This is a genomic window from Curtobacterium sp. C2H10 (assembly GCF_025407985.1).
In the GTDB taxonomy this organism is placed as follows: Bacteria; Actinomycetota; Actinomycetes; order Actinomycetales; family Microbacteriaceae; genus Curtobacterium.
Genome location: NZ_JABXGF010000019.1, coordinates 1 through 56,581 on the forward strand (window position 1 = coordinate 1; position 56,581 = coordinate 56,581).

At 71.5% G+C, this 56,581-nt stretch carries 50 protein-coding genes; 31 read left to right on the forward strand and 19 right to left on the reverse strand.

The features are described 5' to 3' along the window. The first annotated feature begins 235 nt into the window (after nt 1-235). From HWD93_RS09050 to HWD93_RS09085, 8 genes are all read left to right on the forward strand, one after another. A complete protein-coding gene (locus HWD93_RS09050; RefSeq protein ID WP_071295611.1) occupies nt 236-1,558 on the forward strand; it encodes an ABC transporter substrate-binding protein in 1,323 nt (440 codons plus the stop codon). A gap of 79 nt (nt 1,559-1,637) precedes the next feature. Beyond that, on the forward strand, nt 1,638-2,492 hold the full coding sequence (locus tag HWD93_RS09055; protein WP_083295454.1) for a carbohydrate ABC transporter permease: 855 nt from the start codon (nt 1,638-1,640) through the stop codon (nt 2,490-2,492). An 86-nt stretch (nt 2,493-2,578) separates the two neighbouring features. Continuing rightward, nucleotides 2,579-3,382, forward strand: a complete 804-nt coding sequence (locus HWD93_RS09060; RefSeq protein ID WP_229087541.1) for a carbohydrate ABC transporter permease — start codon at nt 2,579-2,581, stop codon at nt 3,380-3,382. Between the two features lie 121 nt (nt 3,383-3,503). Beyond that, nucleotides 3,504-5,819, forward strand: coding sequence for a glycoside hydrolase family 78 protein (locus HWD93_RS09065; RefSeq protein ID WP_261646627.1), 2,316 nt, complete (start codon nt 3,504-3,506; stop codon nt 5,817-5,819). 206 nt (nt 5,820-6,025) lie between these two features. Further along, nucleotides 6,026-7,195, forward strand: a complete 1,170-nt coding sequence (rhaI, locus tag HWD93_RS09070; protein WP_071295609.1) for an L-rhamnose isomerase — start codon at nt 6,026-6,028, stop codon at nt 7,193-7,195. Between the two features lie 5 nt (nt 7,196-7,200). Next, nucleotides 7,201-9,288, forward strand: a complete 2,088-nt coding sequence (locus HWD93_RS09075; RefSeq protein ID WP_261646628.1) for a bifunctional aldolase/short-chain dehydrogenase — start codon at nt 7,201-7,203, stop codon at nt 9,286-9,288. Between the two features lie 22 nt (nt 9,289-9,310). Continuing rightward, nucleotides 9,311-10,786, forward strand: coding sequence for a rhamnulokinase family protein (locus HWD93_RS09080; protein ID WP_261646629.1), 1,476 nt, complete (start codon nt 9,311-9,313; stop codon nt 10,784-10,786). A gap of 128 nt (nt 10,787-10,914) precedes the next feature. Further along, complete coding sequence (locus tag HWD93_RS09085) at nt 10,915-12,108, forward strand: alpha-hydroxy acid oxidase (RefSeq protein WP_261646650.1); 1,194 nt, start codon at nt 10,915-10,917, stop codon at nt 12,106-12,108. Nucleotides 12,109-12,259: 151 nt separating this feature from the next. Here the strand turns inward: HWD93_RS09085 and HWD93_RS09090 are convergent, their stop codons facing one another. Further along, entirely contained in the window at nt 12,260-12,793 is a 534-nt protein-coding gene (locus HWD93_RS09090; protein ID WP_261646630.1) for a hypothetical protein, read from the reverse strand. Between the two features lie 51 nt (nt 12,794-12,844). On the opposite strand from HWD93_RS09090, the gene HWD93_RS09095 reads away from it, so the two are divergent. Further along, the gene (locus HWD93_RS09095) at nt 12,845-13,048 is read left to right on the forward strand and encodes a hypothetical protein (RefSeq protein ID WP_092386159.1); all 204 of its coding nucleotides are present in this window, start codon (nt 12,845-12,847) and stop codon (nt 13,046-13,048) included. Between the two features lie 56 nt (nt 13,049-13,104). Here the strand turns inward: HWD93_RS09095 and HWD93_RS09100 are convergent, their stop codons facing one another. From HWD93_RS09100 to HWD93_RS09110, 3 genes are read right to left on the reverse strand one after another with little or no spacing between them, the layout of a single operon-like run. After that, nucleotides 13,105-13,893: a hypothetical protein gene (locus tag HWD93_RS09100; protein ID WP_261646631.1), complete on the reverse strand. Its 789-nt coding sequence runs from the start codon at nt 13,891-13,893 to the stop codon at nt 13,105-13,107. Beyond that, nucleotides 13,883-14,422 (reverse strand): RNA polymerase sigma factor, encoded by a 540-nt coding sequence (locus HWD93_RS09105; RefSeq protein ID WP_083295452.1) that lies wholly within the window; start codon nt 14,420-14,422, stop codon nt 13,883-13,885. Before HWD93_RS09105 ends, HWD93_RS09100 begins: the two co-directional genes overlap by 11 nt. 43 nt (nt 14,423-14,465) lie before the next feature. Then, nucleotides 14,466-15,641, reverse strand: a complete 1,176-nt coding sequence (locus HWD93_RS09110) for an ROK family protein (RefSeq protein ID WP_071302727.1) — start codon at nt 15,639-15,641, stop codon at nt 14,466-14,468. A gap of 133 nt (nt 15,642-15,774) precedes the next feature. On the opposite strand from HWD93_RS09110, the gene HWD93_RS09115 reads away from it, so the two are divergent. The 6 genes from HWD93_RS09115 (at nt 15,775) to HWD93_RS09140 (ending at nt 22,935) form a co-directional block, all read left to right on the forward strand. Beyond that, nucleotides 15,775-17,073 (forward strand): ABC transporter substrate-binding protein, encoded by a 1,299-nt coding sequence (locus tag HWD93_RS09115; RefSeq protein WP_071302888.1) that lies wholly within the window; start codon nt 15,775-15,777, stop codon nt 17,071-17,073. 10 nt (nt 17,074-17,083) lie between these two features. Further along, nucleotides 17,084-18,052: a carbohydrate ABC transporter permease gene (locus HWD93_RS09120; protein WP_071295602.1), complete on the forward strand. Its 969-nt coding sequence runs from the start codon at nt 17,084-17,086 to the stop codon at nt 18,050-18,052. Then, nucleotides 18,052-18,957, forward strand: a complete 906-nt coding sequence (locus tag HWD93_RS09125) for a carbohydrate ABC transporter permease (protein WP_070418228.1) — start codon at nt 18,052-18,054, stop codon at nt 18,955-18,957. The genes HWD93_RS09120 and HWD93_RS09125 overlap by 1 nt, the downstream gene beginning before the upstream one ends. Nucleotides 18,958-18,992: 35 nt before the next feature. Then, nucleotides 18,993-20,663, forward strand: a complete 1,671-nt coding sequence (locus HWD93_RS09130) for a glycoside hydrolase family 13 protein (protein WP_261646632.1) — start codon at nt 18,993-18,995, stop codon at nt 20,661-20,663. Nucleotides 20,664-20,770: 107 nt separating this feature from the next. Further along, entirely contained in the window at nt 20,771-21,718 is a 948-nt protein-coding gene (locus HWD93_RS09135; protein WP_071302729.1) for an ABC transporter ATP-binding protein, read from the forward strand. Beyond that, a complete protein-coding gene (locus tag HWD93_RS09140) occupies nt 21,715-22,935 on the forward strand; it encodes an ABC transporter permease (RefSeq protein ID WP_261646633.1) in 1,221 nt (406 codons plus the stop codon). The genes HWD93_RS09135 and HWD93_RS09140 overlap by 4 nt, the downstream gene beginning before the upstream one ends. A 13-nt stretch (nt 22,936-22,948) precedes the next feature. On the opposite strand, the gene HWD93_RS09145 is transcribed toward HWD93_RS09140, so the two are convergent. Together HWD93_RS09145 and pnuC are read right to left on the reverse strand one after the other, a co-directional pair. Beyond that, nucleotides 22,949-23,581 carry a TetR/AcrR family transcriptional regulator gene (locus tag HWD93_RS09145; RefSeq protein WP_070418224.1) on the reverse strand — a complete coding sequence of 211 codons (633 nt, stop codon included), beginning with the start codon at nt 23,579-23,581 and terminating at the stop codon, nt 22,949-22,951. 56 nt (nt 23,582-23,637) lie between these two features. Further along, nucleotides 23,638-24,303 carry a nicotinamide riboside transporter PnuC gene (gene pnuC / locus HWD93_RS09150; protein ID WP_070418223.1) on the reverse strand — a complete coding sequence of 222 codons (666 nt, stop codon included), beginning with the start codon at nt 24,301-24,303 and terminating at the stop codon, nt 23,638-23,640. Nucleotides 24,304-24,648: 345 nt separating this feature from the next. Here pnuC and HWD93_RS09155 point away from each other — a divergent pair, with 345 nt between their 5' ends. The 5 genes from HWD93_RS09155 (at nt 24,649) to HWD93_RS09175 (ending at nt 27,992) form a co-directional block, all read left to right on the forward strand. Then, nucleotides 24,649-25,203 carry an alternate-type signal peptide domain-containing protein gene (locus HWD93_RS09155; protein ID WP_070419449.1) on the forward strand — a complete coding sequence of 185 codons (555 nt, stop codon included), beginning with the start codon at nt 24,649-24,651 and terminating at the stop codon, nt 25,201-25,203. Between the two features lie 132 nt (nt 25,204-25,335). Beyond that, nucleotides 25,336-25,932, forward strand: coding sequence for a TasA family protein (locus HWD93_RS09160; RefSeq protein ID WP_071295598.1), 597 nt, complete (start codon nt 25,336-25,338; stop codon nt 25,930-25,932). Next, nucleotides 25,929-26,822: a hypothetical protein gene (locus HWD93_RS09165; RefSeq protein WP_071295597.1), complete on the forward strand. Its 894-nt coding sequence runs from the start codon at nt 25,929-25,931 to the stop codon at nt 26,820-26,822. Before HWD93_RS09160 ends, HWD93_RS09165 begins: the two co-directional genes overlap by 4 nt. Continuing rightward, complete coding sequence (locus HWD93_RS09170) at nt 26,819-27,463, forward strand: signal peptidase I (protein ID WP_139201929.1); 645 nt, start codon at nt 26,819-26,821, stop codon at nt 27,461-27,463. Before HWD93_RS09165 ends, HWD93_RS09170 begins: the two co-directional genes overlap by 4 nt. 1 nt (nt 27,464) lies before the next feature. Then, entirely contained in the window at nt 27,465-27,992 is a 528-nt protein-coding gene (locus HWD93_RS09175) for a hypothetical protein (protein WP_071295595.1), read from the forward strand. 178 nt (nt 27,993-28,170) lie between these two features. Here the strand turns inward: HWD93_RS09175 and HWD93_RS09180 are convergent, their stop codons facing one another. Further along, nucleotides 28,171-29,040, reverse strand: coding sequence for an SDR family oxidoreductase (locus tag HWD93_RS09180; RefSeq protein WP_261646634.1), 870 nt, complete (start codon nt 29,038-29,040; stop codon nt 28,171-28,173). A gap of 164 nt (nt 29,041-29,204) precedes the next feature. On the opposite strand from HWD93_RS09180, the gene HWD93_RS09185 reads away from it, so the two are divergent. Beyond that, the gene (locus HWD93_RS09185; RefSeq protein WP_261646635.1) at nt 29,205-30,728 is read left to right on the forward strand and encodes a cryptochrome/photolyase family protein; all 1,524 of its coding nucleotides are present in this window, start codon (nt 29,205-29,207) and stop codon (nt 30,726-30,728) included. 51 nt (nt 30,729-30,779) lie between these two features. Here HWD93_RS09185 and HWD93_RS09190 read toward each other — a convergent pair whose 3' ends face one another. Next, entirely contained in the window at nt 30,780-31,709 is a 930-nt protein-coding gene (locus HWD93_RS09190) for an NADP-dependent oxidoreductase (RefSeq protein WP_261646636.1), read from the reverse strand. Nucleotides 31,710-31,799: 90 nt separating this feature from the next. On the opposite strand from HWD93_RS09190, the gene HWD93_RS09195 reads away from it, so the two are divergent. From HWD93_RS09195 to HWD93_RS09215, 5 genes are all read left to right on the forward strand, one after another. Further along, entirely contained in the window at nt 31,800-32,294 is a 495-nt protein-coding gene (locus tag HWD93_RS09195; RefSeq protein WP_071302739.1) for a MarR family winged helix-turn-helix transcriptional regulator, read from the forward strand. A gap of 119 nt (nt 32,295-32,413) precedes the next feature. Next, on the forward strand, nt 32,414-33,733 hold the full coding sequence (locus HWD93_RS09200; RefSeq protein ID WP_261646637.1) for a GNAT family N-acetyltransferase: 1,320 nt from the start codon (nt 32,414-32,416) through the stop codon (nt 33,731-33,733). Then, on the forward strand, nt 33,733-34,188 hold the full coding sequence (locus HWD93_RS09205) for a DUF2087 domain-containing protein (RefSeq protein ID WP_261646638.1): 456 nt from the start codon (nt 33,733-33,735) through the stop codon (nt 34,186-34,188). Before HWD93_RS09200 ends, HWD93_RS09205 begins: the two co-directional genes overlap by 1 nt. 199 nt (nt 34,189-34,387) lie before the next feature. Further along, entirely contained in the window at nt 34,388-35,347 is a 960-nt protein-coding gene (locus HWD93_RS09210; RefSeq protein ID WP_261646639.1) for a squalene cyclase, read from the forward strand. Nucleotides 35,348-35,422: 75 nt separating this feature from the next. Further along, nucleotides 35,423-35,695 (forward strand): hypothetical protein, encoded by a 273-nt coding sequence (locus tag HWD93_RS09215; protein WP_071295587.1) that lies wholly within the window; start codon nt 35,423-35,425, stop codon nt 35,693-35,695. A gap of 72 nt (nt 35,696-35,767) precedes the next feature. On the opposite strand, the gene HWD93_RS09220 is transcribed toward HWD93_RS09215, so the two are convergent. The 5 genes from HWD93_RS09220 to HWD93_RS09240 all read right to left on the reverse strand — a co-directional run bounded on the left by HWD93_RS09220 (nt 35,768) and on the right by HWD93_RS09240 (nt 42,555). Then, a complete protein-coding gene (locus HWD93_RS09220; RefSeq protein ID WP_071295586.1) occupies nt 35,768-36,766 on the reverse strand; it encodes an ABC transporter permease in 999 nt (332 codons plus the stop codon). Beyond that, the gene (locus tag HWD93_RS09225; RefSeq protein WP_229086871.1) at nt 36,763-37,701 is read right to left on the reverse strand and encodes an ABC transporter permease; all 939 of its coding nucleotides are present in this window, start codon (nt 37,699-37,701) and stop codon (nt 36,763-36,765) included. Before HWD93_RS09225 ends, HWD93_RS09220 begins: the two co-directional genes overlap by 4 nt. Then, the gene (locus HWD93_RS09230; protein WP_261646640.1) at nt 37,698-39,386 is read right to left on the reverse strand and encodes an ABC transporter ATP-binding protein; all 1,689 of its coding nucleotides are present in this window, start codon (nt 39,384-39,386) and stop codon (nt 37,698-37,700) included. Before HWD93_RS09230 ends, HWD93_RS09225 begins: the two co-directional genes overlap by 4 nt. Then, a complete protein-coding gene (locus HWD93_RS09235) occupies nt 39,383-41,050 on the reverse strand; it encodes an ABC transporter substrate-binding protein (protein ID WP_070418206.1) in 1,668 nt (555 codons plus the stop codon). The genes HWD93_RS09230 and HWD93_RS09235 overlap by 4 nt, the downstream gene beginning before the upstream one ends. Before the next feature lie 212 nt (nt 41,051-41,262). After that, the gene (locus HWD93_RS09240) at nt 41,263-42,555 is read right to left on the reverse strand and encodes an MFS transporter (RefSeq protein ID WP_261646641.1); all 1,293 of its coding nucleotides are present in this window, start codon (nt 42,553-42,555) and stop codon (nt 41,263-41,265) included. Nucleotides 42,556-42,611: 56 nt separating this feature from the next. Here HWD93_RS09240 and HWD93_RS09245 point away from each other — a divergent pair, with 56 nt between their 5' ends. Continuing rightward, the gene (locus tag HWD93_RS09245) at nt 42,612-43,565 is read left to right on the forward strand and encodes a winged helix-turn-helix domain-containing protein (RefSeq protein WP_261646642.1); all 954 of its coding nucleotides are present in this window, start codon (nt 42,612-42,614) and stop codon (nt 43,563-43,565) included. A gap of 14 nt (nt 43,566-43,579) precedes the next feature. Here the strand turns inward: HWD93_RS09245 and HWD93_RS09250 are convergent, their stop codons facing one another. The 6 genes from HWD93_RS09250 to HWD93_RS09275 all read right to left on the reverse strand — a co-directional run bounded on the left by HWD93_RS09250 (nt 43,580) and on the right by HWD93_RS09275 (nt 51,090). Next, nucleotides 43,580-44,428 (reverse strand): cation-transporting ATPase, encoded by an 849-nt coding sequence (locus HWD93_RS09250; protein ID WP_261646643.1) that lies wholly within the window; start codon nt 44,426-44,428, stop codon nt 43,580-43,582. Nucleotides 44,429-44,524: 96 nt separating this feature from the next. Continuing rightward, the gene (locus HWD93_RS09255; RefSeq protein ID WP_261646644.1) at nt 44,525-45,784 is read right to left on the reverse strand and encodes a D-arabinono-1,4-lactone oxidase; all 1,260 of its coding nucleotides are present in this window, start codon (nt 45,782-45,784) and stop codon (nt 44,525-44,527) included. A gap of 10 nt (nt 45,785-45,794) precedes the next feature. Beyond that, entirely contained in the window at nt 45,795-47,336 is a 1,542-nt protein-coding gene (gene araA, locus HWD93_RS09260) for an L-arabinose isomerase (protein ID WP_261646645.1), read from the reverse strand. After that, the gene (locus HWD93_RS09265) at nt 47,333-48,031 is read right to left on the reverse strand and encodes an L-ribulose-5-phosphate 4-epimerase (RefSeq protein ID WP_070418203.1); all 699 of its coding nucleotides are present in this window, start codon (nt 48,029-48,031) and stop codon (nt 47,333-47,335) included. The genes araA and HWD93_RS09265 overlap by 4 nt, the downstream gene beginning before the upstream one ends. After that, nucleotides 48,028-49,773 carry a xylulokinase gene (locus HWD93_RS09270; RefSeq protein WP_261646646.1) on the reverse strand — a complete coding sequence of 582 codons (1,746 nt, stop codon included), beginning with the start codon at nt 49,771-49,773 and terminating at the stop codon, nt 48,028-48,030. The genes HWD93_RS09265 and HWD93_RS09270 overlap by 4 nt, the downstream gene beginning before the upstream one ends. A 267-nt stretch (nt 49,774-50,040) precedes the next feature. Continuing rightward, nucleotides 50,041-51,090: a LacI family DNA-binding transcriptional regulator gene (locus HWD93_RS09275; protein WP_261646647.1), complete on the reverse strand. Its 1,050-nt coding sequence runs from the start codon at nt 51,088-51,090 to the stop codon at nt 50,041-50,043. 165 nt (nt 51,091-51,255) lie between these two features. On the opposite strand from HWD93_RS09275, the gene HWD93_RS09280 reads away from it, so the two are divergent. The 4 genes from HWD93_RS09280 to HWD93_RS09295 are packed head-to-tail and all read left to right on the forward strand — an operon-like array spanning nt 51,256 to nt 56,503. Next, nucleotides 51,256-53,232: a glycoside hydrolase family 127 protein gene (locus HWD93_RS09280; protein ID WP_261646648.1), complete on the forward strand. Its 1,977-nt coding sequence runs from the start codon at nt 51,256-51,258 to the stop codon at nt 53,230-53,232. 4 nt (nt 53,233-53,236) lie between these two features. Further along, nucleotides 53,237-54,544, forward strand: a complete 1,308-nt coding sequence (locus HWD93_RS09285; protein ID WP_261646649.1) for a sugar ABC transporter substrate-binding protein — start codon at nt 53,237-53,239, stop codon at nt 54,542-54,544. 51 nt (nt 54,545-54,595) lie between these two features. Continuing rightward, entirely contained in the window at nt 54,596-55,546 is a 951-nt protein-coding gene (locus HWD93_RS09290; RefSeq protein ID WP_070418198.1) for a carbohydrate ABC transporter permease, read from the forward strand. A 3-nt stretch (nt 55,547-55,549) separates the two neighbouring features. Continuing rightward, nucleotides 55,550-56,503, forward strand: coding sequence for a carbohydrate ABC transporter permease (locus tag HWD93_RS09295; protein ID WP_071295577.1), 954 nt, complete (start codon nt 55,550-55,552; stop codon nt 56,501-56,503). The last annotated feature ends 78 nt before the right edge of the window (nt 56,504-56,581 follow it).

Genomic DNA, 56,581 nt, shown 5'->3' on the forward strand with positions numbered 1-56,581 from the left:
GCCCCGCCCAGCGCACCCCGCCCGCCGGGGCCGACCCGCGCCTCCCGGCCCCCGCGGGCGGCGGGACCGCGCACTTGCGTAACGAATCAGGATCGGTGATTGACACGCTTCAATCCGCATGGTTCCATTCCGATTGAAACGTTCTAAACAGCACCACCGGGAACCGCATCGGCGCGGTGACCGGGTCCGTTTCACCCGGGTTCCCCCAGTCCCGGGCCTTACGAGGAGGTAAGGAATGTCAGCTCGTCCCCTGACCACCAGGTTGCTCGCCATCGGCGGCGCCGCGGTCCTCATCGGCAGCCTGGCCGCGTGCTCGTCGGGCGGCTCCGCCGACACCGGCAGCGGCGGCGGCAAGGTCACGATCACGTACCTCGCCGACAACGCCGAGGCCACCGCCGCCACCGCGAAGCCGCTCATCGCCGCGTTCGAGAAGGCGAACCCCGACATCACCGTCAAGTTCGACACGAAGCCGCAGGGCACCGACGGCGACAACCTGGTGAAGACCCGGCTGTCGACCGGCGAGATGGCCGACGTCTTCAACTACAACTCCGGCTCGCTCATGCAGGCGCTCAACCCGGACAACACGCTCGTCGACCTCTCGAAGGAGAGCTGGGCGAAGGACGTCGACCCGCAGTTCACGAAGGTCGTCAGCACCGACAAGGGCATGTACGGCGCACCGTTCGGCACCAGCTTCGGCGGCGCCGTCCTCTACAACAAGAAGGTCTACGCGGACCTCGGCCTGAGCGTCCCGACCACCTGGTCGGACTTCATCAGCAACAGCGAGAAGATCAAGGACGCCGGCATCGCGCCGATCATCCAGACCTACGGCGACACCTGGACCAGCCAGCTGTTCGTCCTCGGCGACTTCGCGAACATCACCGCGCAGCAGAAGAACTGGGCGACGCAGTACACGAAGCACAAGGAGTCCTACGCGGAGCAGCCGGCACTGGCCGGGTTCCAGCACCTCCAGGAGGGCAAGGACAAGGACCTCTACAACGAGGACTACGCGTCCGCCACGCAGGCGAACGGCCTGAAGATGCTCGCCGAGGGCAAGGGTGCCCAGTACCCGATGCTGACCAACGCGATCTCGGCGATCCAGCAGGACTCGCCCGACGCGGTGAACGACATCGGCGCCTTCGCCCTCCCGGCGGAGAACGCGGACGACACGAACCTCACCATCTGGGAGCCGAACGGCCTCTACATCCCGAAGACGACCACGGGTGACAAGCTCGCGGCCGCCAAGAAGTTCGTCGCCTTCGCGAACTCGTCCGAGGGCTGCAAGGTGCAGAACGACACCGGCACCCCCGGTGGCCCGTACGTCATCTCGACCTGCACCCTGCCCGACTCCGTCCCGCCGATGATCGGCGACCTGCAGAAGTACCTCGACGACGGCAAGGCGAGCCCGGCACTCGAGTTCCTGTCCCCGATCAAGGGCCCGAACCTCGAGAAGATCTGCGTGCAGGTCGGCTCGGGCATCACGAACGCGGCGAAGGGCGCTGACCAGTACGACGACGACGTCGTCCAGCAGGCCCAGCAGCTCGGCATCAAGGGCTGGTGATCCGGTGACCGCGACCCTCACGACGGCGGTGGCCCCGCCGCAGACCACGAAGGCAGGCCCCGGGCCGGCACGGCGCCGCATGCGCTCGTTCTACCCGGCCTGGTTCTTCATCCCGGCGATCGCGCTCTACGTCGTGTTCTTCGCGGTCCCGACCTTCGCGGGGTTCTACTTCTCGCTCACCCGCTGGACGCTGTTCGACCAGACCTTCATCGGCTTCGACAACTTCGTCCGGTTCTTCCAGGACCCGCAGCTCGTCTCCGGGTTCGTGCACACGTTCGAGTACGGGTTCGTGACGAGCGCGGCGAAGGTGGTCCTCGGACTCGCCCTCGCCCTGCTCCTCACGAGCCCCGTGCTCGGGCGCGGGTACCTCCGAGCGGTGGTGTTCTTCCCCGTGCTGGTGTCGACCATCGGCATCGGCATCACGTTCAAGGCGCTGATGGACCCCTTCCACGGGATCATCAACGGCGCCCTCGGGGCGGTCGGCCTCCCCACACCGGGGTGGCTGACCGACCCGGCCCTCGCCCTCTGGAGCGTCGCCGCGGTGGACGTCTGGAAGGGCGTCGGCATCGCGACGCTCATCTTCATCGCCGGCATCGTGGCGATCCCCCAGGAGTACTTCGAGGCCGCCCGGGTCGACGGCGCCAGCGCGTGGACGATCTTCAAGAACATCACGCTGCCGCTGTCCCGCCCGGCGATGGGGACGGTCATCATCCTGTCGCTCATCGGCGGCCTGCGGTCGTTCGACCTCATCTGGGCGATGACCGGCGGCGGACCCGGCTTCACGAGCGACGTCATCGCGAGCGTGATCTACAAGCAGTACCAGGCCGGGTTCTACGGGCTGTCGACCGCCGGCAACGTCGTGTTGTTCATCGTGGTCACGGCGATCATGGTCCCGATCTCCTGGCTCATCAACCGCAAGGAGGCGGACCTGTGACCGCGATCACCACCGGCCGACGCGCCGGCGCCGCGAAGACGCCCACCCCGCGCCGACGGAGCCCGCACACCGCACGCAAGTGGGTCATCGGCATCGTCGCGATCGTCGTCAGCTTCGTGGTCTTCCTCGTGCCGTTCGTCTTCGTCCTGCTGCAGGCCGCGAAGAGCCCGGCCGAGGCCAACCAGCTCGGCTTCAGCCTGCCGAGCCAGTGGCAGCTGTGGCAGAACCTCGTGGCGGTCATGCAGACCGGCGACGGCGGGATCCTGCGCTCGTTCCTGAACAGCGCCGTGCTCACCGTGGGGAGCGTCATCATCATGGTGGTGTTCTCCGCGATGGTCGGCTACGTCCTGCAACGGCGACCGAGCAAGTGGAACGGCCTGATCAACTTCTTCGTCCTGGCCGGCCTCATCGTCCCGCCCGCGATCGTCCCGACGATCTGGGTGCTGCAGGGGCTCAACCTGTTCAAGACCATGGGCGGGATGATCCTCATCGAGGCGACCTTCGGCCTCTCGTTCTGCATCCTGCTCTTCCGGGCGTTCGTCGCGACGATCCCCAAGGAGCTCGACGAGGCAGCCGTGCTCGACGGCGCCGGTCCGATCCGTCTGTTCTTCGGGGTCGTCCTGCCGCTGCTCAAGCCGGTCATCATCACGGTCGTGCTCGTGCAGTCGGTGACGGTGTTCAACGACTTCACGAACCCGCTGTACTTCCTGCCGGGTTCCGAGAACGCGACGGTGCAGCAGACGCTGTACACGTTCCAGAGCCAGTCGGTCAGCCAGCTGAACCTGCTGTTCACGGACGTGCTGCTCATCACGATCCCGCCGCTGATCCTCTACATCTTCTTCAACCGTCAGATCGTCGCCGGCATGACGAGCGGCGCCGTCAAGGGCTGACGCCTGATCCACGGCCTGGAGGCGCGACCCGCCTCCACCACCCCGCCCCCGCGGGCGGGTGGCCGGGCCCACGACCCCCGCACCGGTCGACGACGACCGGTCGCGTGAAAGGACACACCACATGACCGCCTGGACAGCACCGTTCATCGCCAGCGACGCCGACCTCGGGAGCGCACCGATCCTGCGCCGGGAGTTCACCCTCGACGACGGCCACGGCGCCGTGACGAGCGCGACCCTCGACGTCAGCGCCCTCGGCGTCGTCGAGGCCTGGCTCGGCGGGCAGCGCGTCTCCGACCACCTGCTCGAGCCGGGGTGGACGAGCTACGAGTGGCGCGTCCGCGTCGTCTCGCACGACGTCACGGCACACCTCACCGATGCCGAGCCGGGTGGCGCCGCCGTCCTCGCGCTCGTCCTCGGCAAGGGCTGGGCCGCCGGACGCCTCGCCTGGGGAGGCGGTGGCGGCTGGTACGCCGACGAGGTCGCCGGGTTCGCCGAACTCCGCGTCACCTTCGCCGACGGCCACGAGCAGCTCGTCGCGACCGACACCGACTGGCAGGCGCTGTCGAGTGCGATCACGGCCGACCAGCTCTACGACGGCGAGGACGTCGACGCCCGCCTGCGCGACGGCTCCTTCCTCACGCCCGGTGACGTGACGGTGCCGAGTGTGGACGGACACGAGGGCCGCACGAGCACGGTGCACACGGTGGACCTCGGGGAGCGCGAGCTCGTCGCCGACACCGTGCCGCCCGTCCGACCGCTCGCCGAGATCGCCCCGGTCGAGGTCTGGACGAGCCCCGCCGGCGCCACGCTGGTCGACTTCGGCGTGAACCTCGTCGGCTGGATCCGGGTGACCGCGTCCGGCCCGGCGGGGACGGTCCTGACCCTGCAGCACGCCGAGGTCCTCGAGCACGACGAGCTCGGCACGCGCCCCCTGCGCACCGCGAAGGCCACCGACCACTTCACCCTCAGCGGGGACGGCCAGGACGTCTTCGAGCCGCGCTTCACGTTCCACGGCTTCCGGTACGCCCAGGTCGACGGGTGGCCCGGCACGCTCGACGAGCTCCGCACCGCCCTCACCGCGGTGCAGGTCGGGTCGGACCTCCCCCGCACCGGCACGTTCGAGTCGAGCCACGAGCTGCTGAACACCTTCCACGACAACGTGGTGCGGGGCATGCAGGGGAACTTCCTCAGCGTGCCGACCGACTGCCCGCAGCGCGACGAACGACTCGGGTGGACCGGCGACATCGCGGCGTTCGCGCCGACGGCCTCGTACCTGTTCGACACCAGGGCGTTCCTCGGCGACTGGCTCCGCGACGTGTGGCTCGAGCAGCAGCACGCCGACGGCATCATCCCCTTCGTCGTGCCGGACGTGCTGAAGTACTCCCCCGCCGAGGACTTCGGCAAGCCCGACGCCACCGCCGTCTGGTCGGACGCCGGGGTGTGGGTGCCCTGGACGCTCTACCAGGCGTACGGCGACACCGCGGTGCTCGAGGAGCAGTTCCCGTCCATGGCCGCGCACCTCCGGCGGGTCCGCGACCACCTCTCGCCCGAGGACCTGTGGGACACCGTGTTCCAGTTCGGCGACTGGCTGGACCCGGACGCCCCGCCGGAGGACCCCGCGGCGGCGAAGGCCGACAAGGGCGTCGTCGCGACGATCTGCGCGTACCGGTCCGCCACCATCGCGGCGGACGCGGCCGAGCTGTTGGGCGGCCACGAGGCGGAGGCGAGCGAGTTCCGGGAACTCGCGTCGCGCCTCCAGGCCGGCTTCCGGACCCACTACCTGCAGGACGACGGTCGAATCCTGTCCGACTGCACGACCGTGTACACGCTCGCGATCGTGTTCGGGATCCTGTCCGAGGCGGAGCAGGCCACGGCCGGCGACCGTCTGGCAGAGCTCGTCGAGCGGTCCGGGTACCGGATCTCGACGGGCTTCGCCGGGACGCCGTTCATCACGGATGCGCTGACGCAGACCGGACACCTCGAGGACGCGTACCGGCTGCTGCTGCAGGCCGAGTGCCCGTCGTGGCTGTACCCGGTGACGATGGGCGCGACGACGGTGTGGGAGCGGTGGGACTCGATGCTGCCGGACGGCACCATCAACCCGGGCCAGATGACGTCGTTCAACCACTACGCGCTCGGTGCCGTGGCGGACTGGATGCACCGCGTGGTCGGTGGTCTCGCGACGTTGACGCCCGGGTACGAGTCGGTGCTCGTGGCACCGCAGCCCGGAGGTGGTCTCACGTGGGCGTCGACCTCGCTCGACACCGTGCACGGGCACGTCGCCGTGCGGTGGGAGCTCGTCGACGGGGAGCTGCTCGTGCGGGTGACCGTGCCCGAGGGCGTCACCGCGGTGGTGCGGCTGCCGGGTGCTGCGGAGCAGCGCGTGTCGGGAGGCACGCACGAGCTGCGCGCGCCGGCCGCGGTCCCCGCGGGGTAGCGGCGGCCGCGGGGCGGCGGCCGCGGCGCTTCGTCGCTCCGCCCCGTGTCGAACCACGTTCCCGACGTCGAACCAGCCTCACCGCCCGGTTCGATGTCGGAAACGTGGTTCGTCGCCCACCCCGGCTTGCGCCCACCCCGGCTTGCGCGAACCCCGCGCAGCACGTACCGTATGAAACGATTCAATCGACACGAGGAAGTGACACGATGACATCAGCGAGCTTCAGCTCCGTCGCCGACCAGCTGGCCCGGCAGGCGATCGAGCTCCCGAGCTGGGCGTTCGGCAACTCCGGCACCCGCTTCAAGGTGTTCGGGACCCCCGGCACCCCGCGCGACCCCTACGAGAAGATCGCCGACGCCGCCCAGGTGCACCGGTACACCGGGCTCGCACCGACCGTCGCGCTCCACATCCCGTGGGACCTCGTCGACGACTTCGCCGACCTGAAGCGCCACGCGGAGGAGCACGGCGTCTCCCTCGGCACCGTCAACTCGAACACCTTCCAGGACGACGACTACAAGTTCGGCGCCCTGACCCACGTCGACGAGACGATCCGGCAGAAGGCGATCGACCACCACCTGCGCTGCATCGACGTGATGGACGCCACGGGTTCCCGCGACCTGAAGATCTGGCTCGCCGAGGGGTCGAACTACCCCGGCCAGGAGGACATGCGCTCCCGCCAGGACCGCCTCCACGACTCGCTGACCACGATCTACGACCGACTCGGCCCGGACCAGCGCCTCGTGCTCGAGTACAAGTTCTTCGAGCCGTCGTTCTACCACACGGACGTCCCGGACTGGGGCACGAGCTACGTGCAGACGGCCGCGCTCGGCGACAAGGCGATGGTCTGCCTCGACACCGGCCACCACGCCCCCGGCACGAACATCGAGTTCATCGTCATGCAGCTCCTGCGCCTCGGCAAGCTCGGCAGCTTCGACTTCAACTCGCGCTTCTACGCCGACGACGACCTGATCGTGGGCGCCGCCGACCCGTTCCAGCTGTTCCGCATCCTCGTCGAGGTCATCCGCGGCGGCGGCTACGACAACCCCGACGTCGCGTTCATGCTCGACCAGTGCCACAACATCGAGGACAAGATCCCCGGGCAGATCCGCTCGGTGCTCAACGTCCAGGAGATGACGGCCCGAGCACTGCTCCTCGACCGCGTCGCACTGACCGCCGCACAGGAGGCGCACGACGTCCTCGGCGCGAACGAGATCTTCATGGACGCATACCAGACCGACGTCCGGGCCGACCTCGCCGCATGGCGCGAGTCCCGCGGGCTCCCCGCGAACCCGATGCGCGCCTACCTCGACTCCGGTTACCAGCGGCAGATCGCCGAGGACCGGGTCGGCGGCGTCCAGGCTGGCTGGGGCGCGTAGACATCATGACAAGCACAGGACTGGAGGCCCGGGTGGACCCCGCAACGCACGGCACCGACGCAGACACGACGATCAGTGCGCTCGTCGCACGTTCGAACGCGCTCGGCTCGGATCCGCGGATCACGAACTACGCGGGCGGCAACACCTCCGCCAAGGGCACCGACACCGACCCGGTCACGGGCGAACCGGTGGAGCTGCTCTGGGTGAAGGGCTCCGGGGGCGACCTCGGCACCCTCACCCCGGCGGGCCTCGCAGTCCTGCGCGTCGACCGCGTCCGCGCCCTGCAGGACGTCTACCCCGGCGTCGAGCGCGAGGACGAGATGGTCGCCGCGTTCGACCACACCCTGTTCGGTCGCGGTGGGGCGGCACCCTCCATCGACACCGCGATGCACGCCCTCGTCGACGCCGCGCACGTCGACCACCTGCACCCCGACGCCGGCATCGCCATCGCGACCGCCGCCGACGGCCCGGCCCTGACCGAGCAGGTCTTCGGCGACAAGGTGGTCTGGGTGCCGTGGCGCCGACCGGGGTTCCAGCTCGGGCTCGACATCGCGGCGGTCAAGCGGGACCACCCCGCGGCGATCGGCACGATCCTCGGCGGCCACGGCATCACCGCCTGGGGCGACACCAGCGACGAGGCCGAGGCGAACTCCCGCTGGATCATCGACACGGCAGAGGCCTTCATCGCCGAACACGGGAAGGACCAGCCGTTCGGCCCCGTCCGCCGCGGCTTCGAGGCGCTGCCGACGGACGAACGCCGCGCGCGCGCCGCAGCCCTCGCTCCGACGATCCGGGGCATCGCCGGCCACGACAAGCCGGTGGTGGGACACTTCACCGACAGCGACGTCGTGCTCGACTTCCTCGCGTCGTCACGGGCAGAGGAGCTCGCAGCCCTCGGGACGAGCTGCCCGGACCACTTCCTCCGCACCAAGGTGAAGCCGCTCATCCTCGACCTGCCCGCCACGGCGACGGTCGAGGAGCAGACCGCCCGCCTGCACGAGCTCCACGAGCAGTACCGCGTCGACTACCAGGCCTACTACGACCGGCACGCCGACGAGACGAGCCCGGCGATCCGCGGCGCCGACCCGCTCATCGTGCTCGTCCCGGGCATCGGGATGTTCTCCTACGGCAAGGACGCCCAGACCGCCCGCGTCGCCGGCGAGTTCTACGTGAACGCCATCAACGTCATGCGCGGCGCGGAGTCCCTCAGCACGTACGCCCCCATCGACGAGGCCGAGAAGTTCCGCATCGAGTACTGGGCCCTCGAGGAGGCGAAGCTCCAGCGGATGCCCGCACCGAAGAAGCTCGCCACGCGCATCGCCCTCGTCACCGGAGCCGCGAGCGGCATCGGCAAGGCCATCGCGAAGCGCCTGGCGGCCGAGGGCGCCGCGGTCATCATCGCGGACCTCGACCTCGCCAAGGCGCAGGAGGCCGCGGCCGAGATCGGGAACACCGACACGGCGATCGGCGTCGCCGCGAACGTGACGGACGCCGGCGCGATCGACCACGCGATCCAGCAGACGCTCCTGCACTTCGGCGGCCTCGACCTCGTCGTGAACAACGCCGGGCTGAGCCTCAGCAAGAGCCTGCTCGAGACCACCGAGCAGGACTGGGACCTGCAGCACGACGTCATGGCGAAGGGCTCGTTCCTGGTGTCGAAGGCGGCCGCGAAGGTCCTCATCGAGCAGGGCCTCGGCGGCGACATCGTGTACATCTCGTCGAAGAACTCGGTGTTCGCCGGCCCGAACAACATCGCCTACTCGGCGACCAAGGCCGACCAGGCGCACCAGGTCCGACTGCTGGCGGCCGAACTCGGTGAGCACGGGGTGCGCGTCAACGGGATCAACCCCGACGGCGTCGTCCGTGGCTCGGGGATCTTCGCGAGCGGCTGGGGTGCGAACCGGGCGAAGACGTACGGCATCGAGGAGCAGGACCTCGGCAAGTTCTACGCCCAGCGCACGATCCTCAAGCGCGAGGTCGTGCCCGAGAACGTCGCCAACGCCGTGTACGCCATCTGCACCGACGACTTCTCGCACACGACCGGCCTGCACGTCCCCGTGGACGCCGGGGTCGCGGCAGCGTTCCTGCGCTGATGTCCGGGACAGAGGGAGCAGCGTGACGAACAGCGGCAGCGTCGCCGCCGTCGACCTCGGCGCCACGAGCGGGCGGGTGATCGTCGGCCACGTCGACACCGACGGCGTCCGGATGGAGCACATCGCCCGGTTCCCCAACGGCCCGGTCGCGCTCCACGAGGGCGACCGCGAAGCCCTGCACTGGGACGTCGTCGAGCTGTACCGGCAGGTCACCGCGGGCCTCGGCGACGCCTTCGCCCGGAACCCGGACATCGCCAGCCTCGGCATCGACTCGTGGGCGGTCGACTACGGGCTGCTCCGTGGTGGGCGGCTGCTCGGGCTGCCGTCCCACTACCGCGACGCACGACACGAAGGCGGCGTCGCGACCGTGCACGAGCGACTCTCCGCCGCCGAGCTGTTCGCCCGGAACGGCCTGCAGCACCTGCCGTTCAACACCCTGTTCCAGTTCGCCGCCGACCCGTCCCTGCAGCTCGCGCAACGGGCGCTGCTCGTGCCCGACCTGCTCGGCTACTGGCTGACCGGCGTCGAGGCGGCCGAGCGCACGAACGCCTCGACGACCGGGGTCCTGAACGCGACCACCCGCGGGTGGGACCCGGCGTTGCGGGCTGCTGCGCGCCTCCCGAGCGGACTCCTGCCCACCCTGCGCGACCCGGGCGACCGACTCGGTCCCCTGCTGCCCGCCGTCGCCGAGGCGGTCGGCGGCACCGCGCCGGTCACGCTCGTCGGCTCCCACGACACGGCCTCGGCCGTGGTGGCGGTACCGGCCACCGACCCGGACTTCGCGTACATCTCGTCCGGCACCTGGTCGCTCGTCGGCGTCGAGCTCGACGCACCCGTCCTGTCGGACGCGGCTCGCGAGGCCAACTGCACCAACGAGGGCGGCGTCGACGGACGCGTCCGCTTCCTGAAGAACGTGTCCGGGCTGTGGCTGCTCTCCGAGAGCGTGCGCACCTGGGAGCGCGGTGGCGAGCGCGTCGACCTGGAGGCGCTGCTCGCCTCCGCAGCGGACGTCACCGCCCCGGTCCCCGTCTTCGACGTCGCGGACGACACGTTCACCGCGCCGGGTGACATGCCGGCACGGATCGCCGCCTGGTGCGGTGCACACGGACTCGCCGCCCCGGCGTCGCGGGCCGAGACCGTGCGGTCGATCCTCGAGTCGCTCGCCTCGGCGTACGCCTCGACCCTCGAGACGATCGTCGCCGTCACGGGCCGAGACGTCCGACAGGTGCACGTCGTCGGCGGAGGATCGCAGAACCGGCTCCTCTGCCAGCTCACCGCCGACCGCACCGGGCTCCCCGTGCTCGCCGGACCGGTCGAGGCGACCGCGCTCGGCAACGTCCTCGTGCAGGCGCGGGCCGTCGGGCTCGGCGGCCTCGGTGGCGCCTCGCTCGAGGCCCTGCGCTCGACGATCGCCCGTTCCGTCGAACCCGTGCGCTACACCCCGCGAGCCGATCACTCCACCCACCGATCCACCCCGAGACGTAGGATGTCTGTATGACCTCGACCGACGACCAGCACCGCGTCGACCCCGCGACGGGCGCTCCGGCAGCGACCCCCGGGGCGCCGTCGGCCCGGCGCACACCGATCAAGCGGCAGCTGCCGACCGTGCGCGACCTCGCGCCGCTCATGCAGTTCAAGAAGCCGTCGCTGCCGGGCCGGCGACAGCGTCTCGAGTCGGCGCTGACGATCTGGGACCTGCGCGACATCGCCGCCCGACGCACGCCGAAGGCCGCGTTCGACTACACCGAAGGCGCCGCCGAGGCCGAGATCTCCCTCGCCCGTGCCCGCCAGGCGTTCGAGGACATCGAGTTCACGCCCGCGATCCTGCGGGACGTCTCGAAGGTCGACACGTCGCGCGAGGTGCTCGGTGCGCCCGTCGCCCGCCCGTTCGGCATCGCCCCGACCGGTTTCACGCGCATGATGCAGACCGAGGGCGAGCGCGCCGGAGCCCGGGCAGCGGGCCGCGCCGGCATCCCGTTCTCGCTCTCCACGATGGGGACCACCGCGATCGAGGACGTCCGCGACGCCAACCCGTCGGGCCGCAACTGGTTCCAGCTCTACATGTGGAAGGACCGCGAGAAGTCGATGGCGCTCGTCTCCCGCGCCGAGAAGGCCGGGTTCGACACGCTGCTCGTCACCGTGGACGTGCCCGTCGCCGGTGCCCGGCTGCGGGACAAGCGCAACGGGTTCTCCATCCCGCCGCAGTTGAGCGCCCGCACCGTGCTGAACGCGATCCCACGGCCCTGGTGGTGGTTCGACTTCCTCACCACCGAGCCGTTGGCGTTCGCGTCGCTCGACCGGTGGTCCGGCACCGTCGGCGAGCTCCTCGACCACATGTTCGACCCGACCGTCACCTACGAGGACCTCGAGTGGATCCGGTCGCAGTGGAAGGGGAAGGTCGTCGTCAAGGGCGTGCAGTCACTGGCGGACGCGAAGCGCCTGGCGGACATGGGCGTCGACGGGATCACGCTGTCGAACCACGGCGGCCGGCAGCTCGACCGCGCTCCCGTCCCGTTCCACCTGCTCCCCTCCGTCGTCCGCGAGGTCGGCAAGGACACCGAGGTGCACCTCGACACGGGCATCATGTCCGGCGCCGACATCGTCGCCGCCGTGGCGCTCGGCGCGAAGTTCACGATGGTCGGTCGGGCGTACCTGTACGGCCTGATGGCGGGTGGCGAGGCCGGGGTCGACCGGATGATCCAGATCCTGTCCGAGCAGATCGAGCGGACGATGCGGCTGCTCGGGGTGGCCTCGCTCAACGAGCTCGAGCCGGGGCACGTGACGCAGTTGCAGCGGTTGACGCCGGTCCCGCGGGGCTGACCGGCGCGCGGTCACGCCGGCGGTCCGTCGAGGCCGACGCGGCCGACCTGGCCGACGTGGATGTCGAACCACGAATCCGACGTCGAACCAGGCAGCGCCGCTGGTTCGATGTCGGATTCGTGGTTCGGCGCCGACGAGGCGGCGGCGCGGGTCAGCGGGGGTCGGGCGGGCGGCGGCGCACGACGAGGGTCCCGATGCCCTGGACGACGAAGTACGCGCCACCGCCGACCAGGACGATCGTCCGGATCACGGTGAGGACCGACATGCTCCCGAGCCCGAGCGTGCCGACGGCGAGCGCGATGAAGATCCCGCCCATCACGATCAGGATGACCGGGTTCGGGGCGACGAAGAAGCGTCGGCCGCCGTTCGCGTCGGCGATCGCACGGTCGCGGGCACGGGCGACGGCGCCGGGCGCGCGGCCTTCACTTCGGTCGCGGCGACGTTGTCGAGCGCGCAGCAGCAGCCACGTCGTCACACCGACGGCGATGGCTCCCGCCCACACGACCCATTCGGGCGCTTGGAAGAAGCCGAGCACCCAGGACGTGACGAGGCCGACACCCGCGCCGACCGCCGCCGCAGTCGTGACCCGGTCGGTCCGGCCGTCGATGGCGGTGACGTAGCCCGGGCGCCGGGCGTACGGGTCGTGCTCCGGCTCGGTCTGGTCAGCTGTTCGTTCGTTCCCCACGCTCCGACCGTACCGAGATCGTGACCCGATGGACCGCTCGGAGGTGGGGCGGTGACCATCACGCCCGCGTCGACCGGCGACCCGGTGCTGCTCGGGCGGCCGACCCCGCAGGGCGAGCAGTTCACGGTCGCCGGGCGCTTCGACCTGCCCGACGACCTGCCGGTGGGCGACGCCGTCCTCGACGTGAGCAGCCACGACGGCGACGGGTCCGGCGCGAGCCTGCCGGTGACGATCAGCGCGGACGGCGCCAGGTGACCGAGGAGCGCCGGTGGACGTGCGTGTCGTGGTTCCAGTGCCCGGTCACCTCCGTCTCACCGCCATGTCTGCCGGACCAGCACCTCGAGCAGCCCGTCCGTGGGCGTGTTGGTCTGCGTGACCGAGATCCACGTGTCCCCCCGGACGAAGAACGTGTGGGTGGTCTCCAGCGGGTCGCCGTAGTAGTCCGACGACTCGCTGTGCTGACAGGCCCGCCCACCGAGCCGATCGGTGCACGACCAACCCGCCTGCTCGTGTGCGCTGAGTCGCTCGTCGAGGGTCCCTTCCGCGGTCGACCCCATCGCGAGGAAGAGGTTGTCCGATTCTTCCGGGCTCCCGGTCTGGGACCACCGGCAGACGAGGGCCGCGTCGGCGACGAACGGCTCGTCCGGGTCGACCCAGTAGTCCGATCCGACTCCGCCGGGTGCGACGGGTCGGATCTGCTCGACCTTCCGCTGGCCGAACAGCCGCGCGGAATCGGCTGACGGCACTGCCGCCGCGCACGAGTCCGGGATCGATGCCGCGACACCACCGGACGTCGGCGAGGACGGCCGGGTGGTCGGGCGGATGGGAGCCGACGAGGCAGTCCGGTCCGGCCGGGGCACGGCCGCGGGACTCGAGGCGCTCGGAGCCGGCGGCGCGGCGATCGGACTCGGGATCATCCCGAGCGCGACCGCTCCACTCGCGGTGCCGACACCGAGCAGCGCCACGATCGCGACGGCGATCCCGACACGCTTGCGGACGGAGACCCGACGGGGTTCGGCGTCGAGGTGTGCGACGAAGCGCTGGCGCATGCCGACGATCATCTGCTGCAGGTCGTCTCCGACGGGAGGTTCAGAGCTCATCGTGCGTCACCGCCTTCTTGATCCGGGCCCGCGATCGCGCGACCCGCTGTCTGACCGCTCCGACGCTCAACCCGAGCGCAGTCGCGGCTTCGGCGTACGAACGGCCGTCGATGAGGCACAGCTCGCACACCTGCCGGTCGATCGGCGAGAGCGCGTCGATCTCGGCTCTGACCCAGCGCAGCCGGTCGCGGGCGTCGTCGTCCTCGACCGGTGCCGGCAGGTCGTCCGGCAGTTCGTCGCCCTGGTGCCGCTGGTGCGTGCGCCGGAGGTTCGCCGCGTGGTTGCGGCTGACCACCAGCAGCCACGGCAGGATCGACTCGTCGGGGAGCTCGATGGAAGCCGCCCGTCGCCAGAGCGTCACGAACGTGTCCTGGACGACCTCCTCGACGTCCTGGCGCGACGGGACGAGCGCCCAGGCGTACCGGGTCACCGTCGCCACGTAGCGGTCGAAGAGCGCGACGCCCGCTGCCCGGTCGCCGTTCCCCGCCGCCCGGACCAGTGCTGTGTCCGGTTCTCGTGATCGATCCATGACCACCCCCTTCACCCCAGCAGTGTCCGGACCGGTCCGATCGTCACAGCGCGGGGACAGCCGGGCGTGTCGTCAGGGCGAAGGACAACGGCGTCGCCCTGACCGCGTCGACCGCGTGCGCGACCGCGCCGAGCACGACGACGTCGGCGCCCAGCGTCGACGCGACGATCTCGGGGACCGGGTCGAACCCCGCGCCGTCGAGCCAGGCCCGGGCCCGGTCGATCACGGCACCGGCGGGCTCGGCGATGGCCCCCGCGACGACCACGCGGTCGATGTCGAGCAGGCTGACGAGCAGGACGCAGACGCGGGCCAACCGGTCCCCCAGGCGGTCGACGATGCCGAGGGCGACCGGGTCCCCGTCGTGCGCCGCGCGGAACAGGACGGAGGCGTCGGCGTCCGCGGCGAGGGGGCTGTCCGGCGGGACGTCGCCCGCGGCGAGCGCCTCGGCGACGAGCCGGCGGGCGGTGGCACCGATGCCGTCGGACGACCCGACACCCTCGACGAGGTCGAGCACGCGCATCTCCCCCGCGCCGCCGTGGGCGCCCCGGAGCAGGACCCCGTCGACGACGAGTCCGCTGCCGAACCGCTCGCCGGAGAGCAGGGCTGCGAACGAGGCGTCGCCCGAGGACGGCCGTTCGGCGAGCGCGGCGAGGTTGGCGTCGTTCTCGACCAGGACCCGGTGACCCGGGACTGCGTCGGCGAAGCCCGGGTTCATCCGGTCCCAGAACCCGCCGTCGCCGGGTGACGCGCCGCCGGCGTCCACGGGGGCGGGGATGCCGACGACGGACACGAGCACCCGCAGCGGGTCGACCCCGGCGTCGAGGAGTGCGGCGGCGACGGTCTCGCCGACGACCCCGAGCCGGACCGGGACGTCGAGACCGGAGTCGCCGAGGGCCCCTTCGGCGCGGCCGAGCACGGTGCCGCGCAGATCGGCGACGAGCACGGTCACCCGGTGCTGCCCGGCGTCGATGCCGACGACCACGCCGCCGGCGGTGTCGAGCTCGTACCGGCGCGCCGGACGGCCGATCCGGTACTCCCCCGCGGCCCGGGCGTCGTCGAGTTCGCGGACCCAACCGAGGCGGACGAGCTCCTCGCACGCGGCCAGGACGGTGGAACGGGTCAGGCCGGTCGTGTCGATCGCCTCGGTCGCGGTGAACGCGCGCACGGAGAAGGCGTACGCGAGCAGCGTCTCTGCGCTCGTTCCACGGGGCGGCGGCATGCCCGCACACTACCGCGGAAACAGTTCCTTGCAGAATTAGATTTTGTCGCTAGATTTAGTTCTGCGGGCGGCAGTGGAGCCGGACCGCGAACCGGAACGGCAGGGACGCCGGGTCCGGACGGACGGAGACGACGTGCAGACACACGCCACCACCAGGAACGCCGCCGCGCTCAGCCGCCGCGGGTTCCTGCTCGGGGCGGGCGGCATCGGAGCGGGCCTGGCCCTCGCCGGGTGTGCCCCGCTCGGTTCCTCGAGCAGCCGCCCCGAGACGATCACGTTCTACGTGTCGAAGCCCGAGGTCATCGGCTACTTCGACGAGGTCATCGCGAAGTTCCACGACAGCCAGTCGAGGATCCGCGTCATCCGCGACTCGACGTCCAACATGTCCGCCAACTTCGTCCGGAACCGACCGCCGGACCTCGGCTGCCTGAACTACAACTACGCGATGGTCTCGTTCGTCGAGCACGGCGCCCTCTCCGACCTGTCGGACCTGCCGGAGAAGGACACGATCAACCCCGACCTGTGGCCGCTCATGAAGCAGACCGCGGACTACCCGGGTCGGACGAGCGTGCTGCCGTACTCGGTGACCGCGGCGTCGGTGATCTACAACAAGCAGATCTTCGCCGACCAGGGCATCGACGTGCCCACCACGTGGAGCGAGTTCCGAGACGTCTGCGAACGACTCACCAAGGCCGGCATCACGCCGATGTACGGCACCTACAAGGACAACTGGACGATCGCCCAGGGCATGTTCGACTACTCGGTGGGCGGGATGCTCGACCTGCAGCGGACCTTCGCGGCACTCGACCGCGAGGGCACCAAGGTGGGCACGAGCTCGAGCGTCTCGTTCGAGAAGGACTTCGCCGCCCCCGTCGACCGCATGGTGGACCTCCTGCAGTGGCACCAGAAGGGCGCGGCGAGCCGCGGGTACGGTGACGGCAACCTCGCGTTCGCGCAGGGGAAGGCCGCGATGTACCTGCAGGGGCCGTGGGCGCTCGGTGAGATCGCGAAGTCGAACAAGGACATCGACCTCGGCACGTTCCCGTTCCCGGCGACCGACGACGCCGCCGACAACAAGGTGCGCGTGAACGTCGACCTCGGCCTCTGGATCCCGGAGGCGTCCCGCAAGAAGGAGGCGGCGCGCGAGTTCCTGTCGTTCCTGATGAGCCCCGCCGTGAACGACAAGTACAACGCCGACAACAACGGTTTCGGCGTCCGGAAGGACTCGCCACCCGCATCGAACCCCGCGCTCCGCGGCATGCAGGACTCCTACGACCAGGCGAACTTCTTCTTGGGCGCCTCGCAGCTCATCCCCGCCGAGATCCCGGTGGCGAACTACCTGCAGTCCATCGCCTTCGGCGGTGCCCCCGCTCCCCAACTCCGCACCCTCGACGGCGACTGGGCGCGTCTCGCGCTCCGTACGGCCGCGTAAGGAGACGACCTTGGCCACCACGACCACAGAATCCGTCACGACGGCGGGCAGCCGCCGACGGGGCGGAGCCGCACCGCGCCTCCAGTCCGGACGACGGGGCGGAGCCGGACTGCGCACGAAGCGCAGCCGGACCGACCCGCTCTTCCTGGTCTTCCTGATCCCCACCCTCCTGCTCTTCACCCTGGCGATCACGCTCCCCGCCGTGATGGGCATCGTGTTGAGCTTCACCGACTCCGTCGGCTTCGGTGACTTCCGGTTCATCGGCCTGACGAACTACGTCGCCGTGTTCAGCGACCCGGCGATCCTGCAGGCGTACCTGTTCACGATCGGGTTCTCGCTCGTCACGGTCCTCGTCGTGAACGCGGTCGCGTTCCTGCTCGCCATCGCCCTGACCTCGAAGGTCCGCGGCAAGATCACCCTCCGCGCCGTGTTCGTGCTGCCGATGGTGATCTCGGGCATCGTCATCGCCTACGTGTTCTCGTTCCTGTTCGCGAACAGCCTGCCGGCGCTCGCGACCACGCTCGGCTTCGCGCCGCTCGAGCAGAGCATCCTCGCGAACCCGGACCTGGCGTGGATCGCGATCGTGGTCGTGACCGCGTGGCAGGCGATCCCGTCGACACTGCTCATCTACATCGCCGGCGTGCTCTCGATCCCGGCCGAGGTGTACGAGGCGTCGGCGCTCGACGGCGCGAGCGCCTGGCGGCAGCTCGTGTCGATCACGGCACCGCTCACGGCGGGCTACATCCTCATCAACCTCGTGATCGGGTTCAAGAACTTCCTGAACTCGTACGACATCATCGTCGGCCTCACCGACGGCGGCCCCGGCACCTCGACCACCAGCGTGGCGATGTCGATCTTCAAGGGCTTCAACGGCGGCGACTACGCCTACCAGATGGCGAACGCCACGATCTTCTTCGTCATCGCGGTCGTCATCGCCGTGATCCAGCTGCGGGCGACCCGCGGGAAGGCAGCGCTCTGATGACCATCCAGGCACCCCTCCAGCCGGGGACCACCGCGACCGGCACCATCCGCTCCGTCGACGCCGACCGGAACGCCGGCCGTCGTGGCGAGCGCTTCAACTGGCCGGTCACGGTCGTCCTCGTCCTCTGCACCCTGTCCGTCCTCGTCCCGCTGTACGTGACGATCACGATGGCGTTCAAGACGACGAGCCAGGCGGTCGACGGCAACGCGTTCTCCCTCCCGGCACCGTTCAGCGTCGATGGCTTCGTGCAGGCCTGGCAGCTGACGGACTTCCCGCGCGCGTTCGGCGTCTCGGTGCTCGTCGCCGCGATCACCGTCGTCGGCACGATCCTGCTCGCCTCGTTCACGGCGTACGCGATCGCCCGGAACTGGGACCGCCGGCTCTTCCGCTGGTCGTTCTTCTACCTGCTCGCCGCGATGTTCCTGCCGTTCCCGGTGCTCGCCCTGTCGCAGGTGAAGCTCACCGGCCTGGCGCACCTCGACAACCCGTTCGGCGTCGCGATCCTGCACGTCATGTTCCAGCTGTCGTTCAGCGTGCTGCTCTTCACCGCGTTCCTGCGGTCGATCCCGGCCGAACTGGAGGAGAGTGCCCGCATCGACGGTGCGAGCACGGGGCAGGTGTTCTGGCGACTCGTGTTCCCGCTGCTGGCACCCATGAGCGCCACCGTCGGCATCTTCGCGTTCCTCGCGTCCTGGAACGACTTCGTGATGCCGTCGCTGATCACCTCGAACCCGGCGCTGCAGACCCTGCCGGTGCTGCAGCAGATGTTCCAGACGCAGTTCAGCAACAACTACAACGTGTCGTTCGCCTCGTACCTGATGGCGATGGCGCCGGCGATCATCGTCTACCTGTTCACGCAGCGCTGGGTGATGGCCGGGGTCACGCAGGGCGCGATCAAGTGACGACCACCGACTCCGCAACCGAGAGGACCCCCACCATGACCGACGTCGTCGAGACCGCCGCCGCACCCGCGACCGAGGACGGGAGCAGCACCTGGTGGCGCCAGGCCAGCGTCTACCAGATCTACCCACGGTCCTTCGCCGACGCGAACGGCGACGGCATCGGCGACCTGCCCGGTGTCACCGCGAAGGTGCCGTACCTGGCGTCCCTCGGGATCGAGGCCGTCTGGCTCAGCCCGTTCTACCCGTCCGCACTCGCCGACGGCGGCTACGACGTGGACGACTACCGGGACGTCGACCCGCGCCTCGGCACGCTCGAGGACTTCGACGAGATGGTCGCGGCGCTGCACGGTGCCGGGATCCGCGTGATCGTCGACGTCGTCCCGAACCACACGAGCGACCGGCACGGGTGGTTCCGCGAGGCGCTCGCAGCGGAGAAGGGCTCCCCCGCCCGCGACCGGTACGTCTTCCGTGACGGGTCCGGTCCCGACGGGGCGGAAGCGCCCGCCGACTGGGTGTCGATCTTCGGCGGCCCGGCCTGGACCGCGGTCGGCGACGGCCAGTGGTACCTGCACAACTTCGCCAAGGAACAGCCCGACCTCAACTGGGCGAACCGCGAGGTCCGCGACGACTTCCTGCACACCCTCCGCTTCTGGTCCGACCGCGGTGTGGACGGGTTCCGCATCGACGTCGCGCACGGCCTGGCGAAGGACCTGCCGTCGGGCCCGCTCCCGACGTGGGCCGAGGTCCTCGCGTCGCCGAAGGACGGCTCGCACATCCTCTGGGACCGCGACGACGTCCACGAGATCTACGCCGAGTGGCGGAAGGTCTTCGACGAGTACACGCCCGCACGCACGGCCGTCGCCGAGGCGTGGGTCGCCGCCGACCGCCGCGCCCGGTACGCCAGCGCCGAGGGGCTCGGGCAGGCGTTCAACTTCGACCTGCTCGAGGCCGACTTCGACGCCGGGCAGTTCCGGAGCATCATCGAGTTCAACCTCGGGCTCGCCGAGGAGTCCGGATCATCGACCACGTGGGTCTTCTCGAACCACGACGTCGTCCGGCACGCCACCCGCTACGCCCTGCCGGCACGCAACGGCGCCGAGGAGAAGCAGGGCAGCGCGTGGCTGCTCGCCGGCGGCTCGCAGGACGCGCTCGACCGCTCGCTCGGACTGCGCCGTGCCACCGCGGCGACGCTGCTCGAACTCGCGCTGCCCGGCTCGGCTTACCTCTACCAGGGCGAGGAGCTCGGCCTGCAGGAGGTCGGCGACATCCCCGAAGCCGACCGTCAGGACCCGGCGTTCTTCCGGAACCCGGGCGTCGACGTCGGCCGTGACGGCTGCCGCGTGCCGCTCCCCTGGACCCGGAACGGCAGGAGCTTCGGGTTCGGCGACGGCGGTGCGCACCTGCCGCAGCCGGCGTGGTTCGCCGATGTGTCGGTCGAGGCCGAGGACGCCGACCCCGACTCGACGCTGAACCTGTACCGGAAGGCGCTCGGCCTGCGCGGCCAGCTGCAGTCCGAGGAACACCTCGAGTGGCTCGAGACCGGCCGCGACGACGTGCTCGCGTTCCGTCGGCCGAACGGCTGGACGAGCGTGACGGTGTTCGGCGACGAGCCGTACGACCTCCCCGCAGGCGAGCTGCTGCTCGCCTCCGCGCCGGTGGCAGACGGCGCACTGTCGGGTGTGGGGACGGCCTGGTTGCGTTCCTGACGGAACCAGGTGACGGACTGGAGGCGCGGTGCGGGCAGGCACCGCGCCTCCCGTCCGTCAGGCGGTCACGCCCGAGCGCCGTCAGGCGGTGCCGGTAGGGTCGCGGCATGACCGGGGCGACCATCAGCGTGCAGGACTTCGTGATGCGGTTCGGGGACCGGAACGTGGTCGACGGGCTCTCGTTCGACATCGCCCCCGGTGAGACCTTCGGCCTGCTCGGCAGCAACGGCTCGGGCAAGACCACGACCATCCGTGCGCTGCTCGGCATCACCACCCCGACCGCCGGCACCCTCACGATCGACGGGCAGCCCTACCGACCGGCCACCGGCGGGATCGGCTACCTGCCCGAGGAACGCGGCCTGTACCGCAAGGAGTCGGTCATCGACGTGATGACGTACTTCGGGCGGCTCCGCGGCCTGCGCGGGCCCGAGGCGACGGCGTGGAGCATGGACTACCTCGCCCGCGTCGGCCTGGCGGACCGGGCGAAGCTCCGGGTGGACAAGCTCTCCGGCGGGCAGCAGCAGAAGGTCCAGCTCGGCATCACGATCATGGACCGGCCCCGGCTGCTCATCCTCGACGAGCCGACGAAGGGCCTCGACCCGGTCAACCGTCGGCTGCTGCTGGACCTCGTCGACGAGCGGAAGGCCGACGGTGCCACGGTCGTCCTCGTCACCCACCACATGGACGAGGTCGAGCGGCTCTGCGACCGCATCCTGCTCCTGAAGGACGGCACCGCGGCCGCGTACGGCACCATCCCCGACGTGCAGGACGCCTTCGGCGGCGCGGTCGCCCGGGTCGGCCTCGACGGGCCGGTGCCGCCGTCGCCGCTGTACCGCCTCGCCCGGCACGAGGGGCACGTCGCCTACCTCGTGCCGATGCCCGCGGCCGCGGCCGACGGGTCGGACATCCTCGCGTCGCTCGTCTCGGCCGGCGTGCACGTCACCGGGTTCGAGATGCGGCGCATCCCGCTCGACGAGATCTTCGTCCAGGTGTACGGCCACGACGCCGGAGCCGACGCGGCTGCCGACACCGCACGGGCCGGAGCCGCCGCGTGAGCCGCCTCGGGACCGTCATCCGGTTCGAGTTCGTGCGTGCGGTGAAGAAGCCCGCGTTCTGGATCGGCACGCTGGCGCTGCCGGTCGTCATCGTGGTGGTGTCGCTCCTCGTCGGGGTCGGGCAGTCCGCCGGGACCGACTCGGTGGTGTCCAGCTCGTCCGCGACAAAGACGCCCTTCCGGTACGTGGACGACTCCGGCCTGGTGTCCGAGAGCGTCGCCGCGAAGTGGGGCGGGTCGCCGTCGACCGACCCCGCCGCCGACCGGGCCGCGGTGCGCTCCGGGACCCTCGACGCGTTCATCACCTTCCCCGAGTCGCCGTCGACGTCACCGATCCGGGTCGAGGCGGCCGACCGCGGGCTCTTCGGGAACGGCGGGTACTCCTCGCTGGCGGAGCGGGTCCTCGAGCAGAGCGTCGCCGCGACCGTCGACGACCCGGAGTCCGTCGAACTCCTCCGGAACCCGCCGGACACCGACCTGACGACCTACGCGGACGGCCGGGTGGCGCCGGGCTGGTTGTCGATCGTGCCGCCGTTCCTCTACGTCGCCGCGTTCTTCGGGCTCGTCATCCTGCTAGCCACCCGCATGGTCACGGTGGTGGTCGAGGAGAAGGAGAACCGCATCTCCGAGATGATCCTCACGACCGTCACGGCCGGCGACCTCATCCGCGGCAAGGTCATCGCGATGCTGCTCGTCGGGTTCGTCCAGGTCGGGGTGTTCGTCGTCCCGGGGCTGATCGGGCTGCTCGCCGCGCTCTCCCTCGTGGCGTCACGACTCGGCGGGCTGACCATCGACCCCTGGCGGATGGTGGTCGGTGCGCTGCTCCTCGTCGGTGGGGTCCTGCTGGCGTCGGCGCTGTTCGTCGCGGTCGGGGCCGCCGTGCCCTCGATCAAGGACGCCTCGGCGCTGCAGTCGGTGGCGATCTTCTCGCTGATCATCCCGCTCTACGCGGCGTTCTTCGTGATGACGACGCCGACCTCACCGGTGGCGTCGTTCTTCACGTACTTCCCGACGTTCACGCCGATCACCGCGATGGTCCGGAACGCGGTCGGGTCGCTCACCGTCACCGAGTCGGTGGTCTGCATCGTCGAGGTGTTCGTGGTCGCGGCCGTGCTGCTGTGGTTCGCCGAGTACCTGTTCCGGCACTCCGTCGCGCAGTACGGCTCGAAGGTGACGCTCCGGCAGATCGTGTCGTGGCGGCGTCGGTCGCGGGCCTGACCGGCCCGACCGGCTAGCTGGTGAGGACGACCTCGTCGAGGTCCCACGCCCGCACCTCGCGCTCGCGCCACCCCTGACGGAGGGTGCGGACGGCACGGTCGAACTCCACGAGGACGTCGATGTGCGGGCGCACGAGCATCTGGATCTGCAGCCCCTCGTACACCGCGAGCAGCTGCGTCGCGGCCTGGTACGCGGGGATCGCCAGGCGCTCGGACCCGGACTCGACGTCGCGCTCGAGCCCGGACGAGAGCTGCTCGGCGTACTCCTCGAAGCGCTTGCGGAAGAGCTCGGCGAAGCCGGTGTCGGCCGCCGCGATCGTGATGGCACCGGCGAGCACCCGCACGAGGCCGGGGTCGGCGACGTCCTCGGCGAGGGTCATCCGGACGTGCTCGATCGTGCACGTCGGCGGGTTCCTCCGACGCGTCCCGCGCAGCTGCGTCCACCGGTCGTAGGTGACGAGCAGCAGCGCGTCCCACGTCGGGAAGAGCCGCTCCACCGTGGTCACCTCGATACCGGCGACCTCGGCGACCACCTCGGCGTCGACGCTGTCGAACGGGTGCAGTCGGTAGGCGCGGATCGCGGCGCGGACGATCCGTTCGGCCAGGGACTGTTCGTCCTCGAAGGCCGCGTCGTGGTGGTGTGCCATCCGACCATCACACACTGTTCTCGAGGGTTTGTCTCGTCCCAGAGCGGGGGCCTCGGTCAGCCGACCGTGACCGGGGCCGCCGAGGGCTTCGTGCGCTGGCGCATCCAGACGAAGAACCCGGTCAGGGTGAAGACGCCGTAGAACACGTACATGAGCCCGGAGGCGTAGTACCCGGCCGAGAACAGGAGCGGCACACCGACGAGGTCGACCGCGACCCAGATCAGCCAGAACTCCACCCAGCCCTTGGCCATGCCGTAGGTCGCGAGCAGCGAGCCGACGAAGATCCAGGCGTCGCTCCACACCGGCTCGTACGAGCCGAGGGCGCGGAACACCGGGGTCAGGACGGCGGTGCCGCCCACCATGACGAGGACCATCAGTCCACGAGCCTTCCAGGAGGCCCAGCGCGGCTCGATCACGGTCGTCGCGTCGTCGGGACGGTGCGTCCAGCGGTACCAGCCGTAGACGCTCACGATGATGAACATCACCTGGCGTCCGGCCTGACCGAGCAGGTTCACCGGGTTGGGGGTGTCGAAGAGCGCTCCCATGAAGACCGTGAAGAGCAGGGCGTTGCCGACGATGCCGACCGGCCAGGCCCACACCTTGCGGCGCATCCCACCGAGGGCGCTGAGCAGGCCGAACACGTTGCCGATCACCTCGCGCCAGAGCACGGTCTGGTCGCCGATGACGAGCTGCGCGTCGAACAGCCACCGCACGATGCCCATGGGCCCTCCTCGTTTCCGGACGGTGCAACGGTACGGGGGCGGTCGGCATTCCTTGCGCGACCGAGACCGATCGGGGTACAAACCGTGTCGGCACTCTCGGGGACGAAAATGACCCCTGTACTGGGTCCATTCAGACGCATGTTCCCACTTGTCCGCACTTTGGGGGACCGGTAGCGTCGACACCAGAGCGAGTCCAGCCCGCCCGAGACGTGTCACGTCGCGGAGCCCGGCGACAGCTCTCCGGCACAGGTCAGCCGCGACCCGCACGAACCACGGGTCGATGACATCGTCCCGTCGGCACTGCCGATGGTCGCAGCGCGCCCGAACGCGCAGAACGGACCCCTCATGCACAAGATCGTGACCGGTGCCATCGCCGGCGCCGCCGGTGTCGCCCTCCTCCTCGGCGGCGCGGGCACCTTCGCTCTGTGGAACGCCAGCGCCAGCACCGCGGCCTCCTCGGTGAGCTCGGGATCGCTGACCCTCAGCGCGAACAACGACGGCGTCTGGACGGACATCACGAACGGCCGCTCGGCGACGATCAACCCGGCGAGCGCCCTCATGGTGCCGGGCAACTCGTACCAGTTCACGCAGACCCTGACGATCGGTGCGACCGGCCAGGACCTCAAGGCGAACCTCACCTACGCCAGCCAGAGCATCACCGGTGACAGCGCCCTGCTCGCCGCGACGACGAAGACCCTCGCGGTTACCTCGTCGAGCGCCTCGGTCGTGCAGTCGACCGCGAACGCGAACACCTTCGTGGTCTCCCCCTCCGCCGCGACCTCGACCGTCAAGGTCGTCTTCACGATCACCCTGCCGTCGTCGGCCACCACGGGCCAGGGCGGCACGCTCAACGTCGGCGCGCTCGCGTTCACGCTGACCCAGACCGCGATCGGTTCCTGACCCGCGGAAGCAACCCGGGCCGTGGAGCCCGTGGTCTCGATGGGTCCCTGATCCGCCGATCGCGACCACGCGCCTCCTGGCCCACCCGCACCGCCGGACGGCGGTGCACACCACGACGACCAGGGGACGGACATGACCAGCACACCGAGGACGAGCGGACGCCACGCGGCGCCGCGTCGTCACCGGTGGATCTGGCCCACTGCCCTCGCCCTGGTCGTCGCGGTCGTGACGGCGCTGCTCGGCACGGGCGGCACCTACGCGCTCTGGAACGGCACCGCCAGCACCTCGGCCTCGACGGTGCGGTCCGCGACCGCCACCATCACCACCGGCCCGCTCTCCGCGATGAACACGTCCGTCCTCGGTCCTGGTGGCGGCGTCACCGGCACGTTCACGGTGCGCAACACCGGCTCGATCCCGCTCACCATGCGGGTCGCCACCACCTCGACGAACGTCGCCTACGCCACGAACGCGACCCCGGCTGCGGTGCTCGGTGAGCTGAGCCTGCGCCTCGCGGTGGTCGGCAGCACCGCCGACTGCCGCACCGGCCTGTCCGGCGCGAGCGGACGGCTCGCTGCCTTCGACACCGGCATCGGCTCGTTCACCCTCGCGGCCGGCGCGAGCGCCGTCGGGTGCGTCGAGATGGACCTCGACGCCGACGCACCGCAGACCGTCGCCGGGGCCGTCACCGACTTCACCCTGACCGTGACCGGCACGCAGGTCAGCGCATGAGCCGCCGACTCCGCACCGTGCTCGCCGGGCTGTTGGCGCTGGCGTTCGTCGTCGGCGGGTCGTCCGCCGCGTGGGCGCTCTGGAGCGCGACCGGGACGACCGCGTCGAGCGTGACCATCGGGAAGACCGGGGCGTCCCTGACCGGCACGAGCGACATGACGACCACGTTCTCCTCGAGCGTGACGAGCACGACGAAGCCGCTCACCCTGACCAACGCGGGGTCGCTCGCCGGCACCGCCACGACCACCGTCTCCGTCGTGTCCGGCAGCTCGACCGCCCTCGCACAGGCCGTGAGCGTCGTCGCGTGGCCCGTGACCGGGACCGCGGCCTGCACGGCGTCGACCTCGGTCGGCACCGGCTCCGTCTCCGGCACCTGGGCGTCGCTGCCGAGCCTCACCACGAAGCTCGCCGCCGGCGCCAGTGCCGTCTGGTGCACGCGGAGCACGCCGTCCTCGTCCGCACCGGCGTCGAGCACCGCGAACGTGAACGTGAACCTCACGGTGACGGCCGGCACGTGGAGCTCGGGCGTCGTGTCCGGCGGTTTCTACCTGAACACCTCGGCGGCCACGCCCGCCCTCACGTGCACGGACCACAGCGGCAACTACGTCGAGGTCGCCTGGGCCACCTCGTCCCGGCCGAAGGACACCTGGTACGGCGCCTACGCCGGGCGCGACGCGTCCACGATGGTCGCCCCGAAGCAGCAGGACTACTACGGCCGCTTCACCATCGCGCCGAGCCAGATCCCCGCGAGCGTCGCCACGAGCGGCCCGGTGCTGATCACCGTGAAGATCCTCGACAGCGCGGGCAACCCCACGAGCACCGTGGTCGGGACCGGGCAGATCACCCTCTTCACCCAGAACGACGGGGCAGCCGTCCGGTGCGGCGCATGAGCGCGCCCACCGACGGCGCTGCCCGGCGCGCCCGGCGCCCGCCGCGCACCGGCTGGCGTGCGGTCGTCCACGCCCTCGCGCTCGGACTGAGCACGGGGCTGCTCGTCATCGTCGCCGGGCTCGCCGTCGTGCTCATCGTCGTGCCGAAGGCGGCCGGGTCCACGCCACTCACCGTCCTCACGCAGTCGATGGACCCGACGCTGCCGCCCGGCACGCTCCTCGTCGTCCGGCCGACGCCCGTCGAGAACATCCGCATCGGCGACGTCGTGACCTACCAGATCACCTCCGGGCAGCCGGCGGTCATCAGCCACCGGGTGGTCTCGGTCGCGTCGTCGTCGGACGGGTCCCGGACGTTCACACTCAAGGGCGACAACAACGCGCTCGCCGATCCCGCACCGGTGACGGCTGCCCAGGTGCGCGGCGTCGTCTGGTACAGCCTGCCGGACATCGGCCTGGTGAACCAGCTCGTCAACGGGTCGCGCTCGTGGCTCGTGCCCGCGATCGCCGGGGTCCTGCTGGCGTACGGCGCGGTGATGGTCACGATCGGCACCGTGTCGGCCGTGCGTCGCCGACGCGCCGCGGGCGACGCCGACGGACGGGGGCCACGCGGTCGCGGCGCCCACCGGGCTACGCTCGGGTGACGTGACGGACGGCGTGGAACGGGCGAGGGCGCTGCTCGACGACGCGGCGCGACGGCTCCGCGACGCCGACGTCCCGGACGAGGCCCTCGGCGAGTACGTCGAGCCGAAGGCCGTGCTCGGCATCCGGCGCGAGCCCGCCATCCGATCGCTCGGCCGGGTGTGGCGGGTCGGCGCGCTGCTGCTCGGGTCCTCCCCCGAGACCGACGGCCGGGTCTGGGCGACCGGACGGATCACGCGCGTCACCGAACCCGGGCGGTCGCAGTTCGTGTCCGTCTCCGCCGAGGTCCGTCGGGCCTACCGGGCAGCGGCGCAGAAGGGCCACTTCGAGCCCGGGGACACCGTGAACCACGGCGCGACGCCGATCCCGGTCGACGGGTCGCTCGTCGGCTCGGACGGCGTGCTCTTCGTCGACGACGGCGGCCCGTTCGTCCGGTGGTCCCCCACCGCGGGTGCTGCCGTCCCGCTCGAGGCGTACCTGGCGGACCGCGTCGGGCTGCTGGTCGATCCCCCACGCGGCGCGACCGACTGACCACGGCGCGACCACGGGGCATCACCACGCGTCCGCCCGCGCCGTCGCGGTGGACGCGACCCGTCGCGGTGGACGCGACCCGTCGCGGTGGACAGGACCCGCCGTCGGACGGGAGGCGCGGTGCCGGCCCGCACCGCGCCTCCCGTCCGACCGTGGCCGGGTCAGGAGCGTGGCCACGTCACAGACTGAAGCCGCCGTCCGACGTGAGGACCTGCCCGACGACCCAACTGCCCGCGGACGACGCGAGCCACCCGATGAGCTCCGCCGGGTCCTGCGGCGTCCCGACGCGACCGAACGGCGTGCTCGCCAGGTACTCGTCGAGGCCGTCGAGCGACCGGTCCGTGGTCTCCGGGTCCATGTAGCCCGTGTTCACCGGCCCGGGGTTGACGGTGTTGAGCACGATGCCGAGCTCGAGCAGCTCCTTGGCGACCGTGGCGGTCACCCCGGCGAGCGCGGCCTTGCTCGCGGCGTACGCGACCTCGCCGATCATCGCCCCGTGGATCTGCCCGGAGGTCATCCAGAACACGTGCCCCTCTGCCTCGGCGTACGGGCCGGTGCCCACGATCCGGTCCCCCGGCCGTCGTGGCTCGTCCGTCCGCGGTGCGCGGCGCCGGGCGAACTCAGCGGTCAGCAGCATCGTCGCGCGGGTGTTGACCTCCCAGAAGGCGGTGAGCCGCTCCGGCGTCATGTCGAGGATGCTGCCGTCGTCCCCGCTCTTGGCGTGGTTGCACACGAGGACGTCGAGGCGGCCGGTGAGTGCCGTCGCGGTGTCGATCAGCCCCGGGATCACGGAGGGGTCGGACAGGTCGCCGGGGACGTCCGCGAACCGGGCGCCCTCGATGAGGTGTGCGCGCAGTCCGTCGCGGACGGCGTCGAGGTCGTCGCCGCCCCACGGCAGGTCGAGGTCGTGCGGGCGGTGGTGGTGCACGACGATGCTCGCGCCGAGGTCGGCGAGCTTCGACGCGACGGCGAACCCGATGCCACGGCGTCGTGAGACACCGGTGACGAGAGCGGTCTTGCCGGCGAGGGGCAGGGTGGATGCGGGCATGCTGAACCTTTCGACGGCCCCGACGGGGCACTGGAGGGAGTCGGAAGCGGGTTCAGCGGCACTGCATGTCCGCCACCCTACACAGGAGGGCGCGCCCGCGGAACCGCCGTGGAGTCGGGGGACGTGACGGGCCCGCACCCGCGTGCTCGCGTACCGTCCGCCGCATGACGGACGCGCGCACCGCCCCGGCCGACCGACGCTCCGAGCGGCGCCGGCGCCTCATCCTGCCGGGACAGTACGGCCCGGACTTCGACGACGGCGGCCCGCTCCTCGTGGTCGAGGCCCGCGAGTTCTTCACCGCGCGTCCCCTGCACCGTGCGAAGGCGCACCTGTGGCTGAGTGCGCTCCGGCACCTGGTCCGCGACCTCCGCGACCGGGGCGAGGGCGACCGCGTCGAGCACGTGCAGGTCGACACGCTCCGGCAGGCGCTGGTCGGCCGGGACGACCTCGAGGTCGTCGACCCGCCGTCGCGGACGCTCCGCGCACAGGTGCGGCACTGGGGCAGGGGCACCGAGGTGCTGCCGAGCCGCGGCTTCGTGACCGACGAGGACGAGTTCGCCGAGTGGGCCGCGCAGGGCACCGGTCGCTTCCGGATGGAGACGTTCTACGAGCGGGTCCGCCGTCGCGAGGGCTGGCTGATGCGCTCGGACGCGCCCGTCGGCGGGAAGTTCAGCCTCGACGAGCAGAACCGGGAGTCGCCGCCGAAGGGTGCGACCACACTCGGACTCCCGGAGCCGTGGTGGCCCGAGGAGGACGAGGTCGACGAGGAGGTCCGACGTGACCTGGACCGCTGGGAGCGGGACGGCATCGCCCGCTTCGTCGGTGCGGACGACCGTCGGCGGTTCGCGGTCACGCCCGACGAGGCCCAGAGCGCCCTCGACGACTTCGTACGCACCCGGCTGAACGACTTCGGCCCGTTCGAGGACGCCACGCTCACGAACGACTGGACGATGGCGCACTCGTTGCTCAGCGTCCCGATGAACCTCGGTGTCCTCGACCCGCGCGACGCGATCGAGGCGGCACTCGTGGCCCACCGCGACGACGACGCCCCGCTCGCGAGCGTCGAGGGGTTCGTCCGGCAGATCGCCGGGTGGCGCGACTACGTCTGGCACCTCTACTGGTGGTTCGGCGACGACTACGGCGCGTCGGAGAACGCCCTCGGAGCGCACGAGCGGCTCCCCCGGTGGTGGCGGGAGCTCGACGCGTCCCGGGTCGAGGCCGCCTGCCTCCGCACCGCGATCGAGGGCCTGCACGACCACGGCTGGCTGCACCACATCCAACGGCTCATGGTGCTGGGCAACTGGGCGCTGCAGCGCGGGTACGACCCGGTGCACCTCACCGAGTGGTTCACGGACGTGTTCGTCGACGGGACCGACTGGGTGATGCCCGCGAACATCATCGGCATGTCCCAGCACGCCGACGGCGGGATGGTCGCGACGAAGCCGTACGCGTCCGGTGGTCGGTACATCGACCGGATGTCGGACCACTGCGGCGGGTGCCGCTACGACCCGACGAAGCGGCTCGGCGAGGACGCCTGCCCCTTCACCGCGGGCTACTGGGCCTTCCTCGCGCGGACGGAGCCCGCCCTGCGGGACAACAACCGGATGGCCCGTCCGCTCCAGCAGATGCGGAAGCTGGCGGACCTCGACGAGGTGGTGGCCCAGGCGGCGCGGCGCGGCTCCCCCTGACGCGCCCGGCCCGGTGGTGGGTCACGATCCCCCCACCGGGTCGCTGGTCGCTCAGACGAGGACGACGACCTTGCCGGCGATCCGTCCGGCGGCGCCCTCGGTGTGCAGCGCCTGCAGCTCGGTCAGCGGGATGCGCCGCGTCACCTCGACCGTGAGCTCCCCGGCGTCGACGAGCCGGACGAGCTCGGCCAGCCGTTCGCGGTTCCGGAGCACGAACACCGTCGCAGCACGGACCCCGCGGGACTCGTCCCCCGGGGTCGCCATGAACGCCGTCGTGCTCACGACCGCACCCCCGTCGCGGACCGCGGCCACGAACGAGGCGAACTGCTCGGGCTCGATCGGGGCGAGGTTGAGCAGGACGTCGACCTGCCCGTCGACCGCCTGCAGCACGTCGGTCGTGGTGTGGTCGACGACCTGGTCGGCACCGGCGGCACGGACGGCGTCGGCGCTGCGCGGGCTGGCCGTGGCGACGACCTCGACACCGGCGCGCTTCGCGAGCTGGATCGCGTACTTCCCGACCACACCGCCCGCGCCGACGACGAGCACGCGCTGCCCGGCCTCGAGCCGACCGTCGTCGAAGAGCGCCTGCCACGCCGTGAGCGCCACCGACGGCAGCGCAGCTGCGTCCGCCAGCGGGATGCTCGTCGGGGCGGCGACGAGCGCGTCCGCCGGAGCGACGACGTACTCGGCCGCTCCCCCGTCGCGTTCCATCGGCAGGAAGCCGATCACCGCGTCGCCGACCGCCAGGTCCGTGACGTCGTCCCCGAGGGACGCGACCGTTCCGGAGACGTCGTACCCGGGGACGTGGGGCAGGGCGACCGGGATGGGCAGGAAGCCGGCGCGCATGCCGTTGTCCGCCGCGTTGTACGCCGATGCCGTGACCCGGACGAGGACCTCGCCCGGGCCGGGGGTGGGCTCGTCGACGTCGCCGTAGGTGAGGACCTCGGGACCGCCGACCTCGTGGAACTGCACTGCCTTCATGATGACTCCTCCGTCATTTGCTTCGAATTCGAAGCGATTGATGGAACCGTAACACTGCTTCGAACTCGAAGCAACAGGTAGGATCGGATCATGTCCGAAACCCCCTCGTCCCTGACGCCGACGCAGCTGCGCGCCTACCTGTCGTTCACCGAGGTCAGTGCGCTGCTGCGCCCCTCGGTCGAGCAGCAGCTCAAGGACGTGGGCGGGCTGTCGTACGTGCAGTTCCAGCTGCTGGCACGACTCGGAGACTCCCCCGACGGGCACCTGCGGATGACGGACCTCGCCGACGGGGTGGTCTACAGCCGCAGCGGGCTGACCTACCAGGCGCAGTTGCTCGAGCAGCGCGGACTCGTCACGCGCGGCCCCTCTCCGGACGACGAGCGCAGCACCGTGGTGTCGCTGACCGACGACGGGCGAGCCGTCCTCGCGGCGGTGTTCCCCGGGCACATCGGCACGGTGCACGGGCTGCTGTTCGCGCCGATCACGGACGAGGACGCCGCGGAGCTCGACCGGATCCTCGGCCGGATCAGCGAGCACCTCCGGAAGAACCCGCCCCGATCGGCGTCCCGCCGCGCCGCGAGGTGAGCAGACGCGCGACGGCGTGACCCGAGCCCGCGTGCGGCGCGTGGCGGGGCCGACCCGCGCCTCCTGGCCCGCTCGTCGCGCCTGTCGTTCCGTCACCGGACCCCGATAGGGTCGGGAACGTGAGCAACGAGGCATTCGACGACCGCTACGAGCTGCGCGCCTTCGCGCCCGGGACGGACGAGCAGGGGGCACCGAACGCCGAGACCGAGGCCTGGATGCAGGCCGTCGGACTCGGGTTCCACGAACCGCACCCCGGCGACGAGGCGGCCGCGCGCATGGTCGCACAGTTCATCGAGGACGACCAGACCTGGCTCGGCGCGTACGTCCGCCGACCCGCACCGGGCTCCGTCGACGAGACCTGGCCGGCCGGTACCTTCGCCTGGTTCGGCAAGGAGCTGAGCTGGGGCGACGGTTCGTCGATCGACACCCAGGCGATCTCCGCCGTGACCGTCCGACCGACCGAGCGCCGCCGCGGGATCCTCCGCGCGATGATGACGCACGCCCTCGCATGCGGTGTCGCCGAGGGCTACGCCGTGGCCTCGCTGACCGCGTCCGAGGGCACCATCTACCGCCGCTTCGGCTTCGGCAGCGCGATCCGCGAGCGGGCCGTCCGGGTCCGCCGCGAGCGTGCGCTCCCGCTCCTCGCACCGACCACCGGTGTCGTCAGCGTCGTCACGCCCGAGTGGCTCGCCGGCGGCCCCGGCCGTGCCGTCTTCGACCGGTTCAACGCGCGGACGCCGGGCTCCATGGTGCGCAACGCCGGCACCTGGCCCGTCGTGTTCGGGCTGCGCAACGGCGACGGCGAGAAGGCGAAGGACGTCCGCGCAGCCGTGCACCGCCCGGACGACTCCGACGAGCTCGACGGCTACGTGACCTGGCGCGTCAAGGAGAGCCGCGACGGCGACACCACGCTCGAGGTCGTCGACCTGGTCTACGCCACCGACGACGCCTACCTGTCGCTCTGGGAGTTCCTGCTCTCGATCGACCTCAACGACGTCGTCACGTACAACCGGTCGCGGCTCGACGACCCGATCGTCGCCGCGCTCGGCGACAACCGCGCGTACGACGTCGACCACGAGGAGGACCACGTCTGGCTGCGCGTCCTCGACGTCGAGCGGGTGCTCGCGTCGCGTCCGTACGCGGTCGACGGTTCGCTGACGCTCGCCGTGACGGATGCGCTCGGGTTCGCCTCCGGCACGTACCGGCTGGACGTCCAGGAGGCGCGGGGCACCGTGACGAAGACCGCCGACGACGCCGACGCGGCCGGGTCCGACCTCCAGCTCGACGTCGCGGACCTCGGTGCGTTGCTCATCGGGTCGGTGTCGCCGACGACGCTCGCGGCGGCCGGGCTCCTCCGCGCGGCGGACCCGGCGGCGCCGGCACTCCTGCGGGCGATGCTGACCCCGCCGCGGACGCCGCACGGCATCACGTACTTCTGATGCCCCTTCGCGAGTCGGTCGCACGGGCTCGCCAGGCCGTCGCGGTGCTGGCGAGCCCGTCGCTCCGGTCCGCGATCGTCGGCGGCGCAGCCCTCGACGACCGGACAAGGGCTGCGGTCGCGGCCTTCGACTGGGTCGGCGACGACGGACCCGACACGCCGCTCCTCGGGCGGACGGCGCAGGACCTCCAGCGGCTGCAGGGGCCGGCGGCGCTGCTCGAGTTCGACCGGATCGCCCGGATGCCGGTGCCGGACGACCAGCGCCACCCGCTGTCCGTGCGCATCGTCGAGCTCGTGTTCGAGCGGCTCGGCACGGGCAGACCGGTCCCCGAGTCGGTGCTCAACGCCGCGATCGCCATGTTCGCCGAGGACGTCGCGATCGTGCGGCGGGACGCGGTGGACCTCGGCGTGCTCGTGCGGACGGACGACGGGGCGTCGTACCGCTACGTCGGCTGACGCGGGCGCGGGGCGGCGCCCCCGCAATGCGGCGCGGCGCTGCGCTGCCGCGCGCGCCGCGTCGGGCGCGGTTCGGCGCGGTGGCGCACAACCGAAGTGCGCGCGAACCACGGGAACGCACGGCTCCGATCGACTCCCGTTGTGCGGACCCGGCCGCGCGCGGGCGCCCGCGCGCCGTGGTCGGCGTAGTCTCCGCGCCATGGACGACACGGTGGTCGACTGGCTCTTCGACTCGGACCCGGCCCTGCGGTGGCAGGTGGAACGGGACATCGTCGGCGCGCCGGCACCGACCTGGCAGGCCACGCGTGCCCGGGTCGCGACCGAGGGCCTCGGCGCCGCACTCCTCGCCCACCAGGACCCCGACGGACAGTGGGCAGGCGGCGCGTACTTCCCCGCTGAACCCGAGCCCGAGGGACCCGGGCAGCCGTACACCGCGACGACCTGGTCGCTCAACGCCCTGCGCGAGTGGGGGTTGGACGCCGCGGTCCTCGGCGACACCGCCGCACGACTCGACGCGAACAGCCGATGGGAGTACGACGACCTGCCGTACTGGGGCGGCGAGGTCGACTGCTGCATCAACGCCTTCACCCTCGCGAACGGCGCATGGCTCGGCGCCGACGTCGACGGCATCGCCGACTGGATGCTCGAACACCAGCAGCCCGACGGCGGGTGGAACTGCGAGTGGGTCGAGGGCTCGACGGTCTCGTCGTTCCACTCGACCCTCAACGTGCTCGAGGGGCTCCTGCAGCACGAGGTCCTGACCGACGGACGGCATCCACGCGCGGCCGAGCTCCGGGACGCCCGCCACCGAGGCGCCGACTATCTCCTCGACCGACGACTACTCCACCGGAAGTCCGACGGAGCGCTCGTCGGCCCCTGGGCCACGGAGTTCGCGTACCCGTTCCGCTGGAGGTACAGCGTGCTCCGCGCGACCGACCACCTCCGGGCCGCGGCGCTCCGGGACGAGGCGGAACCGGATCCCCGAGCCGCCGAGGCGATCGAGGTGGTCCGCGCTGCCCGTGGTGCTGACGGACGGTGGCTCCAGGGCGTCCGCCCGCCGGGCCGGCAGTGGTTCGAGGTGGACGTGCCCGCCGGCGAGCCGTCCCGCTGGCTCACGCTCGTGGGCACGCGAGTGCTGCGGTGGTGGGACGGCGTCTGAGGCCTCGACGGCCGCGTCCTGTTGCACGATCGAGACCGACGGGCCGCCCGGACCGTGCGAGCCTGGTCGTCACTGATGACGTCGGGGACGGAGCGGGTCGTGGAGCGGGTGGTGGGGTGGAGCACGGTCGCCGTCATCGTGGCCGTGACGGTGCTGTGGTTGGTCCTGGTCCAGGTGACCAGCTGCTCCGATGCCGCTCCCGGCCAGGGCACGAGCTCCTGCGAGACCGAACCCGTGCTCGGGGTCGCCGGATCGTGGATCGCCGGGGCCGCTGGGGCCGCCGTCGTCGCCCTCGCGGTCTGGCAGGTCGTCCGGGCTGCACGGTCCGCGGAGCCGGTCGACGGCTGAGTCCGCTCGACCCACTGTGCCACCGGTGCTGCGCGGAACCTCGCACGCTGCGGTCCGGCCGCGCCGCGCCGCCTAGGCCCGGCGGCGCACCCGCGGATCGACGAACGCGTACACGACGTCGACGATCACGTTCGCCGTGACGATGAGCAGCGCCGAGAACAGCGTGAACCCCACGACGACCTGCAGGTCGAGCGTGTGCACCGCGTCGATGAGCAGCGCGCCGAGCCCCTGCATCGAGAACACCTTCTCGGTGATGACGGCACCGCCGAGCAGCGACCCGAGGTCCAGTCCGAACAGCGTCACCACGGGGAGGATCGCCGTCCGCAGCCCGTGCCGCACGACGACCTGGCGTTCACGGAGGCCCTTCGCGCGGGCGGTCCGGACGAAGTCCTGCGACATCGACTCGAGCATCTCGCCCCGGGTCAGCCGGGCGTAGATCGCCGCACTGATGAACGCGAGCACGCACCACGGCAGCACGAGGTGCGTGAACCACCCGACGGGATCGTCCCCGAACGCGACGTAGCCGCTGGTGGGCAGGACGCCGAGCACGAACCCGAACAGCAGGATCGCCAGCAGCCCGACGAGGTACGACGGCGCGGACACCCCGGCGACGGCGATCGTCATGACCGTGCGGTCGACGTACGTGCCTCGGCGCAGGGCCGACAGCGCGCCACCGGCCACACCGGCGACGAGCCAGAGCACGGCTGCGCCGACGGCGATCGACGCCGTGACGGGCAGGCGCGTGAGGATGAGGTTCGTGACGCTGTCGTGGAGCTGGAACGAGTACCCGAAGCAGGGCGCCGCGCAGTGGATGACGGAGGCGCCGGACCCGAACGTCCGCCCGGTGAAGATGCCCGCGAGGTAGGCCCCGAACTGGGCGATCCACGGCTTGTCCGTCCCGAGGAACGCCTGCACCTCGCGCAGCCGGTCGGGCGTGCAGGGCTTGTCGCAGATCGCGCGCGCCGGGTTCGTCGGCAGCAGCATGAACAGGGCGTAGGTGATCGCGGCCACGACGAGCAGGACGACTGCTGCGCCGAGCACGCGGATCGCGATGAAGCGGAAGGTGGTCACCGGTTGCTCCTCCGCGGGTCGAGGGCGTCGCGCAGGGCGTCGCCGAGCACGTTGAACGCCAGGGTGATGAGGAACAGCGCCAAGCCCGGGAACACGAGGTACATCGGGTCGGTCTGCACCCAGCCGATCGCGTCGCCGATGCTGCGACCCCACGACGGCGTCGGCGGGGTGACGCCGACGGCGAGGAACGACAGCGCGGCCTCGGCGCCGATCATCGACGGGATCGAGATCGTCGCGTAGACGGTGATCGTCGCGGCGAGGTTCGGCAGCAGCTGCGTCCGGATGACGTGCCACCGCCCGGCGCCCATCGCGGTGGAGGCGACGACGTAGTTCCGGGTGACGAGCGACAGCGTCTGCCCGCGCACGACACGGGCGACCGAGGGCCACCCGAAGAACCCGATGACGAGGACGACGAGCACGGGCTTCGGGAACGACGTCGGGACGATCGCGGTCAGGGCGATCATGAAGACGAGCGACGGGAAGCCGAAGATGACGTCGACGACGCGGGAGAGGACGCGGTCGTACCAGCCGCCGAAGAACCCGGTCGTCACGCCGACGAGCACGCCGATGACGATCGAGACGATCGTCGCGGCGATCCCGATGCCGAGCGAGGTGCGGGCACCGTAGGTGACGATCGCGAACAGGTCGCGCCCGGTCAGGGGCTCGACCCCGAACCAGTGCTCGCCGCTGATCCCGCCGCCGACCCCGCGCGGGGCGCCGAACGAGTTGAGCGCGTCGATGTGGTACCCGTACGGGTCCTGGCCGGTGACGGCGGCGATGAGCGGCGCCGCGAGCGCGACGACGACGAACACCACGATGACGACCGCGGACGCGACCGCCCAGCGGTCCTGACGCACGCGGCGGACGACGGCGCGGAAGCCGGTGCTCCGGTTCGCGGATGCCGCGACCGGACGGTCGACGACGTTGGCGGTCACGAGGCCACCCCTTCCCACGCGCGCCAGGCCTCGCGGCGGGCGGCCTGTCGCGCCGGGTCCGCGACGGGCGCCGCCGCGAGGAGCATGCGCGTGTAGTCCTGCTGCGGATCGTCGAGCACGGCGTCGGTCGTGCCGCGCTCGACCACGCGGCCGTCGTGCAGCACGACCACCTCGTCGGCGAGCTGCCGCACCACGGCGAGGTCGTGGCTGATGAGGAGCATGCCGAAGCCGAAGTCCTGCTGCAGTGCCGCGAGGAGGTCGAGCACGGCGGCCTGCACGGTGACGTCCAGCGCCGAGGTCGGTTCGTCGGCGATCACGAGCGCGGGCCGGAGCGCGAGGGCCCGGGCGACCGCCACGCGCTGCCGCTGCCCCCCGGAGAGCTGGTGCGGGAAGCGCTCGGCCCACGACGGGTCGAGCTGGACCGCCACGAGCAGCTCGCGGACCCGTTCGGCACGGTCCGCCGCCGAGGCCGTGCCGTGCACGAGGAGGGGCTCGGCGATGCTCCACCCGATGGTCTGTCGCGGGTTGAGCGAGGACGCGGGGTCCTGGAAGACGATGCCCACCCGGCTGCGGAGCTCGCGCAGGCGTGCACCACGAGCGGTGCGGAGGTCGCTGCCGTCCACCTCGACGGACCCCGCGACGACCGGCACGAGACCGGCGAGCGCACGTCCGATGGTGGACTTGCCGGACCCCGACTCCCCCACGAGTCCGAGCGTCTCGCCCGCGCGGAGCGTCAGGTCGATGCCGGAGACGGTCGGGTCACCGCGGCGCGCGTAGCGCACGGCGACGTCGCGCAGCTGCGCGACGAGGGGCCGGGAGGCGCGGCTCGTCTCCGTCTCGTCGGCCGGCGCGGTGGACGCGACCGTCTCACCGTCCGCAGCGTGCGGTGCGGAGGTGGGTCGCGCCTCCAGGGCCGGTACCGCCGCGAGGAGTGCCCGCGTGTACTCGGCGTCCGGGTGCGCGAACACATCGGCGACGGTCCCGTGCTCGACCGGGTCGCCGCGTCGCATCACGAGCACCTCGTCGGCGACGTCCGCCACCACGCCCATGTCGTGCGTGATGAGCAGCACGGCGAGGTCGCGCTCGCGACCCAGCGTGCGGAGCAGGTCGAGGATGCCCGCCTGCACCGTGACGTCGAGCGCGGTGGTCGGCTCGTCCGCGATGAGGGCGACCGGGTCACCGGCGAGGGCCATCGCGATCATCGCCCGCTGGAGCTGGCCGCCGGAGAGCTCGTGCGGGTAGGCTTTCCGGATCCGCTGCGGGTCTGGGAGCCCGGCCGCGCGGAGGAGCTCGTCGGCCCGCGCGGACACACCGCGTCGGTCGAGGTCCGTCGGGTGGGCCGTGATCGCCTCGGCGATCTGGGTGCCGATCGAGAGCACGGGGGTGAACGAGTTCATCGGCTCCTGGAACACGACGCCGATGCCGGCACCGCGGACCGCTCGGAGCTCGTCGTCCGACGCCCCGACGAGCTCGGTGCCGCGGAAGCGGATGCTGCCGGTGACGCGGGCCTCCGGCGGGAGCAGACCGAGCACGCTCATCGCGCTGACGGACTTGCCCGACCCGGACTCGCCGACGAGGGCGAGCACGCGGCCGGGTGTCAGGGTGAAGGAGACGTCACGGACGACGGGCTCCGCGTCGCCGAACGCGACACGGAGCCCCTCGACCTCGAGCAGCGGTGCACTCACTTGGCGAGCGAGACCTTGAGGTAGTTCGGGTACGCCGGGAAGTCCGCGATCTGGAAGTTCTGCACGTTCGAACCGGCGAGGAAGGACTGCTTCGCGTAGGTGAGCGGGACGATCGGGGCGTCGGCCATGATCTTCTTGTCCGCCTCGGCCCAGAGCTTCTGCGCATCCTGCTGGTCGATGGTGCCCGTCGCCTGCTTGATCAGGGCGTCGACCTCGGGGTTGCTGTACTTCGAGACGTTGTAGCCGCCCCCACCGATCTGCGACGAGTCGTACAGCGGCTGGATGTTGGCGTTCGCGCTCGGGAAGTCCGGCTGCCAGCTGAACATCGCGAGGTCGAAGTCGTCACCGTCCGTCGTCGCCGTATAGAACGAGTCGATGTCGAGCGGCTTGAGCGTGACGGTGATGCCCGCGCGCTTGAGGCCGGCCTGGATCGCCTGCGCCTCGGCCAGGTTCGCCGAGTCGTTCTGCGTCACCAGGGTCAGCTTGAGGTCCGACACACCCGCTTCCTGCAGGAGCTTCTTCGCCTTGGCCACGTCACCGGTGGCACCGGGCTCGTACAGGTCGTACTGCTGGCGCCCCGCGATGCCGGGCGTGATGAGCGTCGTCGCGTAGGAGCCGGCGAGGGCACCACCGGCGGCGATCCGGTACGACTTCTTGTCGACGGCGTACTGCAGCGCCTGCCGGACCTTGAGCTCCTTGAGCGAGCCCTTCTGCGTGTTGATCGCGAGGTAGTTGATCGGGCCGGCCTTCGAGGTGGCGAGGCGGTCCTGGGCGGCCGGGTTCGAGCGGACCTGGTTCAGCTCCGCAGCACCGAGGTACGTCGCGCCGAACGAGTCCTTCGCGTCACCGTTGTCGGCGATGAGCGTCTGGGTGACGGTCGACGGGTCCTGGCTCTCCTTGAACACGACCTTCGACGGGCCGGCGGTGCGGACGTCGTCGGTCTTCGCGCTCCACTCCTCGTTCCGCACGAGGGTGATCTGCGAGCCCTGCGTGTTGGACTGCACCTCGTAGGGGCCGGAGGCGACGGGCTTGGCGTCGTACGCACCGGTGTCGGTGCCGTCGCCCTCGGGGACCGGGGCGAACGCGGGCATCGACACGATCCACGGCCAGTCGCCGTAGGCCGCGTTGAGCTTGAAGACGATCGTCGAGTCGTCCGGGGTCTCGATGCTGTCGAGGGTCTTGCCGTCGAACGGACCCTTGTAGCTGTCACCGCCGACGAGGAGCGACTTGTGGTAGCTCAGGCCACCGGTGAGCGTCGGCGCGAACGAGCGCTCGATGCCCCACTTGATGTCCTTCGTGGTGATCTCGGTGCCGTCCTGGAACTTCAGCCCCTTCTTGAGGTGGTAGGTCCAGGTCTTGCCGCCGTCGCTCGAGTCGCCGGTGTTCGTCGCGAGGTCGGGGACGACCTTGGCCGTCTTGCCGGGCTCGACGTCCCACGCGGTGAGGCGACGGAGCACGAGGCCGAGCGTCGTGATGTTGAGGTTCTGGCTGGTCGCCGGGTCGAGGTGCACCGCGGTGGCCGTCGTCAGGATGTTGAGCGTGCCGCCCTTGGACGTTCCGCCCGAGGCGTCGTCCGAGGCGCCCCCGCCCGAGCAGCCGGTGAGGACCAGGGCTGCAGCTGCGGCGACCGCAGCGGTGATGGTCAGGCGGTTCGGGCGTCTCATGACGGTGGTGCTCCTCGTGGGGAAGTGGTGGTGCGCAGCCGTGGGGTGGCCGTGACGTGTCGCCGCGCTCCGGAGCCGGTGCAGGCTCCGTGTGTCGGGGCGTCGGGCTGTCGGGGCGTCGTCCATCCTGACACCGCGATCGGACAGTGTCCGAATCCCGGGCACAGCCGACGTCGCACGGCGTAACGGTCCAATCGCCGTGCGACCCCGGTCTATTCCCGATGCGCCCGGACGACGGGCGTCGCGGCCCGTCGGGCGACGTCTGCGGTGCCGAGCGCCGCGCCGAGGAACACGACCGCGAGGACCGCCCACCCCGGGGTGCCGAGGTCGATGGCGGTGACGGTGACCACCGTCGGGGCGACCATCGCGCCGATCGCGAACCCGGTGCCGTACACGCCCTGGTACGCCCCGACCCGGTCGGCCGGCGCCAGCTCGAAGCTCAGCGCCCAACCCGCGGCGCTCGAGGTGATCTCGGCCAACGAGTGCGCGATCGCTGCGACGACGAGGATCCCGGCGGCGAGCGCGATCGGCACCCAGTCGTCACCGCGCACCCACCCGGCCGCCGCCCACAGCCCGCACGCGAGCGCCATCAGCCACCCCGCGTGCCGCATCACCCGCGCAGCGCCTCCGACCGTGTCCGTCCCCCGACTCATCCGGACCTGCAGGAGCACGACCGCGAGCGTGTTCACGAGGAGCAGGGGTGACACGAGGACGTCCGGTGCCACGGTGTGCTGCACGACCCACAGCGGCACGGCGACCTCGAACAACCCGAACTGGATGCCGAAGATCCCGGTGAGGGCGGTGATCGTCAGGAACCTCGCGTCACGGTAGGGACTGCGACCGTCCGGCGTCCGGACGACGATGGTGCCCGTGTCGGTCCGTTCGGCGGGCGCGGCGTCGATCCGCGCGGCGGGCAGGCCGAGCACGAGGACCGCCGACGCCAGGAAGAGGATGCCCGCGGCGACCATCGTCACCCGGTAGGCCGCACCCGTCCCGACGGCCAGCGGGATCGCCGCGACCGCCGTGCCGAGCCCGATGCCGACGTTCGTGACGGTCCGCATCGTCGCCCGGACCCGGACCCGCTCCTCCCCCGGGAACGCCCGACCGACCGCGGCCGAGCGGACCGAGCTGCCGCCCTGCTGTGCCAGCGTCACCACGGACGCCGTCAGGACGAGCGTCGGGAGGTCGTGGACGAGCACGTACCCGACCAGGGCGAGTCCCTGCACGACGTGCAGCCACGCGAGCATCCGGCGCGAGCTGAACCGGTCCGCGAGGTGCCCGAACACCAGGGAGCTGGCGACGCCGACGGCTCCGGCGACGGTCAGCCCGAGTCCGACGACGACCGGGGCGATGCCGACGATCGTGGTGAGGTACAGCGTGGTGAGGGTGAAGAACGCACCGCGACCGAGGGTGTCCACGAACGTGACGACGAGCAGCCGTCGGAGGGCACGGTCGTCCCGGACGAGCGTGCCGATCGGGACCCGGGGTGCAGTGGTGCTGCGCATGGTCCAGTTCTCGCACCCGGGCGGGAGCCGGGACAACGGATGTAGCGTGGGGCTTCATGATCCGGTACCGACTCGAGCCGAGCGACGTCTCGGCGATCCGTTTCGGGATCTCGCCCCTCTCCGAGCTCGGTCTCGGCCTCCGTGCGTTCCGGGCGCCCGACCGCTACCCGCTGCAACGACCGTGGCTCGACCGGATCGCCGCCGTCCGGCCCCTGCTCGACGACGAGGTGCTGCTCGGACTCGTGGACGAGCGCCGGTGGGTGGCCGACTTCGTCAACCCGCGGCCCGCATCACCGCTCACGTCCATCGACGAGGAGCTCCGCGCCCTCGGCCGGCTCCCCCGGGCGCGGATGCTCGCCGACCTGGAACGGGTGCACGGCACGGTCCCCCGGGTGTTCACGGGACGACACGACGCCGTCGTCGAGCGGCTCCAGCACGCCCTCTCGACCGCGTGGGAGCTCTGCTTCGCGCCGCACTGGGCACGGATGCGTGCCGTGCTGCAGGCGGACGTCAGCCACCGGGCGCGGATCGCGTCGCACGAGGGGATCGGCGCGGTCCTCGGTGGCCTGTCGGACGCGGTGCGGTACGACGGCACGGACCTCGACGTGCGGCTGACGAGCCCGGTCGCGCGCGATCGACCGGTCGACGGCGACGGGCTGACCCTGGTGCCGTCGATGTTCGTCGTCCGGGCCTCCGTCCCGATCGACGACGACCTGCTGCCGACGGTGATGTACCCGGCCCGCGGGCAGGGCGCGATGTGGTCGACGTCGGACCACCCGGACGCGGGTTCGGTGCAGGACCTCCTGGGGGCGACCCGCGCGGCGCTCCTCGGCGCGCTCGGCGAACCGGCGTCGTCGACCGACCTCGCGCTGCGGTTCGGGGTGTCGACCTCGGCGGTCAACCAGCACCTGCGCGTGATGGAGCGGGGCGGGTTGCTGAACCGGTCGCGGTACGGGCGGGCCGTGCTGTACTACCGGAGTGCCGTGGGAGATGCCCTGACCCGGACCTGACCGGCGGCACCGGGTCAGCGGTCGAACAACCCGCCGAGGAAGTCGTTGCCGAGGTTCGACGCCTGCTCGCCGAGCCCACCGAGGAGCTGCTCGCCCTCGCCCGCGAGTCCCTCGACACCACCGCCGAGGTCCCCGAGTCCGAGGTCGCCGATCCCGGCGGCGATGCCCTCGAAGTCGACGCCGAGGTTCGCGGCCTCGGCCAGCACCGGCCCCGCGGCCGCGCTGAGCACCGCGCCACCGGCGACCGCTGCGCCCAGACCGCCGAGCGCCATCGCACCGGCACCGACCGCTGCCCCGCCGGCGAACGCTCCACCGCGGCCGCGCCCCGCCGATCCGCCGCCGCCCAGGACACGTCGGACGAGTCCGGGCCGAGCGACCTCGCCGCGGGTCATCGCGCGGGCCATCCCACCGGCGGAGTCGTCGCGGAGGTGCTCGTGCGGCGGCAGCTCGGAGTTCAGGCGGTTGCGGATCTGCTGGCGCTGCGCGGGGGTGAGCCGGGCGAAGGCGTCGTGGTGGACCTGCTCGAGCTGCTCCGGCGGGGCGGTCCGCAGCAGGTAGTCGTACTTGGCGATCGCGACCTGGTCGGAGTCGGCCGACCCGTGCTGCCGCTGGCCGTGCTGCTGCTGGCCGGGCGCCTGGCCGTACGGATGCTGCTGGCCGTACGGCTGCTGCTGCCCGTGCTGCGCCTGCTGGTTCCGGTCGTGCCCGGTCAGCTTGTCCGCCGCGCTCCGGACGATGCCGCGCCAGTCCGTCCCGCCCTGCTGCTGCCCGGCGCCGGCCGCGGGTCCCGCCTGCCCGCGCTTCTGGAGCTGCTTGTCGATGACCTTGCCGGCCATGCCGATGATGCGGTTGAGGTTCGCCATGCCCCAACCTTTGTGATCGCACATGTGAGCGCTCAGGAACGCCCCGGTGGATCGGCCGGAGATGTCATCCGAAGCCGCTGGGAACGCCGACCCCGGTCAGGCCAGGATGCGCGCGAGGAACGCGTTCCGGAACCGTCCGGTCGGGTCGAGGTCACGGGCGAGCGCGGCGAAGTCGGACAGCCGCGGGTACACCTCGTGCAGCCGCTCGGCACTCGCCGCCGACACCTTCCCCCAGTGCGGGCGGGCGTCGAACGGCGCGAGGACCTCCTCGATCCGCTCCACCGCGGCTGCCACCGCGGCCGCGTCCCGCCGGAACGTGAAGTGGATGCCGACCGACTGCCGCTCCGAGGACGGTGCGAGCCACGCGGTGTCGGCGGCGATCGTCCGGACCTCGGCCGCGATGAGGATCGGCGCGAACAGCGATTCCAGGGGTCGGAGCGCCTGCAATGCGTCGACCGCGGAACCGGCCGGGAGCAGGTACTCCGCCTGGATCTCCGCCCCGGTCGACGGCGTGAACGAGGACCGGAAGTGCGGGAGTCGCTCGGACCAGGGCCCCGGCACGCCGCCCTGCTCGGTGACGCCCGCGGGGTCGTTCTCCCCCGGGTGCACCGGACCGTCGGCGGGACGGGCGCCGAGCGCGACGAGGTCGACGGCCGGTGCCGGTTCGCCCACGCGGTGCTTGACCCAGACCTGCCGGGCTCCGCGGTCGTCGAACGAGGTGAACAGCGACACCGAGTACGCGTCCGACACGACCTCGTCGAAGTGCGCGGCGACGGCGTCCCACGGCAGGTCGAGGTGCACGGTCGTGGCGACCTGGAAGGTGGGCTCGATCGCGAGCTCCACCACGGTGACGACACCGAGCGCGCCGAGGGCCACCCGGTGCGCGTCGAGGGAACCGTCCGGTGTCGACGCATCGACGAACGCCAGGTCTCCGGAAGCGCGGACGACCTCGAGACCGACCACGGCCTGCGCGAGCGACGGGTTGCGGACGCCTGAGCCGTGCGTGCCGGTGGCGACCGCGCCGGCGGTGGAGATGTGCGGCAGGGAGGCGAGGTTCGCGAGTGCCCAGCCCCGCGCCTCCAGGCCCGCGGCCACCCGGCTGTGGATCATGCCGGCGGCGACGCGCACGACCCGGCGGTCCTCGTCGATGTCGAGCACCGGCGGCAGGTCCGCCAGCGACACCTGGAGCGCGTCCGTGTCGGCGATCGTGTTGAACGAGTGCCGTGACCCGAGCGCCGTCAGGCGCGGCGTCGACGCGACGAGCTGCTGCAGCTCGTCGACCGACGTCGGGCGCGCCAGGCCCGACGCCCGGTAGGTGACGTTGCCCGCCCAGTTCGTCCGCGTCGTCGCACTCACGGTCACGAGCCTAGAACCCTCGGTCGAGACGGTGCCACGTCTGCTGGAGGCGCAGCTCGTCGCGGAACCCACGCTCGGTGGTGTGCTCGTCGATGACGAGGAACTCCGTGCCGACCATGGTCGCGAAGTCCTCGACCACTTGCAGGCCGACGGCCGTCGTCATGACGGTGTGGTGGGCGGCACCGGCGGTGAGCCACGCCTCCGCCGCGACGGGGAACGACGGGCGCGGCTCCCAGACGGCGCGACCGACGGGCAGCTTCGGCAACGCGGCGGTCGGCGGGACGACGTCCACGACGTTCGCCGTGAGACGGAAGCCGTCGCGGGTGTCGGAGAGCGCGACCACGACGGCCTCGCCGGCGTCGGCCGTGAAGACCAGGCGCACCGGGTCGTCCTTGCCGCCGATGCCGAGCGGGTGGATCTCGAGCGTCGGCTTCGTGGTGGTGAGGGTCGGCGAGACCTCGAGCATGTGCGCGCCGAGGATCTTCTCGGCACCCGGCGTGAGGTCGTACGTGTAGTCCTCCATGAGCGACGCGCCACCGGGGAGCCCGGCGCCGGCGACGTTCATCGCACGGACCAGGACGGCGGTCTTCCAGTCACCCTCGGCACCGAAGCCGTACCCGTCGGCCATCAGGCGCTGCACGGCGAGGCCGGGCAGCTGCTTGAGCGTGCCGAGGTCCTCGAAGTTGGTGGTGAAGGCGGCGGACCCGTTCTGCGCGAGCAGGGTGCGGAGGCCGATCTCGATCGCGGCGCCGTCGCGGAGGGACTGGTGGCGGTCACCACCGTCACGGAGCGACGGGTCGACGTCGTAGTCCTGCTGGTAGGTCGCGACGAGCGCATCGACCGCTACCGTGTCGGCTTCCGCCGAGGCGACCGCCTCGGCCAGCTCGTTGACGGCCCAGGTGTTCACCTGCACGCCGAGCTCGATCTCCGCCTCGGTCTTGTCACCCTCGGTGACCGCGACGTACCGCATGTTGTCGCCGAACCGGGTGAGCTTGAGCTCCCGCACGGCCGCGGCACCGGCGGCGGCGCGGGTCCAGTTCGCGACCCGCTGCTGGACGCGGGGGTCCGAGACGTGCCCGACGGCGGTGGCGTGCCGGACGCCGAGGCGCGCCAGGGCGTACCCGAACTCCCGGTCACCGTGCGCCGCCTGGTTGAGGTTCATGAAGTCGAAGTCGATGTCCGCCCACGGCAGCGTGACGTTCGCCTGGGTGTGCAGGTGCAGCAGCGGCTTCGTGAGCGCCTGCAGGCCGCCGATCCACATCTTCGCGGGGCTGAACGTGTGCATCCACGTCGTCACACCGATGACCTTGTCGTCCGCGCTGGCCTCGATGAGAGCGCGCCGGATGCCGTCGGCGTCCTTCAGCACGGGCTTCCAGACGAGCTTCACCGGCACGTGCGGCGCCAGCGTCTCGTGCACGTGCTTGCTCTGCGACTCCACCTGGCGCAGGGTCTCCTCGCCGTACAGCCCCTGGGACCCGGTGAGGAACCAGACCTCGTAGCCCGCCAGCGTCTCGGCGGGGTCGACGACGTGCGTCGCGGTGTCGTGGGTCACTGGAGTGCTCCTTCGGGGGTCTGTCCGTAGACGTTCTGGTAGCGATCGAAGAGTCGGTCGATGTCTGCTTCGGCGATCGGGACGACGTCCCCGCCCTGCTTCGCGATGTGCACGGTCCGGGCGACGTCCTCGCACATCACGGCGGCCTTGACGGCGTCCTTCGCGTCGCGGCCGATCGTGAAGACGCCGTGGTTCTGCATGAGGACGGCACGAGAGCGGTGGCCCGCGAGGGTCTCGACGATGCCGTGTCCGATCGAGTCGTCGCCGATGATCGCGAACGGCCCGACCGGGATCGGTCCGCCGAACTCGTCCGCCATCGCGGTGATCACGCACGGGATCGGTTCCGCCCGTGCCGCCCACGCCGTCGCGTACGTCGAGTGGGTGTGCACGACGCCGCCGACCTCCGGCATGTTCCGGTAGACGTAGGCGTGCGCGGCGGTGTCGGAGCTCGGCCCGTGGCTGTTGTCCCAGCCGTCGGCCGGCACCCCGTCGAGCGTGCAGACGACCTGGTTCCCGGGGGTCAGGTCGTCGCTGGACACGCCGCTCGGCTTGATGACGAAGAGGTCCGTGCCCGGCACCCGCTCGGAGACGTTGCCACCGGTCCAGATCACGAGGCCGTAGCGGACGAGTTCGCCGTGCAGGCGGGCGACGCGATCGCGGGTGGCGGCGACGGCCTGCTGGGTGTCGGTGGTCATCGGGTCGGCTCCTTCTCGGCCTGGAGGCGCGGCTCGCCTGCCGTCGTCGGCTCGGCTCCGGGGGTGGTCGCGCTGGTGGTCGCGCTGGCGCTGGTGTCGGTGTTTGTGGAGGTCGCCTCGGGGCGGGTCGCTGCGGCGGCGACGTCCTGGACGGGCAGTGCCCGCCGGTAGCGCTCGAGGTACGTCTGGAACCCGTCGACGTCGGCCGGCTCGGGCTCGGCCACGTGCACGGCGTCACCGGCGAACACCGTGTCGGCGAGGAAGTCCGCCAGGTGCTGGTCGGTGTGCTCGAGGTAGGCGGCGAGCACCGCGATCCCCCACGCACCGCCCTCGCCCGCGGTCTCCTCGAGCGCGACGGGCACGCGGAGGGCGGCTGCGAGCAGGCGTTGCGGTGCACCGGGCGTCCGGAAGAGCCCGCCGTGGGCCGTCATCCGGTCGACCTGGACCTCCTCGCCGTGCAGGACGTCCATGCCGATCGCGAGGGTGGCGAAGGCGCCGTGCACCTCGGAGCGCACGAGGTTGCCGAGCGTGAAGCGTGCGTCCGGGGTCCGGAGCAGCAGGGGTCGGCCGTCCTCGACGTGCGTGACGGGCTCCCCGGCGAGGTAGTTGAAGGAGAGCAGGCCGCCGGCGTCGGGGTCCGCGTGCTCGGCTTCGGCCAACAGCGTCGCGTAGACGGTGTCGATGTCCGGTGCCGTGCTGCCGGTGCGCTCGCTCGCGGCCTCGGCGAACCGGCCGAACACGCGCGCCCAACTCGCGATCTCGCTCGCACCGTTGTTGCAGTGCACCATCGCGACGGCGTCCCCGGAGGGCGTGGTCACGACGTCGAGCTCCTCGTGCGGGGTCGCGAGCGGGTGCTCCAGCACGACCATCGCGAAGATGCTCGTGCCGACGCTGACGTTGCCCGTGCGCGGTGCGATGGCGTTCGTCGCGACCATGCCCGTGCCGGCGTCGCCCTCGGGCGGGCAGAGGGGAACACCAGGGAGCAGGGTGCCGGACGGGTCGAGCCACGCGGCTCCCTCGGGGGTGAGGGCTCCCGCGTCGTCCCCGGCGACGAGCACCTCGGGCAGGAGCGCCCGGAGGTCCCCGACCCCGATCAGGTCCTCGGCCGTCCGGAGCATCGCGCCGTCGTAGTCGCGCGTGCCGGGGTCGCCCGGACCGCTGTCCGCCGGGGTGCTGTCGATCGGGAAGACACCGCTCGCATCGCCGACGCCGAGCACGTCCCGCCCCGTGAGCCGTCGGTGCACGTACCCGGCGAGGGTCGTGACGCTCGCGAGGTCGGCGACGTGCGGCTCGTCGTCGAGGACGGCCTGGTACAGGTGCGCGATGGACCAGCGCAGCGGGATGTTGAACCCGAGGGCATCGCTGAGTCGTTCGGCGGCGGGGCCGGTCGAGGTGTTGCGCCAGGTGCGGAACGGCACGAGCAGCTCGCCCGCGGCGTCGAACGCGAGGTAGCCGTGCATCATCGCGCTCACGCCGGCGGCGCGGTAGGTCGTCGGAGTGACGCCGTACTGGGCCTCGACGTCGGCCACGAGGGCGGCGTACGCGGCGCGGAGTCCGGTCTCGACGGCCTCGAGGGAGTACGTCCAGCGCCCGTCGACGAACTCGTTCTCCCATTCGTGGGCACCCGCGGCGATGGGGACGAGGTCCTCGTCCACGAGGCACGCCTTGATGCGGGTGGAGCCGAGCTCGATCCCGAGCGTGGTGCGGCCGTCCACGACCTGCTGCCTGCGGTCGTCGCCCATGCGTTCCTCCAGAACCTCGTCGTCCTCCGTGAGCGCTCACATCCTGGCACGTGAGCGCTCACTCCCGCAACGCCGCCACGCCCACGCCCGCCCAGGTCGCACGAACCGCCGCACGCCGCCACCCGCCGCCGCCCGCCCGCGCTCGGCGAGGTCGCACGAACTGCCGCTCGCCGCCGCCCCGAACGGCACGTCGTGCGACCTGACGGACCAGGCCACGGCGAGTCGTGCGACCTCGGCCCGCCCGCCGACTGGCGCCCCGCGCGGGCCCTACGCGCCGACGGTGCTCTCGCGGACGACCAGGGACGGAGTCACGGTCGCGGACGCCGCAGCGCCCCCGTCGATGAGGTCGAGCAGCGCCCGACCCGCCACGCGCCCGAGCTCCTCGAGGCGCAGGTCCACCGTGGTCAGCGGCGGCCGGCTCGCGAGCGCCATCACGTCCCAGTCGTCGAACCCGGCGACCGCGATGTCGTCCGGCACGGACAGCCCGAGCTCCCGCAGCCGATCGCACACGCCCCGCGCGATCTGGTCGCTCCCGCAGACGATCGCGTCCACGCCGAGCGCACCCGACCCGGACGCTGCCCCAGCCCCGGTCCCTGCCGACGCGAGCCCCACGCCCCGCGCCAGCACGTCCACCGCCTGCCGCCCCCACCGCTCCGACCACTCGCCGTACAGCGGTTCGGCCACGAGGCTCGCGCCGAGCACCTCGGTGGCGCCGGACACACGCCGGACCGCCGACCGGTGCCGCTCGGGCCCCGTCACGATCGCCACCCGCCGTCGCCCGGTCGACAGCACGTGCGCGGCGACGGCCGCCGACCCGGCGGCGTCGTCGAGCGTGACCGACACGTCGTCCGGGTCGGTCGAGGGCGTGAACGCGTACACGACCGGGATCGGCACGTCGATCGGCGGCCGGGCGTCGGCGGAACGGCCGGTCACGATGATGCCGTCGACCCCGCGGGCGGCGAGCGAGCGGAGGTAGTGGGCCTCGCGGACGTGGTCGTCGCGGGTGTCGCACAGCAGCACGGCCATCTGCCCGGCGGAGAGGGCGTCCTCAGCGCCGAGGAGCACCGGGATCGAGAACCGGCCGAACGAGTCCGTCGTGATCATGCCCACCGTGTAGGTCCGCCCCGAGGAGAGCGCGCGGGCCCGGGCGTCGCCGACGAACCCGAGCTTCTCGGCGGCGTCCTTCACCCGCGCGCGCGTCGACTCCCGGAGCTGCCCGGTGCCGTTCAGTGCCTTCGAGGCGGTGCCGATCGACACGCCGGCGAGCGCCGCGACGTCGGTGATCCGGACGGTCCGCCCAGCGCGCTCCAGTGTCACGGCAAACCCCTTTCCGGATGCGGGAAACTGACCACGACTATACGCACGATGTGAGAAGACGCCCTTGCGCGCCTCCAGGTCGTGTCGTAACGTCCTCCGCAGAAACCGTTTTCCGGAACCAGCACGGAACCGGACCCGGCCTGAGTCACATCGCAAGGAGGCGACATGACCACCACGCTCGCGACCGACAGCCGCGCGCACACCGCGACCCCGGTCCTCCCGACCGCGGACGCGCACCTGACGCTCCGTCCGCTGCCCACGGGCGACGCCCGGATCACCGGCGGCTTCTGGGCCCTCCGACAGGAGCGGAACGGCCGCGACGCGGTCCGCGGCGGGTACGCCCTGCTCGAGGCGGCCGGGAACTTCCGGAACCTCCGCATCGCCGCCGGCCTCGAGGAGGGCGACGCGACCGGCCCGATCTTCATGGACTCCGACGTCACGAAGTGGCTCGAGGCGGTGGCGTGGGAGTACGGCCGAGCCCCCGCCGAGGACCTGCTGGAACTCCAGCGCGAGGTCACCGCCCTGTACGCCCAGGCGCAGGCCGACGACGGCTACCTCGACTCCGTGCAGCAGATCCGCGGGAAGGGCGAGCGGTACACGGACCTCAAGTGGAGCCACGAGATGTACTGCGCCGGACACCTGTACCAGGCGGCCGTGGCGCAGCACCGCGCGACCGGCGACACCGGGCTGCTCGACGTCGCGATCAAGAACGCGGACCACCTCGTCCGCACGTTCGGCGACGGCCCCGGCAAGGTCCGCGACGTCGACGGCCACCCGATGGTCGAGATGGGCCTCGTGGAGCTCTACCGCGAGACCGGCACCCGCGACTACCTCGACCTCGCGCACTGGTTCGTCGACGCCCGGGGCACCGGCATCATCGAGCGCGCCGGCGGCGAGCCGACGTACTTCTCCGACCGGGTGCCGAGCCGCCAGGCCACGACCGTCGAGGGCCACGCGGTCCGCGCCGTGTACCTCGCGGCCGGCGCCGTGGACGTCGCGATCGAGACCGGCGACACCGAGCTCCTGACCGCGAGCGAGACGCAGTTCGCGGACATGATGGCCACGAAGGCGTTCATCACCGGCGGTCTCGGCGCGCGCTGGGACTGGGAGGCGTTCGGCGACCCGTACGAGCTCCCGACCGACCGCGGGTACGCCGAGACCTGCGCGGCCATCGGCGGGATCCAGTGGGCCTGGCGCCTGCTCCTCGCGACCGGGAAGCCCGTGTACGCCGACGCGATCGAGCGCCTGCTGTACAACGCGTTCCTCGCGGGCGTGAGCCTCGCCGGCACCGAGTACTTCTACGTCAACCCGCTGCAGCAGCGTGACCACGCGCACCAGGACGAGAACCGCTCCCCCGCGCACGGCCGCCGCGGCTGGTTCGACTGCGCCTGCTGCCCGCCGAACATCATGCGGACGTTCGCGAGCCTCGACGGCTACCTGGCGACCGCGACCGACGGCGGCCTCCAGCTGCACCAGTACGCCACGGCCTCGCTCGGCCGCGTCGACGTCGAGACCGGGTACCCGCACGACGGCCGCGTGGTCGTGACCGTCACCGAGGACGGCCCGCTCGCCCTCGGCCTGCGGATCCCGTCGTGGTCGGACACCACGACGGTGCAGGGTCCGGACGGCACGGCCAGCCCCGCCGCGGGCACGCTGCACGTCATCGACCGCGAGTGGACGGCGGGCGACACCGTCGAGCTCGTCTTCGACACGACGCCGCACCGGTACGTCGCCGACGCCCGGATCGACGCCGCACGCGGGCAGGTCGCCATCGAGCGCGGACCGCTCGTGTACGCGGTCGAGCAGGCGGACCAGCAGGGCTTCACGGTCGACGACCTGACGGTCGACGCCGACGCGCCGATCACCGAGGAGCGCCAGGACGGGCTCCTCGACGGCGTCGTCACGCTGCGCGTCGCCGGACACGCCCCGGCCGAGCACGCGCAGGCAGCGTGGCCGTACCGCCGACTGGACGCTCCAGGAGGAACGGATCACGCAGGTGCGGCGACCAGCGTCGACGACGCGGCCGGGTCCACGGCGGCCGCCACGCGCCTCCAGGACGTCACCGCCACCGCGGTCCCGTACTACGCCTGGGCGAACCGCGGAGCCGCGCCGATGCGCGTCTGGCTCCCGCTGGCGCGGTGACACGATGGACCGCAGAGCGTTCCTCGCCGGCGGTCTCGCCGGCGGGGCGGCCCTCGCCCTGGCGGGGTGCTCCGGCACCCTGCCGAAGGTCGACGCGCGCGTCGCGAGCTTCGGCCGGAACGCGACCGGCACCGTGCACGTCTGGTGCCGCTCCGCGACGCAGGCCGGACTGACCGCGGCCGTCGCCGGGTTCAACAAGGCGAACCCGGAGCTGCAGGTCGAGCTGACGCCCGTGCCGGACGGGCAGTACGTGACGAAGCTCGCGACCGCGATCCGTGGTGGTGAGCCGCCGGACGTCGTGGACATCGACGACATCAACTCGCAGCTGTTCATCTTCCGCGAGGCGTTCGCCGACCTCACCGACGTCGTGAAGGGGCTCGACTACTTCGACGCGATCTCGCCAGGCCACCTCCGGCTGCTCGAGTACCGCGACCGGTACTACGGGCTGCCGTACCTGGCGGACAACTCGCAGTTGTTCGTCAACACCGAGCTGTTCGACCGGGCCGGCCTCGACGTCGAGGACGCGACGAAGGACCTCGACTCGCTGCTCGCCGCCGCGAAGGCGATCCGGAAGACCGGCGACGACGTGTACGGGTGGTCGATCTCGGGCAACGCCGCCGGCATCATCGGGTTCGTCACGCAGCCGCACGTCTGGGCCACCGGCGTCGACATGATGTCCGGCGAGGTCGGCAAGCAGACGGCGAACATCACCGGCAACGAGGCGCTCGAACGCATGCTCGAGTTCTACCGGCAGCTGTGGAAGGACGGCGTGCTGTCGAAGGCGACCTACGCGGACGCCGGGACCACGTGGGGCGCCGACTTCCGGGCCGGCAAGGTCGGCATCTTCCCGACCTCGTACGGTGCGACCGTGCCCGCCGCGACGAAGGCGATGCGCGCGAAGATGCAGACGGTGCTGATCCCGTCGTGGGACGGCAAGCGCTCGTTCTTCGACGGGGGCGACAACATGTGCATCCCGAACGGGGCGGCGAACCCGTCCGGGGGCTGGGCGTTCATGCAGTACGCGAACGGGCTGCAGCAACAGCAGGCGCTGCCGGACGGCGGGTACTTCCCGACCCGGTCCGACGCCGCGACGCCCGCGTACCGGAAGAAGTACCCGCTCGCGTTCGGCCCGCTCGACGCGATCGAGAAGGGGTACGCGCCGCAGACGCTCGCGTACAACCTGCTCGTCAACCAGCCCTCGTCGCCGTACTTCGCGATGTTCCGCGAGGCGGTGTTCGGCTCGGGGGCCGCTGCGGCCATGAAGACGGCGCAGTCGGACTACACCCGCATCCTCGACCAGGTCCAGGCCTGAGCGACCGTTCGCTCGCTCGCTCGTTCGCTCGTTGCACAGAGAGGTGCAGACATGACCACCGTCTCCAACCGACGGACCGGCGCCGGCCGTCCGACCGTCGGCCGTGGCGTCAGCCGCCCGGGTCCGTCCCGGAACTCGCTCACGCACCCGCCGCGCACCGGCGCCGTGCTCGTCACCCCGGCGATCGTGTTCGTCGCGGTGTTCGTCCTCGCGCCGCTGGTGTTCGCGCTCTACATCTCGTTCACGAACTGGCCCCTGATCGGCCCGTACCGGTTCATCGGACTGCAGAACTACCTGACGCTGTTCCAGGACCCGACGTTCGTGCACGCCATCGGGTACACGCTGCTCTACACGGCGATCGTGACGGTGCCGATCCTGGCGCTCGGGTACTTCCTCGCCGTGCTCATCCGGGCCCGACGGCGCGGGTCGACGTTCCTGCGCACGGTGTTCTTCCTGCCGTACGTCGTCGGGCTGACCACGCTGTCGTTCATGCTCGTGCTCGAGGCGCAGCCGAACTCCGGCGCGGTGAACATGGTGCTGCGCTGGCTCGGGATCACCGACGGCAGCACGGCGTGGCTCGTGAACGGCCCGCTCGCGACGCTGCTCATCTGCGTGCTCGTCGTCTGGGCGGTGTCCGGGCTGACGATGGTGCTCGTGATGTCCGCCATGCAGGGCATCCCCGACGAGGTGTACGAGTCCGCCCAGCTCGAAGGGGCCTCGTGGTGGCAGACCGAACGCCTCATCACGATGCCGATGATCCGCTCCACGCTCGCCCTCAGCGCGATCATCTCGGTCATCGGGTCACTGCTCGCGTTCAACCAGTTCTACATCCTGACCCAGGGCGGGCCGGGCACGGAGACCACGACGATCGTCAACGCGATCTACAACCGCGGCTTCGTGAACCTGCAGCTCGGCGCGGCGACCGCCGAGTCGATCGCCCTCGTCGTCGTCATCGCCGCCGTCACCGTGTTCCAGTTCTGGGCACTGCGAGAGAAGGACTGAGCCATGAGCACCACCGCTTCCCGTGCGGGCCTCGCGGCCCCGGACCTGTCCACCCGCACGCTGACCACCTCCGGCGACGGAGGCCGCCGTCGCCGCCACCAGGGCAGCGTGCGCCACCCGCGCGACACCGCCGTGAAGCGCACGCTGTACGTCATCGCCGGGGTCGGCGCGACGCTGGTGTTCGGCGTCCCGCTCATCTGGTCGATCCTGCGGGCCTTCCAGTCCGAGGCCGTCATCACGCAGGCGGCCGACCCGGCGACGTTCTTCCAGCTCGGGTGGCAGAACTTCGCCGCGGTCTTCAGCCCCTCGTCGCACCTCCTCACCGGCGTCGTGAACTCGCTCGTCGTGTCGATCGCCACGGCCGTCCTGACCGCCGTGATCGCGACGATGGCCGGGTACGGGTTCGCGCGATTCCGGTTCCGCGGTTCCGGGGTCGTCTTCGGACTGGTGCTGCTGACGATGATGGTGCCGTTCCAGGCGATCCTCACGCCGCTGTACCTCGAGATGAACGCGATGAAGCTCACGAACTCACTGCTCGGGCTCGTGCTCTTCTACACGACGGTGAACCTGCCGTTCGGGGTCTTCGTGATGCGGAACGCGTTCGAGTCGATCCCGACGGAGCTCGAGGACTCGGCGTTCGTCGACGGGGCCTCCCGCTTTCGCGTCGTCGTGTCGGTGCTGCGGCCGCTGCTCCTGCCGGGTGCCGCGACGGCCGCGCTCTACGCGTTCCTGGCGTCGTGGACGGAGTTCCTCGGGGCGCTGACGTTCCTCACGAAGGACTCGCTCTACACGCTGCCCGTCGCACTGCTCAACCTGCAGACCGGGGCGTACGGGCAGGTGTCGTACGGGAACCTCGTGGCCGGGTCGGTCGTGGCGATGATCCCGTGCATCGCGCTCTACGTCGGGCTGCAGCGGTTCTACGTCGCCGGGCTGTCGTCCGGCGCGCTGAAGGGCTGACGGTCGGGTCAGCCGGGCGGCGCCGTCCTCGCACCGTGCGGGGGCGGCGCTGCCGCGCGCGGGGCGGCGTTGCCGCTG

What these genes read in the sequence shown, in the direction of transcription:
- HWD93_RS09105 (WP_083295452.1), bottom strand. Translation starts at nt 14,422, where the DNA reads ATGGATCGATCACGAGAACCGGACACAGCACTGGTCCGGGCGGCGGGG.
- HWD93_RS09170 (WP_139201929.1), top strand. Translation starts at nt 26,819, where the DNA reads ATGAGCGCGCCCACCGACGGCGCTGCCCGGCGCGCCCGGCGCCCGCCG.
- HWD93_RS09240 (WP_261646641.1), bottom strand. Translation starts at nt 42,555, where the DNA reads ATGCGCAGCACCACTGCACCCCGGGTCCCGATCGGCACGCTCGTCCGG.
- rhaI (WP_071295609.1), top strand. Translation starts at nt 6,026, where the DNA reads ATGACATCAGCGAGCTTCAGCTCCGTCGCCGACCAGCTGGCCCGGCAG.
- HWD93_RS09110 (WP_071302727.1), bottom strand. Translation starts at nt 15,641, where the DNA reads ATGCCGCCGCCCCGTGGAACGAGCGCAGAGACGCTGCTCGCGTACGCC.
- HWD93_RS09050 (WP_071295611.1), top strand. Translation starts at nt 236, where the DNA reads ATGTCAGCTCGTCCCCTGACCACCAGGTTGCTCGCCATCGGCGGCGCC.
- HWD93_RS09265 (WP_070418203.1), bottom strand. Translation starts at nt 48,031, where the DNA reads ATGACCACCGACACCCAGCAGGCCGTCGCCGCCACCCGCGATCGCGTC.
- HWD93_RS09165 (WP_071295597.1), top strand. Translation starts at nt 25,929, where the DNA reads ATGAGCCGCCGACTCCGCACCGTGCTCGCCGGGCTGTTGGCGCTGGCG.
- HWD93_RS09215 (WP_071295587.1), top strand. Translation starts at nt 35,423, where the DNA reads ATGACGTCGGGGACGGAGCGGGTCGTGGAGCGGGTGGTGGGGTGGAGC.
- HWD93_RS09195 (WP_071302739.1), top strand. Translation starts at nt 31,800, where the DNA reads ATGTCCGAAACCCCCTCGTCCCTGACGCCGACGCAGCTGCGCGCCTAC.
- HWD93_RS09065 (WP_261646627.1), top strand. Translation starts at nt 3,504, where the DNA reads ATGACCGCCTGGACAGCACCGTTCATCGCCAGCGACGCCGACCTCGGG.
- HWD93_RS09125 (WP_070418228.1), top strand. Translation starts at nt 18,052, where the DNA reads ATGACCATCCAGGCACCCCTCCAGCCGGGGACCACCGCGACCGGCACC.
- HWD93_RS09285 (WP_261646649.1), top strand. Translation starts at nt 53,237, where the DNA reads ATGGACCGCAGAGCGTTCCTCGCCGGCGGTCTCGCCGGCGGGGCGGCC.
- HWD93_RS09130 (WP_261646632.1), top strand. Translation starts at nt 18,993, where the DNA reads ATGACCGACGTCGTCGAGACCGCCGCCGCACCCGCGACCGAGGACGGG.
- HWD93_RS09290 (WP_070418198.1), top strand. Translation starts at nt 54,596, where the DNA reads ATGACCACCGTCTCCAACCGACGGACCGGCGCCGGCCGTCCGACCGTC.
- HWD93_RS09235 (WP_070418206.1), bottom strand. Translation starts at nt 41,050, where the DNA reads ATGAGACGCCCGAACCGCCTGACCATCACCGCTGCGGTCGCCGCAGCT.
- HWD93_RS09055 (WP_083295454.1), top strand. Translation starts at nt 1,638, where the DNA reads ATGCGCTCGTTCTACCCGGCCTGGTTCTTCATCCCGGCGATCGCGCTC.
- HWD93_RS09250 (WP_261646643.1), bottom strand. Translation starts at nt 44,428, where the DNA reads ATGGCGAACCTCAACCGCATCATCGGCATGGCCGGCAAGGTCATCGAC.
- HWD93_RS09185 (WP_261646635.1), top strand. Translation starts at nt 29,205, where the DNA reads ATGACGGACGCGCGCACCGCCCCGGCCGACCGACGCTCCGAGCGGCGC.
- HWD93_RS09145 (WP_070418224.1), bottom strand. Translation starts at nt 23,581, where the DNA reads ATGGCACACCACCACGACGCGGCCTTCGAGGACGAACAGTCCCTGGCC.
- HWD93_RS09155 (WP_070419449.1), top strand. Translation starts at nt 24,649, where the DNA reads ATGCACAAGATCGTGACCGGTGCCATCGCCGGCGCCGCCGGTGTCGCC.
- HWD93_RS09190 (WP_261646636.1), bottom strand. Translation starts at nt 31,709, where the DNA reads ATGAAGGCAGTGCAGTTCCACGAGGTCGGCGGTCCCGAGGTCCTCACC.
- HWD93_RS09280 (WP_261646648.1), top strand. Translation starts at nt 51,256, where the DNA reads ATGACCACCACGCTCGCGACCGACAGCCGCGCGCACACCGCGACCCCG.
- pnuC (WP_070418223.1), bottom strand. Translation starts at nt 24,303, where the DNA reads ATGGGCATCGTGCGGTGGCTGTTCGACGCGCAGCTCGTCATCGGCGAC.
- HWD93_RS09245 (WP_261646642.1), top strand. Translation starts at nt 42,612, where the DNA reads ATGATCCGGTACCGACTCGAGCCGAGCGACGTCTCGGCGATCCGTTTC.
- HWD93_RS09295 (WP_071295577.1), top strand. Translation starts at nt 55,550, where the DNA reads ATGAGCACCACCGCTTCCCGTGCGGGCCTCGCGGCCCCGGACCTGTCC.
- HWD93_RS09085 (WP_261646650.1), top strand. Translation starts at nt 10,915, where the DNA reads ATGCAGTTCAAGAAGCCGTCGCTGCCGGGCCGGCGACAGCGTCTCGAG.
- HWD93_RS09210 (WP_261646639.1), top strand. Translation starts at nt 34,388, where the DNA reads ATGGACGACACGGTGGTCGACTGGCTCTTCGACTCGGACCCGGCCCTG.
- HWD93_RS09270 (WP_261646646.1), bottom strand. Translation starts at nt 49,773, where the DNA reads ATGGGCGACGACCGCAGGCAGCAGGTCGTGGACGGCCGCACCACGCTC.
- HWD93_RS09075 (WP_261646628.1), top strand. Translation starts at nt 7,201, where the DNA reads ATGACAAGCACAGGACTGGAGGCCCGGGTGGACCCCGCAACGCACGGC.
- HWD93_RS09205 (WP_261646638.1), top strand. Translation starts at nt 33,733, where the DNA reads ATGCCCCTTCGCGAGTCGGTCGCACGGGCTCGCCAGGCCGTCGCGGTG.
- HWD93_RS09180 (WP_261646634.1), bottom strand. Translation starts at nt 29,040, where the DNA reads ATGCCCGCATCCACCCTGCCCCTCGCCGGCAAGACCGCTCTCGTCACC.
- HWD93_RS09100 (WP_261646631.1), bottom strand. Translation starts at nt 13,893, where the DNA reads ATGAGCTCTGAACCTCCCGTCGGAGACGACCTGCAGCAGATGATCGTC.
- HWD93_RS09135 (WP_071302729.1), top strand. Translation starts at nt 20,771, where the DNA reads ATGACCGGGGCGACCATCAGCGTGCAGGACTTCGTGATGCGGTTCGGG.
- HWD93_RS09160 (WP_071295598.1), top strand. Translation starts at nt 25,336, where the DNA reads ATGACCAGCACACCGAGGACGAGCGGACGCCACGCGGCGCCGCGTCGT.